Below are 54,530 nucleotides of genomic sequence, written 5' to 3'. Positions count from 1 at the left end.
CGGTGTCCGGGGAGGCGGCCGGCCGGCCGCCGGGCGGGGTCGCGCCTGACTCCGGCGCCCCCGTTTCCGTGGGCCGCACGGCGGTCCAGCTCCCGGTGAGGGCATGTGCCCAGGCTCCGCTGTCGGTGGCTCGGCGGACGCCGGCCCGGGGGCCGGGCGTCAGCGTCGTGGCCCAGTCCGGGAGCGGAGCGGTGGCGGCAGAGGGCACGGCGTTCCGCCCCGAGTGCGGGGTCTCCCCGTGCGCAGGGGCCACAGGGGCCACAGGGGCGACCGGAGCCGGGGGAACGGCGGAACCCGCGGAGGGCGCGGCGCCGGCCGCCCGCGCACCGGCCAGGCGCCGGTACAGGGTCCGGGCGTCGGCCGGGCGGTCCTCCGGGCGCTTGGCGAGCAGGTCGAGCACGGCCTGCTCGAAGAAGGCGGGCAGCTCCGGCCGGTGGGTGCGCAGCGGCTCGGGGGCGGTGTCCCGGTGTCCGACCAGTACCGACCAGGAGTCGCCCAGGTCGAACGGCGGGGCGCCGGTGGCGATCTCGTACAGCACGCAGCCGAGCGAGTAGAGGTCGCTGCTGTGGTCGACCTCGCTGCCCGCGATCTGCTCGGGCGACATGTAGTGCGGCGTGCCCATGGCCATGCCGCCGCCGGTGAGCTTGGCGGTGAAGCCGATGTCGTGCGCGAGCCGGGCGATGCCGAAGTCGCAGATCTTCACCGTGCCGTCGGTCAGGCGCATGATGTTGGCGGGCTTGAGGTCGCGGTGCACGATGCCCTGCTCGTGCGTGTACGCGAGGGCTGCCGCGACCTGTTCGGCGATGTCGAGCACCTCGGCCACCGGGAGCGGGCGGTGGCCGTTCTCGTCCAGCAGCTGGCTGAGGTTGCGGCCGTGCAGGAGCTCCATGACGAGGAAGAGCATGCCGCCGGCGGCGCTGTCGTCGCCGAAGTCGTGGACGACGGTGACGCCGCGGTGCTGGAGCGAGGCGGCGACCCGGGCCTCGCGCCGGAACCGCTCGCGCAGCACCCGGGTGAAGTTGGGGTCGTGGTCGGGGCCGAGCGGCTTGAGGCACTTGACGGCGACGTGCCGCCCCAGCGACTCGTCCCGTGCTCGCCAGACCTCGCCCATGCCCCCGCGCCCGATGAGATCGAGCGGCCGGTACCGGCCCTGGATCAGTCTGGTTTCCGCCAACTCCGCCATGTCGTGCCGTCGCCCCCGTTGTCGTGCCGCGCCCTCCCCGGACCGTCCAGTATGGCCGCCCGCCGACGCAGTGTGTACGCGGAGGGACGGCTGCCGGGCCCCAGCCTCGCCATTGCTCTCAAGATGTGACCTGGGGGAGCTGCCAGCGCAGCCGGGCGGGGATCAGGCGCAGCAGGAGTCCGGTGAGGCGCAGGCGGCGGGTGATGCTGCGCGGGGCGGGTGCGGGACGGCCGTACAGGTGGTGCGCGTATCGGGGCAGCGATCCGTACGCGAGGCCGGCCACCCGGCGCCACAGCAGCGCGCGGAGCGGCACCAGGAAGAGGGGTACGGGAGGGCGGCGCAGGAAGGCGTCGACGGTACGGGCGTCGGCTCCGCCGGCGAGGGCGGGCCTTACCCGTTCGAAGTACGCGGCGAGGTCGGCCGTGGTGCCGGGGACCTCGTCGGGATCGAGGCCGACCAGGCGGGCGTTGGTGCGGCTTTCGGCCACGTACCGGTCGGCCTGGGCGGCGGTGAGGGGGACGCCGGAGCGGCGCAGGACGTGCAGGAACGAGTCGATCTGTGCGCAGTGGACCCAGAGCAGCAGGTCGGGGGCGTCGGCGCGGATCGGCTCGCCGCCGGCCGGGTCGGCCGCGGTCAGGGCCTCGTGGATCCGGCGGACCCGGGCCCCGGCCGCTTCGGCGGCTTCCGTGGTGCCGTAGGTGACGGTGCCGACGAAATCGGCCGTCCTCAGCAGCCGGCCCCAGGGGTCGGCACGGAAGTCGGAGTTGGCCAGAACCCCGCGGACGGCGCGCGGGTGCAGGGCCTGGAGGTAGAGGGCGCGGACCCCGGCGATCCACATCACGGGGTCGCCGTGGCAGTTCCAGGTGACCGAGCCGGGACCGTAGAGCCCGGGGTCGGATCCGCTCATCTGCACAGGGTAGTGGGCGCGCTCACGGGCGTGAAGGCGAGCGGCGGCTGTCCGGCCGTCTCGAAGACGGCGACGCGCTCGGATTCCAGCTGGATGTATCCGGCGGTGTAGGCGTCGCTCCACTCCACCCGCGGCCCGGCGACCTCGGCCTCGATGTCGGTGCGCATCTGGCGCAGCTCCCAGTGCTTCCCCGCGAAGGTGAGGGTGCCGACGCCGCAGTGGGTGTAGAGGTCGTACGGGTACCAGACGCCCTGCTTCGGCACGGCCGGCCCGGTCCGCGGACTTTCCTGGTCGGCCCGGCCGGGAGCGGGCCGGTCGCCTTCGGCCGTGACGGCAACGGTGGCGGTGGCCGCCCCGCTGCCGGCGACGGCTTCGGTGGAGCAGCCGGTGAGGGCGAGCAGGAGCACGGCGAGGGGGGCGAGCGTACGCGGGGCGTGCATGGCGGTACCTTCCGTCCGACGTTCTGACACCGCTGGGACGGACCGGACGCCCGCCCGGTTCCGCCCCGGCCCGCGACCGTCACCCGGGCGGGTGACGGTGCCGCCGCCACCCGGGGGACCGGCCCGCCGGCGGCACCTGCATACTGATCAGCCGTTCCGGCCCGGCACTCCACCGGAGTCCCGCACCGGGATCCCGCACCCTTACGGAAGGACCGATCCCATGGGCCGTACCCCGGCAGTCGGCGACGTCGTCGGCGACTTCTCCCTCCCCGGCGGAGTCCTCCGCCAGGACCGCTTCGAGCGCTCCGACTACGCGCTGCGCGAGCAGCGCGGCACGCCAGTCGTCCTCGCCTTCTACCCCGGCGACAACACACCGGTGTGCACCCGGCAGATGTGCTCCTACTCCGACGGACTGGAACTGCTCGGCTCCGCCGGGGCCACGGTCTGGGGCATCAGCCCTCAGGACGTCGACAGCCACGAGCAGTTCGCCCGAGACCGCGGGCTGCGGATCCCGCTGCTCGCGGACCCCGGCCGCACCCTCGCGCGCAGCTTCGGCATCGACGCACCGCTGATCGGCCTGCGTCGGTCCGTGTTCATCATCGCGCCCGACGGCAGGCTGCACTGGAAGCGGGTGGGGACGCTCGGCGCGACGTTCCCCTCCCCCGCCGTGCTCGCCGAGCAACTGAGCTCGCTCGCTGCTCCCTGACCGGCGGGAGCACGTACGGGCCCCGGAGAGGCCCGAGTCATCCTCAAGCGATGAGTCGTACAGGTTGCGCCCGCCGGGCCTCTACCCTCTCGTTCGCCTGCGCGACGACCTCGCCTGCCGGCACGCCCGGACGCTCACCCCGGTCAGAAGCTGCGACGAGTTGATCCGCCTGTCGACCCAGCCGACACCCATTCGAGGGACGGATCGAGAAGTGGGCATCCGGCTCCAAGACTTCCTCGATCTGATCCGCGAGATGATGAGCATGCCCGTCACACTCGTACTCGTACTCGTACTCGTACTCGTACTCGTACTCGTAGGCGTCGGCATCCCGACCTCCGGGCTGCGCTCCGTGAGCGCAGTCGCGATCCGAAGACAGGCGAATGGGTCTATCCGCCTGCGAAAGACCGCGGCCGCAGCCCCGACGACCATGCCGCCAGCCAGCACGAACGTTGCTTCCCGGTGTCAGGAACCGGTGGCGTCGGCTGGGTGCTCGAGCCGGCAGTAGACGTCCACCATGCCCTCGACGGAGCGGGTGAGGCGTTCGGACAGGAGGATCAGGTTGCCGTCGCGGACCTGGCCGGTCAGAGTGGCGATCCCCTGGGCCACGGTGACCTCGACCGCTTCGTGGGAGAGGGGGACCCACCGCTCCATCGCGGCGGCGATGTCCTTGAAGCCGGTCGAGGGGGTGACGGCGATGACCTTGGTGGTCATGACGTCGGCGACGGTGTACGGGGTGGAGGTCATGGCGGGGTCCTCAGCGTGCGTAGGCGAGCGGGGTGCCGCTGCCGTGAGGGGCGAACAGGTCGAGGAGCCGGGTCCGCGCGGAGTCGAGCCGGTCGGCGATGACGGCGGCCACGGCGGTGGAGACGGACCGGCCGATGGCCGAGTCCTCGTTGCACAGCTCCCGTACGGCGGCGGCGTCGAAGTCCAGGGCGCGCACCTCGCGGGTTGCCGTGGCGCCGAGGTGCCGGCTGCAGGGAGGGAACATCCAGGACCGGCCGAGGAGCTCGCCGTACCCGAGGGTGTCGACGACCACGTTCTCGTGGCCGGGCACGTGCGTGTCCAGGTCGACGGTGCCGCACTGGATGGTCCAGAACTTCTCGGCCCGCTGGGGTTCCTTGAAGATGCGGGTGCCGGACGGGATGGTCACCTGGTGGGAGTGGGCAAGCAGGGCTTCGCGGGCTTCCGGTGCCATCGCTTCGAGGATGCTGTGCACGGTGCTCATGGAGTGCCTCCAACCCTTCGCATCCACCCTGCTCGGTGGGCCACCGTGTCCGGGAGGGCCGCGCGGTGCACACCGCCGGGGCTGTCCGGCCCGGGTCAGCGGACCAGGACGGCCTCTCCGGACTTGGGTACAACGGCCGTCCAGCCCAGCTCGTCATCGATCCTGTCGCGCAGGGTTTCGGCGGCGCTCTCCTCGCCGTGGACCAGGTAGGTGGTGTGCGGGGCCGGGGCGTTGCGCAGCCAGTCGATGATCTGGTCGGCGTCGGCGTGTGCGGAGAAGTGCGGGACGTCGGCTACCTCGGCGCGTACGGGGAGGTACTCGCCGAACATCTTGAGTGTGCGGGCGCCGTCAACGAGATCGCGGGAGCGGGTCCCTGCGGCGGCGAAGCCGACGATGACCACGGCGTTGCGGGGGTCGGGCAGGATGCGGTGGAGGTGGTGCAGGACGCGGCCGCCGGTGGCCATGCCGGCGGACGAGACGATGATCGCCGGGCCGGTGGTGTTGTTGATGTCGATGGATTCCTGGACGGTCCGGGCGGCCAGGAAGGGCTCTGGGCTGATCGTGGCCTCGCCCTGGGCGAGGATCTCGGGGCGCAGCTCGGGCGAGTGGGCCTGTACGGCGTCGCGGTAGACGTCCAGTGCGGCCAGGGCCATGGGGCTGTCGACGTAGACGGGTACGTGGCGGGGCAGAGTGCCGCCGCTGCGCAGTTCGGCCAGCTCGTGCAGGACGACCTCGGTCCGGTCGATCGCGAACGCCGGGATGACCACCGTTCCGCCACGGGACAGCGTCCGAGTGATTACCGAGGCGAATTCCCGGCGGGCGCTTTCGTGGTCGTGGCGGCGGTTGCCGTACGTCGACTCCATCAGAAGGACGTCGGCGCCGGAGAACGGCTCGGGCGGGAGGAGGAGCGGGTGGCCGGGGCGGCCGAGGTCGCCGCTGACGCCAAGGGTGTGGCCGTCTTCCAGGGTCAGGTGTGCCCAGGCGGATCCGAGGATGTGCCCGGCGTGGTGCAGCTTCAGCTTCGTGCCGGCCATGATCTCGATCTCGCTGCCCGCCGGTACTGGGTCGAAGTACTTGATCGTCTGGTCGACGTCGTCATCGTCGTAGAGCGGCTTGGCGGGGCGGTGTGTGGACCAGCCGTGCTGGTTGGCGTGCTCGGCGGCTTCCATCTGGAGGCGGGCGCTGTCGCGGAGCACGATCTCGGCGAGACGGGCGGTGTGGGCGCTGGTGAGGATGGGGCCGCGGAAGCCGTACCGGACCAGTCGCGGCAGGTACCCACAGTGGTCCAGGTGGGCGTGGGTCACGACGACGGCGTGGATGTCCGCGGCGTCGCAGGGCAGCTTGTCCCAGTTGCGGCGCCGTAGGTCCGCGACACCCTGGAAGAGCCCGCAATCGACGAGGATCCGGGCGTGGTCGCTCTCGACCAGGAACTTGCTGCCGGTAACCGTCCGCACTCCGCCGAGGAACCTCAGCAGCGCCGGGCGGGCGGAAGCAGGGGACGGGGCTGACTGGGACATGGCAGCAGCCCTCCTTTCGGAACGGATGCCGGTCTCCACCGTCGCACCGGAACGCCCTGTCCGGTGGGGACCGACCGGTCCCGGGTAGGGGCCGACCGGCCCAAGCGGGACGGAGAGGCAGGGGCACAGCCTGGCGGTGACCCCCCTCCCGCACAGCACAGAGAGGCCGCAGTCATGAAGGCGCTCGTCTTCCACGGGCCCGGACAAGCCTCCTGGCAGGACGCCCCGGACCCCTCCGTCAAGGACGCCGCCGACGCGATCGTCCGGGTCGACGCCGTCACCATCTGCGGCACCGACCTGCACATCGTCAAGGGCGACGTCCCCGAAGTGACACCCGGACGGATTCTGGGCCACGAGGCCGTCGGGACCGTCGTCGAGACCGGCGGCGACGTCCGCAGCGTCCGCCCCGGTGACCGCGTCCTGATCTCCTGCATCTCCGCGTGCGGCCGCTGCCGCTTCTGCCGTGAAGGGCGCTACGGCCAGTGCCGCGGAGGCGGCGGCTGGGTCCTGGGCCACACCATCGACGGCACCCAGGCCGAATACGTACGCGTCCCCTTCGCCGACCTCTCCGTCCACCCGCTGCCCAGCGCCCTGGCCGGCCACGACGCCGTACTGCTCGCCGACATCTTCCCGACCTCCTACGAGGTCGGCGTGCTCAACGGAAACGTGCGCCCGGGCGACACGGTCGTCGTGGTCGGTGCCGGACCCATCGGCCTGGCCGCCATCGCCACAGCACAGCTCTACAGCCCCGGACGGATCATCGCCGTCGACCTCGCCGCATCCCGGCTCGCTGCCGCGCGCGACCTCGGCGCCGATGCCACCGCGAGCGCGGACGAGGAGCCCGAGCGGCTGGTGGAGGACCTCACCGACGGGCTCGGGGCGGACGTGGTCATCGAGGCCGTCGGCGTGCCCGAGGCATTCGAGATGTGCACCCGCATGGTCCGACCCGGCGGACACGTCGCCAACATCGGCGTCCACGGCAAGCCCGCCGTCCTCCACCTCGAAAACCTGTGGATCAAGGACGTCACCATCACCACCGGCCTCGTCGACACCCACTCCACCCCCATGCTCCTGCGCATGATGGCCGCCGGCCGCCTGCCCGGGGCCGCGATGGTCACCCACCGCTTCGAGCTGGACCAGATGGAAGAGGCGTACGACGTCTTCTCCAACGCCGGCGAAACCGGCGCCCTCAAGGTCGTCCTCGGCGGACCCCAGCACGACACGGTCGCCGTACCGCCCCAGGAGCAGTGAGTGCCGTGAAGAGCATGCCGAGCACCCATCCCCAGCAGTCCGGCGAGATGACCGGACGCACCGACCTGGGCCGCCGCCTGGCGGCCCGCCGCGAAGCCCTCGGTCTGAGCCGCGACGAACTGGGCCGGCGGTGCGGCGCCGACGGCACGTACATCGCCTACCTGGAGGAGCACGCCGCCAGTCCTGCCATCGGCACCCTCGTCCGGGTGGCCGACGCCCTCGGCCTCACCGTCGACGATCTGACCGGCGCCAGCGCCCACCGCGTCGCCGGCCGGTCCACCGCCCGGCGCGACAGTGCGCTCGTACCGCTGGACGAGACCGAATGCCGGCGGCTGCTGAGCACGCACGGCGTGGGCCGCATCGCCGTCTTCACGCCCGAAGGCCCCGCCGTCCTCCCCGTCAACTACCTGATCGCAGGACCCGGCATCGCCTTCCGTACCTCCGCGGAAGCGGTCACCGCCAGAGCCGCCGGAACCGAGGTCGCCTTCGAGATCGACAACATCGACGACGTGACCGCCACCGGTTGGAGCGTGCTGGCGGTGGGTGAACTGGCAGCCATCACAGACCCGGACGAGATTCACCACCTCAACACCACGGCCCGATCCCAGCCCTGGGCGGGCGGCGCGCGCAGCCAATGGATGAAGGTCACCCCGGCTCGGATCACCGGCCGTCGCGTGGTGCACGACTCATGAACGAACTGCGCGCGGTCGTCTTCGACACCGACGGAGTGCTCCTGGCCACGGCGGACCGCCACGCGGCCGCCTGGAAGGAGACCTTCGATGGCTTCTTCCCCGAATGGCAGCCATCGCACGCCTGTGCACGAGCGCGCCCGTTCGACGCCGTCCGGGAGTACCGGGACCTGGTAGACGGCAGGGCCCGTCTCGACGGTGTACGCGCCTTCCTCGCCGCCCGCGACATCGACCTCCCGCCCGGATCGTCGGACTCGAACCCCACGGCGACCGCCTGCACATCGACCCCGTGCCCCTCTCCGAAGTGCCCGGTTCCTCGTTCTCGATCTCTTGTCTGGGGCACCGGGACGTCCGTATCCGGTTCCGGCCCGGCCGGCTCGGCATCAGCGTCCCTTCATCCCCCCTGGGACCGGTGCCCCCGGTCCTGCAAGGTGACCGGCACGAACGCATTGCCGCAGGCCAGGAGCGGTGGCTCCGCCTCCCCAAGGGTTGACACGGCAGCCACCCCCTCCTCGCGTGGCGGGGCGATCGTGATGCGCACACTGTGGATGTATCAGCCGTCGGAAGGATGAACGGAATGGACGGACAGCAAGAGGCTCCGCGGATCGTGGTGGGCGTCGACGGATCGCCCTCGTCCCAGGCCGCGCTGCGCTGGGCGGTCCGGTACGCAGCGCTTGTGAGCGGGCGAGTAGAGGCGGTCGCGGCGTGGGACCTGCCCGGTGCCGCGTCGTGGTCGGCACCCGCGGTCGACGCCACGTTCGACGAGGAGGAGGCCGAGCAGCGCCTGGTCGAGGAGGTCCGCACGGTCCTCGGTGAGGACAGTGCCTCCTCCGTGCACCAGCGCCTGGTACGCGGCAATCCGGTCGACGTCCTGGTCGATGCGTCAGAGGGTGCGGACATGCTGGTCGTGGGCAGCCGTGGTCGCGGCAGCTTCAGCCGGGCCCTGCTCGGTTCGGTGAGCCAGCAGGCGGCGCTCCATGCGCCGTGCCCGATCACCATCGTCCGGGCGGACGTCTCCGTCGAATAGCCCCACCTTGACACGACTGGCGTTCGACCCCGCTTGACCGAGGCCGCGCAGGTCTACACGGGGCCGGTAGGCCCTTCCGGCTTGGCTGCGTCGAGGAGCAGTTCTGCGGCGACGGAGGCTCCGTCGCCACTCATCGTGTCGGCCACGGCCACGGCCACGGCCCTGGCTCGGGTTCGGGTTCGGGTCTGGGGTCCAGGGCCGCGTATCGAGTGCGGCGGTCAGGGAGTCGCCGGTCAGCGTCGGGCCTACCCGGGGGAACAGGGCCTGCTGGTTGACGTCGCCGACAAGGAGGCAGTCGCCGACGTCGTCGATGGGGGCCAAGTCGGCCCAGCCGCGGGCGAGGACGACCCGGTGGCCTTGGGCGCGGCAGGCCTCGATGGCCACCCGGGCGGTGTCCTTCTGGGAAGCCGCTGCTGCTCGCCGGAATCGCCTTCGAACTCGTCTTCACCGCGGCGCTCGTGTACGCGCCGCCGCTCCAGAACCTCTTCGGCACAGCCGCCCTGCCGCTGGACGTCGTCCTCCTCATCTCGGCCTTCCCGCCGCTGGTCTGGGGAAGCGACGAGCTCCGACGCTGGGCCCGAGGCCGCACCACCGCTACTCCTGATCCGACCGGAGGCACACCATGCCGCACACGAGCGAATGGAAGACGCACCTCTATCTCTTCGAGGAAGGGCACACGACCAAGGCCCGCGTCGAACTCGACACCGGCACCACCCGTCTCACGGGCCACGGCACCGCCCGCTGCAACCCCACGGACAAGGACGTGCCCGAGATCGGCGACGAACTCGCGGCCGCCCGGGCACTGGAGAACCTGGCGCTGCAGCTCAAGCGCACCGCCTACGGCGACATGGCGGCAGCAGGAGCCGCACCGCGCCACGATCCCCTCCCTGCCTATGGCCTCGGGTGAGCGGGCGGGTCTCCGGCAGCGGGCTCAGACTGGACCCATGGGCGACGGGCCGGCGATCGAGCTGACCGGACTGACCAAGAGGTACGGGCCGGTGGTGGGCGTCGACCGCCTGAGCCTCACGGTGGGACCAGGTGAGGTGTTCGGATTCCTCGGCCCGAACGGTGCGGGGAAGACGACCACGCTGCGATGTCTCACCGGCCTCCTCCGGCCCAGCGAGGGGCGTGTTCGAGTGCTCGGGCTGGACCCGATCGCCGATCACCGCCGGGTGGCCCCGCACGTGGGGTACCTGCCAGGCGAACTGCGCCTGTATCCGGAACTCTCCGGAGCGGAAACGCTCGATCTGCTGTCGGCGCTCCAGGGGGCTCCGGTGCCCCGCCGCGGCGAACTGTGCGACCGGCTGGGGCTGACACCAGCAGTCCTCGCCCGCCCCGTCGGGGGTTACTCGCGGGGCATGAAGCAGAAGCTCGGGCTGGTGCAGGCGATGCAGCACGACCCGCACCTCGTGGTGCTCGACGAACCGACCGAGGGGCTCGACCCGTTGGTCCAGGACACGTTCTTCGCACTGCTGGGCGAGGCTGCCGCCGCCGGACGCACCGTCCTGCTCTCCAGCCACATCCTGCCGGAGGTGCAGCGCACGTGCGGCCGGGTGGCGATCATCCGGGACGGACGGCTGGTGACGGTCCAGAGCGTCGCCGGCCTGCGCGAGGCCCGGGCCAGACGGATCAGGCTGTCCTTCGCGGACGGACAGGGGGCACGCCCACTGGGCGACGCAGAGCGTTGGGCCCCTCGCTGGCAAGGAGACCGAGTGGAGCTGCTCGTACCGCCGAGCGAAGTAGTCGGCGCCCTGCGCACACTGCTCAGCCTGCCGGTGGCCGACGTCACGGTGGAGGAAGCCGGGCTGGACGAAGCCTTCATGGACCTGTACCGAACCGGCGCCGTGCGGGAGGAGCCGTGAAACGGCAGTGGCCGCTGCTGTGGCTCGCCCTGTACCGGCGGCGCCGAATGCTGGCCGCCCTGATCATCGGGATGGTCGTCTTCGAGGCGCTCATCGTGGTGATCGCCAACACGATTCCTCCCGGGCAGCTCTTCTCCGCGGGCGGGAAGGGACCGCCCCCGGCCTACCGCGCCTTCAGCGGGTCCAGCGGCGACGTGTCGATCGCCAGTTACCCCGGGCTGCTGGGCGCCGGCCTCACCCACCCGTTCTGGATCGCCATGCAGCTCACCGCGATCGGTTCGCTCGCCGCTGCCGCCGTGGCCGCGGACGTGGAATCCGGGACGGTGGAACTGGTCATGGTGCGTCCCGTGAGCCGTACCCGGCTGCTGGCCGAGCGGACTGCCGCCCTGGTCCTGGCTGCCCTGGCCCTGAACCTGGCGGCGACCCTCACGGTCGCGGTGGGGGTGGTGCTGTCGCCTGACATCCACCGTGCGGTGCCGCTCGGCGGGGTGTTCGCCGCCGGGGTCATGGGGGTGGGCTTCGCCCTGTGCCTGATCGGGCCGGCGATGGCCGTATCAGCGGCAGGACGACGGCGGGCCCAGGTGGTGGGCGCGACCATCGCGCTCGGAGCCGTTGGGTTCGCCGTCAACTTCATCGCACTGGCCTGGTCGCCGGCAGCGCCGCTGAGGTTCCTCAGCCCGTTCCACTACTACGCTCCGGGCGACGCCCTGGCCGAAGGCGGCGTGCTCTGGCCCCGGCTCGGCATTCTGGTCGGAGCGGGAGTGCTGGGCATCCTGCTGGCTCAGCTGCTGCTCCAACGCCGAGACCTCGCGCCCTGAACGCAGCTGCTCGTGGGCTCAGTACGGCCAGGCCCAGTCGGCGACCTCCGGCAGGTCGGTGCCGTGCTCGCGGATCCAGTCGTGGTGGCGGATGCGCTGGTCGGCCATGGCCTGGCGCAGTCCTTCGGCGCGGCCCGCGAGCCCGGGGACGCGGTCGATGACGTCCATGACGAGCCGGTAGCGGTCGAGGTCGTTGCGCACGACCATGTCGAAGGGGGTGGTTGTCGTGCCGGACTCCTTGTACCCGCGCACGTGCAGGTTCGGGTGGCCGGTCCGGCGATAGGCGAGGCGGTGGATCAGCCACGGATAGCCGTGGTACGCGAAGACCACCGGCTTGTCGGTGGTGAACAGGGCGTTGTACTCGGTGTCGGTCATGCCGTGCGGGTGTTCCTCGTGGGGCATGAGCCGGGCGATGTCGACGACGTTGACGACGCGGACGGCCAGCGAGGGGAGGTGCTCGCGGAGCAGAGCGGAGGCGGCGAGGACCTCCATGGTGGGTACGTCGCCGGCGCAGGCGAGGACGACGTCGGGTTCGTGGGAGCCGTGGTCGGTTCCCGCCCACTCCCAGACGCCTGCGCCTCGTGTGACGTGGACGCGGGCCTCGTCGATCGGCAGCCAGTCGAAGGAAGGCTGTTTCCCGGCGACGATCACGTTCACCTGGTCGCGGCTGCGCAGGGCGTGATCGGCCACGGCGAGCAGGGTGTTGGCGTCCGGCGGGAAGTAGGCGCGTACGACTTCGGGGCTCTTGTTGAGGACGTGGTCGACGAAGCCGGGGTCCTGGTGGGAGAAGCCGTTGTTGTCCTGGCGCCAGACGTGCGAGGTGAGCAGGTAGTTGAGGGAGGCGATGGGCGCGCGCCAGGGCAGCTCGCGCGAGGTCTTCAGCCATTTGATGTGCTGACCGACCATGGAGTCGACGATGTGGGCGAAGGCCTCGTAGGTGGAGAAGAGTCCGTGGCGGCCGGTGAGGAGGTAGCCCTCCAGCCAGCCCTGGCAGACGTGTTCGGACAGGATCTCCATGACCCGGCCGTCCTGGGCCAGGTTCGTGTCCGTGGCCTCCGTCAAGCCTTGCCAGGCTTTGCCGGTGACGTCGTACAGGTCGTCCAGCCGGTTGGAGGCCGTCTCGTCCGGTCCGACGACCCTGAAGTCCCGCCGCCCGGCCGTATCGCGCATGATCCGGGTGAGGAATCGTCCGAGGATCCGGGTCGGTTCGTGGAGGCTGCTGCCCGGCTTGTCGACGGGGACGGCGTAAGCGTCGAGCACGGGCAGCGGAAGCGGCCGCAGCAGCCGGCCGCCGTTCGAGCAGGGGACGGCGCCCAGGCGGCGCTCGCCCTGCGGGACACAAGCGAGAACCTGCTCGGAGGGTCGCCCGTCGGCGTCGAAGAGCTCCTCCGGCCGGTACGAGCGCAGCCAGTCCTCCAACTGCCTGAGGTGTGTGGGGTTCTCACGCACCTCGGCGAGCGGGACCTGGTGCGCCCGCCACGTGCCCTCCACCGGGTTGCCGTCGACGGTCGCCGGGCCGGTCCAGCCCTTGGGCGTGCGCAGGACGATCACCGGCCAGCGTGCGTACTCCCGTCCCGGGTCGCTGCCCGCCGTCCGTGCCTCCTGCTGGATGAGGGCGATGCGGTCCACGGCATGGTCCATCGCGCGGGCCATGGCGTGATGCACCTGGGCCGGGTCGCTGCCGCTCACGTACAGCGGCTCGTGACCGTATCCCCTGAGCAGCGAGTCGAGTTCGGCTTCGGGGATGCGCGACAGCACGGTCGGGTTGGCGATCTTGTACCCGTTCAGGTGCAGGATCGGCAGGACCGCACCGTCGTGGACCGGGTCGAGGAACTTGTTCGAGTGCCAGGACGCGGCCAGCGGCCCGGTCTCCGCCTCGCCGTCGCCGATGACGCAGGCGACCAGCAAGCCGGGGTGGTCGAAGGCAGCTCCGTAGGCGTGGGCGAGGGAGTAGCCGAGCTCGCCGCCCTCGTGGATGGAGCCGGGCGTCTCGGGCGCCACGTGGCTCGGTACGCCGCCGGGGAACGAGAACTGCCGGAACAGAATGTCCATACCGGCCGCGTCCCGCGTGATGTCCGGGTAGGTCTCGGTGTATGTGCCCTCCAGCCAGGAGTTGGCGAGGACGGCGGGGCCGCCGTGGCCCGGACCCCAGATGCACAGGGCGTCCAGGGACCGCTCCCTGATGACGCGGTTGAGGTGGGTGTGGACGAGGTTCAGGCCGGGGGTGGTGCCCCAGTGGCCGAGCAGCCGCGGCTTGATGTGCTCGGGCCGCAGCGGCTCGGTGAGCAGGGGGTTGTCCATGAGGTAGATCTGGCCGACTGCCAGGTAGTTGGCGGCGCGCCAGTGCGCGTCGAGGTCCGAGATGGGGTATGCGGTCATGCCCGCTCCTGCGTGCGACGGTCCGGGACGTTCGTCGACTGAGCCGATACCGGCACTCTGCGCCCCGGCGGCCGCCGTGGGGAGGGGAGGACCGGCCCTCGGGGAGGGACTGTCGGCCCCTGTGTGCCAAGGCGCCCGGCAGCGAGGGTGAGTTCAGCGGCGCCGGTCCCCCCGGCCGGTGCCGCTCCCCTTCCGACCTACCCCGATGCTCCGGCATCAGTACGGAGGACAGACCCGTGAAGCGCACCCTGGTAGTCGGAGTGGACGGTTCCCCTCAGAGCCGGGCCGCGGCGGACTGGGCCGCGCGGGAGGCCGTACGGCGTGACCTGCCCCTGCACGTGGTCCACGCCTGGCTGTGGCAGCCGCTCGCAGCCCCGATCTTCCAGGACCGCGACACCGAGGCCCACCGCGCCGACGACGTCCTGAAGGAGGTCGAGGACGAGCTCACCCACCGGTACCCGGAGCTGGCCCTCACCGCGGAAGTGCTCTCCGACGCGCCCGTGCCGGCCCTGCTCCACGCCGCCAAGGACGCGGAGTTGCTGGTGCTCGGCACTCGCGGGCACGGAGCCCTGGTCGGGTTCCTGCTGGGCTCCTACGGTCGGCAGGTGATCGCCGCCGCCGAGTGCCCCGTCGTCTCCGTACGCTCCGCGCAGGGCAGGCCGGTGGCCGTGCCGGAGGAGGGTGAGGTCGTCGTCGGGCAGCAGGGCGGTGTGGAGGAGTCCGCCGAGGTACTGCGCGTCGCCTTCGAGGCCGCCGCGGCGAGGAAGGTACCGCTCCGTGCGGTCCGCGCCTGGAGCCTGCCCCCGGTCTACGGGTACAGCCCCGGGTCGATGTGGATCGCCGAGCAGTTCGGTGGCCTGGAGCCGTACGAGAAGGCCGCGCTGGAGCAGGCGCTGGAGCCGTGGCGGCTGAAGTACCCGGAGGTCGAAGTCGTCACGCACGTGGAGCAGGGCAGTGGCGGCCACGTGCTGCTGACCGCGGCCTCGGACGCGCAGCTGCTCGTCGTCGGCCGCCGGGTCCGCGAATCGGCGATGGGGGCGCACATCGGCTCCGTGGCCCATGCCGTCCTGCACCACGCGGCCTGTCCTGTCGCCGTGGTCCCGCACGCCTGATCCAGCCCGGGTCAGGAGGGAGGCCGGGCACCCGACTGCACGACGTGCCCGGCCACCGTGTGTCCGGTCGCCGACTATTCGGCGTACGGGGCGGGGTGCTGGCTCGGCGGGATCAGCGTGTGACTGGCGATCACCGCCGCCTGGACGCGACGCTCCACCCCCAGCTTGATGAACAAGCGCGAGATGATGTTCTTGACGGTCTTCTCGGCGAGGTACAGCCGCTGGCCGATCTCCCGGTTGGTGAGCCCCTCGCTGATCATGACGAGGACCTCCTTCTCCCGGTCGGTGAAGCCGGGCAGACCCGGGACCTGCTTCTCCTTGGGCACGTCACCGCGCATGCGGGCCATCAGCCGGGCCGTGGCTCCGGGATCGAGCATGGACTGGCCGGCCGCGACCGTGCGGACGGCGGTGACCAGGTCGCTTCCGGTGATCTGCTTCAGCACGTAACCGGAGGCGCCCGCCATCACCGCGTCCAGCAGGGCCTCCTCGTCATCGAACGACGTGAGCATCAAGCAGGACAGCTCGGGCATCCGCGAGCGCAGCTCGCGGCACACGCTCACGCCGTCGCCATCCTGGAGCCGTACGTCGAGGATCGCCACCTGGGGTCGTAGCGCGGGGATGCGGATCAGGGCCTGTTCCGCCGTACCCGCCTCACCGACCACGTTCAGGTCGGGCTCCGCGTCCAACAGATCGTGCACCCCGCGACGCACGACTTCGTGGTCGTCGAGGAGGAAGACCGTGATCGGCGTCTTGGCGGGAGAGGGGGCACCGCTGTCGGTCATGACGCAACTCCTTCGCCGGGTTTCGTCCGGGGCGCCCGAACTCCAGCATCCTGCCTGCCGAAGGGGCCGAACGGACAGGGCCGATAGGCCCTCATCCACCTTCTTCCGCGCGGTGGTGAGCGCCATGGGAAAGGGACCTTCGGCCCTCCGCAGGGTGCATGTGGACCTTCCCGGGACCGGTCTGATTCCGGTGAGCTGGTGCGGCACGGGGAAAGGCGCGGCTCGATTGCGGAGCCGCACTCAGCGTGGAGGTTCCATGACGACCACCTTGATCGACCTGAAGGCCGCGGTGAGGAACGACGGCGAGGTGCGCGTCACCTTGGCCGGGGAACTCGACTTCCACACGGCGGGTCAGGTGGAGCCCCGCCTCACCGGACTCGCCGCATCCGGTCACCCCAGCCTCGTCCTGGACCTGTCCGGGATCTCCTTCTGCGACAGCTCGGGCATCGACCTCTTCATCCGTGTGCACCACCGCTGCCGCTCGGCCGGAACCCGGCTCCTGTTGTATGGCGTGCCGCCTCTGGTCGCCAAGTCGATACGAGTACTCGGCGCCGACCGCGTGCTGCGGCTCGCCCTTGTCTGATCAGGGCGGTAACCGACACCGGTCCCCGGGTCGGGACCGTTCGGCCCTGGTTCTCGTGGTGATCGCGAGGGAGGCTGGTGGCCCGGAAGCGGCAAGGACCGATCGATACCGAATGAAGGTGCGCAGCATGGACGAGGACGGCGGCATACGGCGCACCGACGGCCAGAACGGCGCTATGACGGCCACGCGGCGCATGCAGGAGCTCGACAGGGCAGAGGCGCTCAGACTGGTGGCCACGGTGTCCCTGGGACGCATCGTCTTCACGCAGCAGGCTCTACCGGCAGTCCGCCCGGTCAACCACCTCGTCGAGGGCGGGGACATCATCGTGCGGATCCACGACGACGGGGCGCTCGCCTCCCTCGTGGCACCGGCTGATGTTCCCGGCGTGGTGGTGGCCTACGAAGCGGACGCCATCGATCCCGTCACCCACCTCGGCTGGAGCGTCGTCGTCACCGGCTACGCGTGCCCGGTGACCGACGCCGATGAGGCGGCCCGGTTCGCTTCCGTGCTGCGTCCCTGGGTGGGACACCCCGTGACACGAGCCCTGCGGATCCGCCCCGACCTCGTCACCGGGTTCCGGCTGGAGGCGGAGCGGACGCTGCCGGAGCCGGCCGACCTGGGGTGATCACGTCGGGGCCGTCAGCTCCCGGTGGGGAGCGGCGCCCGCCAGACGAGCCGGCTGCCCGCCTCGTCGGGGGTGTCCACGACGAAGGACCCGCCCAGGCTCCGCGCCCGGTCGTCGAGGTTACGCAAACCGCTCCTGCGGCCCTGGGCCGGGATGCCCCTGCCGTTGTCGGAGACCGTCAGTACGATTTCGCCCGGTTCGGCCTTGAGGGCCACGGCGACCCTGGTCGCCCCCGCGTGGCGCGCGGCATTGCTCAGGAGCTCGCCCAGCGCCGCCATGACGTGGTCGGCGACCTCGGACGGGACGTCCGTGTCCAGCAGGCCCTCCATGCTCAGGCGGGGCGGATGGCCGAGGGTGGTGGCCGCTTCTCCGACGGCCCGGGCAGCGCGGGCCCGCAAACCTGGTCCGGTCTCACGGTCCTTGGTACGCAGACCGAAGATCGTCGAGCGGATGATCTTGATGGTTTCGTCCAGGTCGTCGACCGCACGGCTGACGCGTTCGGCGGCTCCTTCGTGCTCGATGAGCCGTGCGGCGCTCTGGAGGGTCATTCCGGTGGCGAAGAGCCGCTGGATGGCCAGGTCGTGCAGGTCCCGTGCGATCCGGTCGCGTTCCTCCAGCAGTGCTATCTGCTCCGCGTCCCGGCGACGCTCCGCCAGCTCCAAGGCGATCGCCGCCTGACCCGCGAAGGCGACGAGCGGCTCGAGCTCGTTCTCGCCGAAGACGGGATCGCCGGCCGGGCGCGCGAGCAGCAGTACGCCCCTGCTCTCCCCGCCGGCGGTGCCCAGCGGCACCGCGACGGCGGCACCCAGCCCGCCCTGTATCTGGGAATCGGCCGGGTAGCGGTCGTCGTCCGAGGCGTGCACGACCGTGACGGGTTGCCCGGTCCGGTGCGCGGTCCCCGACAGGGTTTCCGCGAAGGGGACGACGAGTCCCTGCCTGGCCGTGCTGTCCGCACCGGCCGCGAACTCCACGAACAACCCCTCGACACCGGGAACCGGCATGGAGACATCCGCGATCCGAGCCCCCGTGATCTCCTGGGCCCGCAGGGCGATGAGCTCCAGCACCGCCGGACGGGAACTGCCCGACAGCAGGCTCTCGGTGATCTCCGCGTTGGCCTTCAGCCACCGCTGCTGACGCTGCGACCCCTCGTAGAGCCGGGCGTTGTCGATCGCCACACCCGCCGCCACCGAGAGGGTGGAGATCACCGTCTCGTCCTCGGTGTCGAAATGGACTCCGCCCCGCTTGTCGGTCAGATAGAGATTTCCGAACACCTGGTCCCGCACCCGGATCGGTACGCCGAGGAAGGTGCGCATGGGCGGGTGGTGCGGCGGAAACCCGTGCGACGAGGAGTGGGCGCCGAGATCGGTGAGGCGCAAGGGCTTCGGGTGGTGGATGACCTCTCCGAGCAGGCCGTGACCGGCCGGCAGGGGACCGATTTCGGCGATGGCCTCCTCGTCGAGCCCCACGGTCAGGAACTGCGACAGAGTGCGGCCGTCGGGGCCGATGACCCCGAGCGCCCCGTAGTCGGCATCCACGAGCAGGGCCGCGGCCTCCACGATCCGCCGCAGCACCTGGGCCAGATCCAGCTCCCGGCCCACCGAGACGACGGCCTCCAGGAGGCTGTGCACCCGGTCGCGGGTGCCGCGCACGGCGTCGATGCGTACTTGGAGCTCGTCGAGCAGCTCGTCCAGCCGCATCCGGGGCACTTGCGTCAACGGATCCCCCACACTCACGTGATTCCCCTTCGCTACCCGCCCCGTTCGGAGCCAGCGTATCGACAGCCCGGCCTTGCGGGGCGGGGAGCGGCAGGCCAGGGGCCGGGCCGGATGTGGCGAGCGGGAACGCCGGCAGGACGAGGGCATCGCGACACGCCGAGGCCTGAGGGGCGTCGTTGCGCACTACCGCAGGCCGTGACTGACTTGGTCGCAGAACCGGACGGCAGAGGGGCGGAGACGGCGATGGGCCTCAAGAAGGCGGTCTACGAGAGAGAATTGCTGCGGCTCCAGACGGAGCTGGTCAAGCTCCAGGAGTGGACGCGCGCGGAAGGCGCCCGCCTGATCGTCGTCTTCGAGGGCCGTGACGCCGCGGGCAAGGGGGGCACGATCAAGCGCGTCGCGGAGCACCTGAACCCCCGTGTCGCGCGCATCGCAGCCCTGCCCACGCCGACCGGGCGGGAGCGTACCCAGTGGTACTTCCAGCGGTACGTCGAGCATCTGCCCGCCGCCGGAGAGATCGTCCTCTTCGACCGCAGCTGGTACAACCGCGCCGGAGTGGAGCACGTCATGGGGTTCTGCACGCCCGCCGAGCACCAGCGCTTCCTGCGCCAGTGCCCGGTGTTCGAGCGGATGCTGGTCGAGGACGGGATCCTGCTCCGCAAGTACTGGTTCTCCGTCAGCGACGCGGTGCAGGAGGAGCGGTTCCGGCGCCGCGCGCAGGACCCGCTGCGCCGGTGGAAACTCTCCCCGATGGATCTGGAGTCCCTCACCCGCTGGGAGGCGTACTCGAGGGCCAAGGACGAGATGCTTGTCCACACGGATACGGTCGATGCCCCGTGGTACGTGGTCGAGAGCGACGACAAGCGCAGCGCGCGGCTCAACATGATGGCCGACTTGCTGTCTTCGGTTCCCTACGCGGACGTGGCCGTACCGTCGCTGACCTTGCCGCCGAGGCCGCCGTCCACGGGCTACGAGCGTCCGTCCAAGGAGCTGCAGACCGCCGTACCCGACCACGCGGCTACCCTCGGGAAGGACTGAACGGCGGCAGATGCCGGTGGTGTCTACTCCCGGATTTCCAGTACCTCGGCCAACGGGCGGCGGGGCGTATCGGGGCCTGCGGGTCCGTAGCCGAGGCGGAAGACCATCTGTACGTGTCCCATGGCCGCGACCGGGTCTCGCACCGTCCACCGCAGCTCCGGCCACTCCAGGGGATGGGACGTCATCGAGGTGGCAAGGCCGTCAGCGGTGGCTTGCAGAAGGATGCGCTCCATTGCCTGGCCTGCGCGCAGCCAGTCGGCTCTCGTGTCCCCCGGGGTGCTCAGCAGTGCCAGCTGCGGCCGCTTCTCGAACACGGCCCAGCCGCGATCCGGTATCGGGTTGGCCCAACCGAAGTCGCGCACGGGGGTGGGGCCGCCGGAAGCCTTGGGTCCGAATGCGGTGGCGGGAATCCCGTCGCGACGGGCGCCTGAAGCGCTCTGCGTGGGGGAGGTCCAGGCCTCGGTCTCCGCCCGAGCCAGCGGATCGATCTCCTCTCGGTGTTCGGCGTCCCGTACCAGCCCCAGCACCGTGTCGATGTGCCAGGTGTCCGGGACGGTGAGTCGGCAGCCCTCCAATTGGGCCGCGGTCCACAGCCCGTCCAGCAGCGCGGTCGGCACCAGCTCCTCGCTGAAGGGGTACCGGCTGGTGTGCCGACGCCGGATGGCGTCCTGCAGGGAGGACAGCTCGCGGTCCGTCCCCGCAGCTTCGTCGATGGTCACCGTCGCGAGCAGCCACGGTTCGGCCTCGTCGGGCAAGAGCCGCACGCGGACCGGGAGGCCGATCGAGGCTGCGGACACGCGCAGGTTGAACAGTGCCGCAGCACAGCCGAGGTGAAGACTGCGGTGATCCGGATCGGTTCGGGGCATGGCGCGGTCCGGATCGCCGTACAGGGCGAGAGCACCGCTGCCGACATGGAACACGAACTTCCACGGCTGGGCGTTGTGCATGGACGGGGCGGTGACGGCGTCGCCGACGAGCCGCATGACGGTGTCGGGGTCGAAGTATGTTGCGGTCACGGGACTGTTCCTCTACTTCCAGGCTCTTCCGCTTGCGGGGCTTCTGGGAAGGACCGAGCGGTCCAACCGGGGACCGACCGGCCCTGCTCTCTCCCGCTCAGCCCCGTTCGTCTGCGGGGCAGGTGAGTCTGTTGTCGACGTCGACGACCCCGTCGACGCTCTGGCAAAGACGCACCACCACGGGCAGCAGGCCGGGATGCGGCACGGTGCCGCTGAGCCTCACCAGGCCGTCGTCGACTTCGACGGTGACGTCCGAAGGAGCGATGCGGAGTGTCCGGGTGAGGACGTCCTCGATGATCTCTTCCTGTATCGCGTGGTCGCGGCGGAGGAAGAGCTGGATCAGATCGCTGCGACTGAGGATGCCGACCACGCGGCCTTCCTCGTCGACGACCGGCAGCCGCTTGACCCGGTGCCGCTGCATGACCCGGGCCGCGCGGACCACGCTCCACTCGGGTCGGGCCGTGACGGCCGGGCTCGTCATCAGCTCCTCGGCTGTTGCGGCACCACCGGGGAGCCGCCGGCGGAGAAGGTCGGCTTCGGAGACGACGCCGACCGGGTGCCCGGTTTCGTCGATGACGGGCATGGCGGTGATGTCGAACTCCTTCAGGAGCCGGGCGATCTCCTTGAACGCGGTCGTGCGCCGGACGGTGACGGTGGTGCGCGTCATCAGCTCTGCGACGCTGCGGTGCCTCATGGCGGTCGTGCCCTCATGCGGAGACGGGGGCGGTGAAATCCGCCTTGACGTCGACGACGCCCGGTACGGTGCCTGCGGCGCGTACGACGACGTCTTCCATGGCGGGGTCCGGCAGCGAACCGTTGAGGTAGGCGATGCCGTTGGCGACGTGGACGTGCACCTCGACGGGACCGCGCGCGTGGACGTGCGCTTCGGCGGGAAGTTGTGGGAGCAGCTGGTACGTGATCAGCTCGCGGATCTCGGCGCCGATGTCCTCGTCCGGGCGCAGGAAGACCTTGAGCAGGTCACCGCGGCTGACGACGCCGACGAGGCGGCCGTCGCCGTCGACCACGGGAAGGCGCTTGAGGTGCCTTCGGGCCATCAGACGCGCTGCGGTGGGGATGGTGGCGTCCTTCGTGACGGTCACGGCCGGGCGGGTCATCAGCTGCTCGGCGGTGGTGTCGTGGGCCGTGTCGGTGCCTTCGGGCTTGAGCAGCAGGTCGGCTTCTGAGACGACGCCGACCACCTGTCCGTCCTGGGCAAGGACGGGGAGCGCGCTGACGTTCCACATCCGCAGCTCTTCCACGATGTCCTTGAACGCGGTTCCTCGGTCGACAGAGATCACGGCGTGTGTCATCACGTCCTCGACGTTGCGCAGGTGCTTCATGGTCTTCCTCCTCGATGGAACGTCCGGTGATCGCGATGGTGTGAAGGGCGACCCTTCCGCGGGTAGGGACGTCCGGGGCCGAAGCGGTCCGGCCGGCCCTGGTGCGCTCCGCCTGGGGGTGGTTCCATGGAAGTGCGGAAAGGGTCCTTGCGAGGATGCGGAGAAGCGGCCGAGCGCCGTGCACCGCACAATCGGGCTCCGCGAGAAGCGGGCGGACTCTTTCCGCCTGTGCTGCGTTCCTCGCACGGGCGCTCACGGGTTTCCGCTCCTTCAGTCGTGGGCGATGACGGCCACGGGGGCTGCTGAGTGGTGCAGGACCGCGTGGGCAACCGAGCCGAGGTGCGCGCCGAGGGGAGAGCGGCGCAGATGGCGTCCCACGACGACGAGTCCCGCGCCCTGCGAGGCCCGGACGAGATGCTCACCCGCCGATCCCATGAACACGTTGTGGCTGATGTTCACGTCGGGGAACTTGTGCCGCCAGGGCAGCAGCATGTCGCCCACCATGTGCGTGACGCTCATGCCGATGTCCCGTTCGTTGTCCGGGTCGAAGAACGGGACGTAGCTGTAGGCAGCCGGCATCTTCCAGCCATGCACGGCCCGCAGCGGGCAGTCACGCCGGGCCGCCTCTTCGAAGGCGAAGGCGAGGACCCGGTCGCACGCTTCGTGGATGTCGACGCCTACGACGATCTCGGCGCCGGAGCCGGTGCCCGGCCCGTCCGGGTCGTCGGCGGCGCGAACGAGGACGACCGGGGTGTCCGTCGCGACCACAGTGGACATGGCCACCGAGCCCACGACGAATCCGACCAGGCCGCCCAGACCGCGCGAGCCCAGAACGAGCAGCCCGGCGTCGGCGGCCTCGGCCGCGAGGGCGGCTGCCGGCCGGGCCGTCAGGCAGCGGGTCGTGATCTCCAGGTTCTGGTGGCGCCCGTGCAGTTCCTGCGCGGCTTCGGTCAGGGCCTGGTCCGCCCAGCGGTCCACGTCCTGGTGGCCCGGGCCGGGGACCACCGGGTCCAAGGGCCAGTCAACGGCGTGCACGAGCCGCAGCGGCACCTTCCGCAGGACGGCCTCCCGCGCGGCCCAGCGTGCTGCCGCCCGGCTCTCCGGAGAGCCGTCTACTCCGACGGTGACGTGGTGTTTCATGGCTGCGCCTCCCTGCGTCCGGTCCGGCACCTCGTCACCACTGCATCGCGTGGCGGGCATGGTCGGGGTGAGTGGTTGCCGTGTCGTCGGTTCGTGCGGTGACGTGCGATGCCACGGTGACGACCCCGTCGAGTTGCTCGACGAGGCTGAGAAGTGCAGTGAGCTGACTCCGGCGCTCGACATGGCCGTCAATGGCGACGACGCCGTCCACCACATGGACCTCGACATCACCGTCCGGCATACCGAGAGCCTCCACGAGGATCTCGTCGTTGATACGTCGTCGTATCTCGGAGTCAGGGCTCAAGAAGATGCGGAGCAGGTCCCGGCGGGTGACGATGCCGACGAGCCGGTCCTCCACGTCCACGACAGGGAGGCGTTCGACTCCTCGGCGGGTCATCAGCCGGGCTGCGTCGGCCACTGTCTCTTCAGCGCGGACAGTGACAGCGGGCGCGGACATGACGTCGCCCGCGGTGGGCGGCTCCGCCGCTGTGCCGTTCTGCCAGGAGGTATCGGGGCCAGGGCGCGCGTGGGCCAGCAGGTCCGTCTGCGAAGCGACGCCCACCACGCGGTCCTCGTCGTCCAGGACAGGGACTCCGGAGATGTCGCACTGGGCGAGGAGCTTCACAATGTCCTTGAAGGCGGTGCCCGGGGCTACAGAGACGACCTCGTCGGTCATGAGGTCCGCCACCTTGATGTGCTTCATGAGGTCCTCCTGCTCCGCCGTGTCACGCGCGGCCGATGTCCGTTGTCGGGTGTGAACCCACCATGTGTCGGCGCCTGCCGGTGAGCGAGGGCCGAACGGCCCCGTCTTGGGGCCCGTAAGGGCCCCAGGTGCCGAGCCCGGGACGACGGGGGACCTTTGGTCCCGTCCGCGATCCCGGGCGGCCCTCTTCCCGAAGCGTCGACGGTGCCAGCGTGAGTGGTGTCCCTCATCGGCTTCTCGGTTGGGAGGAATCGTGGAAAGCACATTCCGTACGCCTGACACCAGCTCGGTCGTCGTCGGCGTGGACGGCTCGCAGTCGGCGCGCAGCGCCGCCCTGTGGGCGGCCAGGGAGGCCGTACGCCGCGGCCGTCCCCTGCACATCGTCTATGGCGCCGACACCGACGGTCGGGCCTTGTACCTGTCGGCGGAGATCATCGAACGGGTCCGCGTCAACGGGCGGGAGCTCCTGGACGACACGGCGAAGGCTGTGTCTGCCGAGTACCCCGGGCTGAACGTGACCACCGAATTCAGCCGCGCGGACGCGGTCGACAGCCTGCACCGGGCCGGCGCGCTCCACGGCACGATCGTGGTCGGTAACCGCGGCCTGGGCGGGTTCAACTCCCTCATGCTCGGCTCGGTCGGCATGGATGTCGCGGCCGCCGCCGTGACCCCCGTCATCGTCGTCCGCGGCATCGACGGGGCCGAGGAGACCGGCACCATCCTCGCTGCCGTCCGTGACGAGCACGACCTCCTGTACGCCAAATACGCCGCCCGGGAAGCCGAGCTGCACAAGGCCTCCCTGCGGCTGCTCCATGTGTGGAACGTGCTGGAGTCCCTCGGCGAGGTGGTCACGATGCTCGACGGCGTCGACGCGATCGCAGGCGGGCACGCAGAGACCCTGCGGGCCGTCACGGGCGCGATCCGCGAGGAGTTCCCCGACCTGGACGTGCAGGCCGATGCGGAGAAGAGCATCTCCGTGGCCGGTGTCCTGGTCGAGGCGTCCCGCCATGCCGACCTGCTCGTCATGGGCGGCCGTCGGGTTCCCGGGCGCCTCGGACTCGCCCCCACCCTGGGCAAAGCCACGCACAGCCTGCTGCACCACGCCCACTGCCCGGTCCTCCTCGTCCCCCGGACCGGCAGCGACTTCGGGAGCCGGTCATGACCAGCCACCAGACAGGAAGCCATGACATCGTCGTGGGTATCGACCCGGACAGGGACTGGCACCTCGCCCTGGCCTGGGCCGCCGACGAGGCACAACGGCGCCGGCTCCCGCTGCGCCTGGTGCTCGCGGTACCGCCCCAGCACGACACCCATCACGTCGATGGCACCCCGGGCCAGACCGCCCTGCGGCAAGCCGGATCCGACAGGCTCGAACAAGCCTGCAACTGGGGGCGTGACCGCCACCCCGAAGTGAGCGTCACCGGTGATCTGCTGGGCGGCTTCCCCGCCCCCGTCCTGGGCGGCGCGGCGCGAGAGGCCCGCATGATCGTCCTCGGCTCCCGGCGCCTGAGACGCACCGCCGAGTTCTTCAGTGCCGGCTCGGTCGTGGTCCCCGTCACCGCCCAGGCCCGTTGCCCCGTCGTCGTCGTGGGCGACGCCGAGCACATCAGCCAGCAGCCGCCCTACGTCGTCGCGGGCATCGACGGCAGCGCGTCCGCCACGGCCGCGCTGGCCCTCGCCTTCGACGAGGCCGACCTTCGGGGTGCGGCACTGCGGGTCGTCTGCGTATGGCAGCCGCCTCTCCTCATGCTCGACGACGAGGAGGTGGCGCTGCGAGCCCAGCGCACTCTGGTCTCCGAGGCCACAGCCGGCTTGTCCGAGAAGTACCCGGACGTGCACGTGACGCACGAGGTCCTCACCGGCCACCCCGTCGAGGAACTGGCCCGGGCCGCCGAGCACGCCCTGTCCGTCGTCGTGGGCCGCCGCGGCACCGGCGGATACACCGGCATGCGGATCGGATCCGTCGTCCACGGACTTCTGCACCGCGCGCACTGCCCCGTGATCACCGTCCCGACCGAATGAGTGCGCCATGACCAGCCGCGCGATCGACACGCCGCCTGTCGGCTCCTCGGCCCCGACGGGGCTGACACAGGCCGAGGCCGAACGCCGACTGGCCGGGTACGGCCGCAACGAGGTGGAACCGCCACGGCCCACACCGCTCCACCATCGTGTGCTGGCACAGCTGCGCGATCCACTGATCATGGTGCTGCTCGGCGCCGCACTCGCGATCGGCGACCACCCGGACGCCGTCGTCATCGGCCTGGTGGTCGTCTTCAACACGACCGTGGGAGTGACCCAGGACGTTCGGGCGGACCGCCCGGTCGCCGCGCTCTCCGCCCTCTCAGCCCCACACGCCCGAGTACGGCGGGGCGGTGAAGCGTACGAAGTGGCGGCAGCGCTCGTGGTGCCGGGTGACAGCCTGCTGCTGGGCGAGGGGGACAGCGTCGCCGCGGAGGCCGATCTCACCGAGGCGTCCGCTCTCCTGATGGACGAGTCCATGCTCACCGGGGAATCGGAACCCGTCGCCAAGACCGCGGGTGACACGGTCGCCGCCGGCACCGTCGTGGTGCGTGGCCGGGGTGTCGCGACCGCCACGGCCACAGGATCCGCCAGTGGGAAGGCCGGGCCATCCGGCCGGAGATACCGTGGAAGCGATGGCGCTCTCGCCGTCGCTTCCGGCCGGAGGTGGGGATGAGCGCAGCCGATCAGCCCGTCGGCCCGAGCGCAGGCGAACAGCCCACCCGCAGTGGTGTTCCCCGGCTGCGGCTCGACGAACTGCTGGATGAGCTGCAGGTACGGATCAACGAGGTCAGGGGCACCCGGGACCGGCTGAACGGTCTACTCGAAGCCGTCATGTCGGTGGGCCGGGAACTCGACCTGCCACAGGTCCTGCGCGGCATCGTCGAGGCCGCTGTGGTGCTCGTGGACGCCAAGTACGGGGCCCTTGGGGTCATCGGGACCGACAAGAAGCTGGCCGAGTTCCTTCCCGTCGGCATCAGTGACGAACTGCGCGGGCAGATCGGGGACCTGCCCTCCGGTCACGGCATTCTCGGCGAGCTGATCCGCCATCCCGAGACGCTGCGGCTCTCGGAACTGTCCGAGCACCCTGCCTCCTACGGGTTCCCGGCCCACCACCCGCCGATGCACTCCTTCCTGGGAGTCCCGATCCGCATCCGCGAGGAGGTCTTCGGCAACCTCTATCTGACCGAGAAGCGCGGTGGAGCCGAGTTCGACGCCGAGGACGAGGCGGTCCTGTCGACCCTCGCGGTGGCGGCCGGCATCGCCATCGAGAACGCCAGGCTCTTCGAAGGTCTCCGGTTGCGTGAGCGCTGGCTGGAGGCCAGCTCGGACATCACCAGCGCCCTGCTCTCCGGAGCACCCGAGGACGATGTCCTCGAAGGCATGCTGGAGCGGGCCAAGGACATCACCGCCGCCGACATGGGCGTCTTCTACCTGCTGGGCTCCGCCGGTGAGCTGCGGGGCTCCCTCGCCCTCGGAGAGGGAGCAGAGGCGCACCGCGGAATCGTCCTGCCCAGCACCCAGGGAACTCTCGCCGAGGCCGCTCTGGCCCGCGACGGCCTCATCACGGTCCCCGACGTGGCGACCGACGAGCACGTCACCGTCCAACCCGAGAGGTGGACCGGCTTCGGCCCGGCCGTGGCCGTCACCGTCGGCACCAAGGAAAGGCTCAGCGGCGTCCTGATGCTCGCCCGGCGGCACGGCCGCCCCGGGTTCGCCACCGCGGAGATCGCCGCGCTGCCGGGGTTCGCCGGTCAGGCCGCCCTCGCGCTCGAGCTTGCCCACCGGCGCCGCGACGCCGAGCAGATGAGCCTGCTGGAGGACCGCGACCGCATCGCCCGCGACCTGCACGACCTCGCCATCCAGCGGCTCTTCGCCACCGGCATGACCCTCCAGAGCGCCCAGCGCTTCGTCGACCACCCCGAGGCGTCCGAACGGCTCACCCGCGCGGTGGACGACCTGGACGCCACCATCAAGATCATCCGCTCCACCATCTTCGGACTCCGCGAGCACGAGGCCCCCGGTGAGGCGTCCAAGCTGCGCTCCCGCCTGGTCCAGGCGATGGACGAGGCCGCGGCAGCCCTTGGCTTCGCCCCGGCCCTGCGGATGGAGGGACTGATCGACACCGACGTACCGTCGGCCGTCGCGGACGAGGCCCTCGCCGTGGTGGGGGAAGCGCTCACCAACGTCGCCCGCCATGCCGAGGCCACGCGGGCGGAAGTCTCGATCGCCGCAGCCGCCGGAAACCTGACCATCACCGTGACCGACAACGGCATCGGCCTGCCCGAGATCGGCCGGCGCAGCGGACTTCGTAATCTGGCAGAGCGTGCCGAAAGGCTGGGCGGCCGGATGGAGGTCGCAGCGCGGGGTGACGGAAAGGGAGGCACGTACCTGGAGTGGCAGGTACCCCTGGCTCGCCCATCGCGGTGATCGTCACCGTCGTCGCTAATTCTTCGCCGTCCCAGTGTCGTGCTCGTGCACCTGGGCGGCGATCACGGCCGCCTGGACCCGCCGCTCCACGCCGAGCTTCCCCAACAGCCGCGAGATGTGGTTCTTGACCGTTTTCTCGGACAGGTAGAGCTGCTTGGCGATCTGCCGGTTGGTGAGGCCGTCCCCGATGAGTTCCAGGACGGCCCGCTCGCGTTCGGACAGAGCCGCCAGCCGGGCGTCCTCCGGCTCCTTCGCCGCCTCAGGGTCCCGGAGAGAGTGCATCAGACGGGCGGTCGTGGCCGGGTCCAGCATGGACTGCCCGGTCGCCACCGTCCGTACGGCGGAGACCAGGTCGGAGCCCTTTATCTGCTTCAGCACGTATCCGGCGGCACCCGCCATGATCGCGTCCAGCAGCGCCTCCTCGTCATCGAAGGACGTCAGCATCAGACAGGCCAGGCCGGGCATGCGAGAGCGCAGCTCGCGGCAGACGGTGATGCCGTCACCGTCGGGCAGCCTCACGTCGAGCACGGCCACGTCCGGGCGCAGCGCCGGCCCGCGGGCCAGCGCCTGCTCGGCCGTGCCCGCCTCGCCGACGACGGTGATGTCGGGCTCGGCGTCCAGGAGGTCTCGCAGCCCGCGCCGGACCACTTCATGGTCGTCGAGGAGGAACACCTTGACCGGCGCCCCGGCGGAGGCGTTCGGATCATCGGACATGATCGCCCCTGGTTCGGTCCCCATGACGCATTTCCATCCGAATTGTCTCAGGAAGGCGTGCAACGCACCCCGTGGCCGCAGGTAGGCACTAGGCGGCGACGGCGCCGTCCAGCTCCATCCGAACGTCCACGACGCCCTCGACCGCGCGGATCGCCCGCTCGAGAAGGGGGACCAGGGCCCGGTCCCGCAGCGGGCCGCGCAGAGTGACAACCCCGTCCTGTACGGCGAAGCCCACGCTCAAGCCGGGTGTCAGCTCGGTGAGCACGCTCTGGCGGATCTCCTCCTCGAGCTCTTCGTCGGGCCGCAGGAACACCTTGAGGAGGTCGCTGCGGCTGACCACGCCTTCCAGCATGCCGAGCGCGTTCACCACGGGCAGGCGCTTGACGTGCTTGCGCGCCATGATCCGGGCGGCCTCGGCAACGGGCGCGTCGGGGTGCACGGTGATCGCCGGGCTCGACATGAGCTCCTCGGCCAGCACCGCGCCGGCCTTCGACGCTTCCTCCAGCTGATCGGGCAGCGCGGGGTCCGTACGCCGGAACTCCTCCTTCGGCAGCAGATCCGCCTCGGAGACCACTCCGACGACGCGGCCCTCGCCTTCCAGGACGGGGACCGCGCTGACCTTCCACTGGTCCATCAGCTCGACGATCTCCTTGTAGGACGCCTCGCGGCCGATGGCGACGGCCGTGTGCGTCATGACGTCACTGACGGTGTACCGGGATGCGGGCATGACGGCTCCTTCGGCGTACGGACGATCAGAGGAAGCTGCCGCTGCCGTAGGGCGCGTACAGGTCGAGGAGGCGCACGCGGGCGGCCTGCAGCCGGTTGGCGAGGACCTGCCCGACCCAGTGGCCCAGGGCAGAGCCGAAAGCGGCGTCGGCGTCCATCAGCGCCCGCACGCGCTCCGCGTCGAACTCGTACGCGCGGACGGGCGACATCGCCTCGGCGCCCAGGCGCCAGGAATAGGGCTTGAAGAGCCACGAGCAGCCGACCAGCTGGCCGGCGCCGAGGCTCTCGATGACCGCGGCGCGCCGCCCGGGCACGTGGACGTCCAAGGTCACGGTTCCGGACCGGACGATCCAGAACCGGTCGGCGTGGCCGCCCTCGCGGAAGAGACGCGTCCCTTCCTCGAAGTTGACCTCTCGGGCCAGTTCCATCAGACGGGAGCGGCAGTCGGCGGGCAGTGCCTCGGAGATACGGGTGGGTGAAGGGGTACTCATGGACGGCCTCCTGTTCGAGTCCGTCTTCAGTCTTGGTCTTCCCGCCGGTCTCGAGCATGGGCCCTGTGGGCCCGTCCAGGGGCCGATCGGCCCCTGTCCGAGATCGGCGCGCGCGGAGATCCTGGGAGCACACGGCCCGTTCACGTCCTTCGCCCCTGTCCGACTGGCAGGCACGGGACGTACGGGCACGGCATGGAGACCGGGGGTGTTCGCCTCCCTCACCATGCCGTCCATCCGGATCGCGGCCTGTTCGCTCGACGAAGGACGTCCACGATGAAAAGCCACCCGGCCGGTGCGACCACCAGTTCGTCTCCCGTCGGTGTGACGGGACGGCAGATGGAAGAGCTCAGCGCCGACGAGGCGCTGCACCTGCTGGGCACCGCCGAACTGGGCCGGATCGTCTTCACACGTCACGCGCTGCCCGCCGTACGCCCGGTCAACCACGTGCTCGATGCCGGCGACATCATCGTCTGCGTCCAGGACGGATCGACGCTGGCGGCGCTGCTCGCGACCCAGCAGGATGCGGGCGTGGTCGTCGCCTACGAGGCCGACGACATCGATCCGGGTGAACACCTGGGCTGGAGCGTGGTCGCCACTGGCTACGCCACCGCTGTCACCGACCCGGACGAGATCGAGCGGTACGTGCGCCTCCTGGAGCCCTGGGCCGCGGGCAGCGCATCGGGAACGGTCCGGATCCGACCCGACCTCGTCACCGGGTTCCGCTTGCGTGAGGGCGGCCCGTAGCGGCGCCCGTTCGCGCGCTTCACGTCCACTCGGCCCTTCGCAGGTCACGATGGTGCGGCACGAGCCCGCAGGAGTTCCGGAGGTGCCATGCCGAAGCGCGGTTGGACCGTGGCGGTCCCGCCTGCTTTCCACGGATACCGCGCCTCCTGGCTCCGGGGTGACGTGCTGGCCGGCATCACGGTCGCCGCCTACCTCGTACCGCAGGTCATGGCCTACGCCGGCGTTGCCGGTCTGCCGCCGGTCGCCGGTCTCTGGGCCGCCCTCCCGGCCATGGTCCTCTACGCCCTCAGCGGGTCCTCCCGCCTGCTGTCCGTCGGCCCGGAATCGACCACCGCCCTCATGACCGCCGTGGCCGTGGGCCCGCTGGCGGCCGGCGATCCCGCCCGCTACGCGGTGCTCTCGGCGGCCCTGGCCGTCGTGGTCGGTCTGCTCTGCCTCGTCGCGTGGGCCGTCAGGCTGGGCTTCCTCGCGGATCTCCTCTCCCGGCCGGTCCTCGTCGGCTACCTGGCCGGCCTCGCCCTGATCATGATCGTGGACCAGCTTCCCCGCCTGACCGGGACCAGTGGCAGCGGATCGGGCTTCTTCCCTCAGCTGTTCTCGTTCCTCCACCGTCTCGGTGACGTGCACTGGCCCACGGCCGTGCTCGCCGCCGGATGCCTCGCCCTTCTGTTCGCCCTGCCCCTGGTGTGGCGACCGCTGCCCGGGCCCCTCGTCGTGCTGGCGCTCGCCACGGCAGTGGTGGCGGGCTTCGCCCTTGACGAGAACCGCGGCATCAACGTCATCGGAGTCGTCCCGACCGGCCTTCCGGGCTTCGCCCTGCCCGATCCGTCGGATTACGCCGAGCTGGTCCTGCCGGCCGTCGGAGTGCTCCTCGTCGGGTATTCAGACGTCATCCTGACGGCGCGCGCCTTCGCCCGCCACGACGATCCGCACCCCTTGGCAGCCAACCGCGAGCTGCTGGCACTCGGCGTATCCAACATCGGCGCCGGAGTCCTGCACGGCTTTCCCGTCAGCAGCAGCGCCAGCCGCACCGCCCTCGCCGACTCCGCCGGCGCCCGCACCCAGGCGTACTCCCTCGTCGGCGCCGGCTGCGTGGCCGCCGTCCTGCTCTTCCTGGGCCCGCTGCCGGCCCACACCCCGTCCGCCGCTCTCGGCGCCATCGTCATCTACGCCGCCGTACGCCTGATCGAGGTGGGCGAGTTCCTCAGGCTGGCGGCCTTCCGCCGCCGCGAGCTCCTGCTCGCCCTCGGCTGCGGACTCGGCGTCCTCGCCCTCGGCATCCTGTACGGCGTGCTCCTCGCCGTAGCTCTGTCCGTCGCCGAACTCCTCACGAGGGTCGCCCGACCCCACGACGCCGTCGAGGGAATCGTCCCGGGCCTGGCCGGCATGCACGACGTCGACGACTACCCGAGCGCGCACACCATTCCCGGCCTGCTCATCTACCGCTACGACTCGCCGCTGTTCTTCGCCAACGCCGAGGACTTCCGCCGCCGGGCACTGGCCTCGGTCTCGGCGCAGGACGAACCCGTGCACTGGTTCGTCCTGAACACCGAGGCCAACGTCGAGGTCGACATCACCGCCCTCGACGCCGTCGAGGCCCTGCGCTCCGAACTCGCCCAACGGGACATCGTGTTCGCCCTCGCCCGCGTCAAGCAGGACCTTCGTCGCCCCCTCGACGCCTACGGCCTGACAGCCGCGGTCGGCCCGGAGCGCATCTTCCCCACGCTCCCCACAGCCGTTGCCGCCTATCGGGACTGGCAACGCGCCATGGGCCACGATCCAGCCCTTTGAGCAAGACTCCAGACTGAGGAGCCGGGCGCCGGAGACGGGAGGATCGGTGTCGGAGCTGCCCCGGTGGCGCTACGGCCCTGCGCGAGGGATCGCAACGAGTCGCTCGTCACGCCGTGGTGTCCCTTCCGCGCCTCTCACGAACGTAAGACTGCGGACCACTCCGAGCGCCTCGTCCCTACCACGAGCACCCGAACGGATGAAGCGGGCTGCACCTGGGTGCCGCCGAGGCTGGTGAGAACGCGCTCAGCGCCGGTCACACCGCGTCAGCGGCGGACACGGGGCATGCCCAGGCCGATCCAGGAGATGATCTCGCGCTGGATCTCGTTGTTGCCGCCGCCGAAGGTGAAGATCACCGCGCTGCGGTAGCCGCGTTCCAGTTCGCCGTGGAGGACCGCGCCCGCGGAGCCGTCCTTCAGGGGACCCGCGGCGGCGGTGACCTCCATCAGCCAGGCGTAGGCGTCGCGGCGGGCCTCGGAGCCGTAGACCTTGACGGCGGAGGCGTCCTGGGGGGTGAGCGTGCCGTCCTGGACGGCGTTCACCATCTTCCAGTTGAGGAGCTTCATGGCGTCGAGGCGGGCGTGGGTGCGGGCGAGGCGGCCCCGGACCCAGCCGAGGTCGATGACGCGGCGGCCGTCGGCGATTTTGGTGTTCGCGGCCCAGCGCTGGACGTCGTGCAGGGCGCGGATGGCCATGGTGCCGTGGGCGGCCAGGGTGACGCGCTCGTGGTTGAGCTGGTTGGTGATCAGGCGCCAGCCCTTGTTCTCCGGGCCGACGCGGCGGGACGCGGGCACGCGGACGTCCTCGTAGTAGCTCGCGGTGGTGTCGTGCGAGGCCAGGGTGTTGATGAGGGTGCAGGAGTAGCCGGGGTCGGAGGTGGGGACCAGGAGCATGGTGATGCCCTTGTGTGCCGCGACGCCTTCTTCGACGGGGGTGGTGCGGACCGCGAGCCAGACCCAGTCGGCCGTGTCGCCGTTGGTGGTCCAGATCTTCTGGCCGTTGACGACGTACGTGCCGGTCTCCTCGTCGCCCTCGCGCACGGCCCGGCACTTGAGGGCGGCGAGGTCGGTCCCGGCATCGGGCTCGCTGTAGCCGATGGCGAAGTCGATCTCGCCGGCGAGGATCTTCGGGAGGAAGTACGCCTTCTGCTCGTCCGTGCCGAACTGCATGAGGGTCGGTCCGACGGTGTTCAGCGCCATCAGCGGCAGCGGTACGACGGCCTGCGCGGCCTCGTCGAAGAAGATGAACTGGTCCATCGGCGTCATCCCGCGTCCGCCGTACTCCTGCGGCCAGCCGACGCCGAGCCAGCCGTCGGCGCCGAGGCGGCGGATGGTCTCGCGGTAGAAGCGCTTCTGGGCGGCGGGGTCCTCGTAACGGGAGTAGACGTCCTCCGGCACCAGCTCGGCGAAGTAGGCACGCAGCTCGGCGCGCAACTGCTGCTGCTCAGGCGTGTATTCGAGGTGCACGGCCCCTCCAGGATTCCGGCTGCTCTGCGTCCCTGCTGGCGGCGCACAGAGTAGAACCTGTTTCAAGAATCCGGAAGGGGCGTCACACCGCGCGGAGCGGGAGCCGGGAGCCGGTGCGGTCAGCCGTACCGGCGGCCCAGCAGCCGGAACGCCGCCACCGTGGCGAGCACCGCCAGACCCAGCACGATGCCGCTCTCGACCAGCTGGATCGGCCAGAAGTGGGACTCCGGGTGGTGCCGGAAGTCCGTCAGGCCGGACCCTCCGGGCACCGACCGGTTCCAGTCGCTCCAGGACCGGGGGCCGCCGTGGGCCGCGGGCCACAGGGAGGGGCGCAGTACGGTCATCACCGCGGCCAGTGCGCCGGTGGCGGTCACGGCCGCGGCGATGGCCGGGACCGTACGGCCCACCAGCAGCCCGGCCAGGGCACCGGCGCCGAGGCCGAACAGGGCGTAGGCCACCGGCGCCGCCCCCAGCGCCTGGTACACCTGCCAGGCGTACCACTCCGTCCGGTAGTAGCCGCGCTCCCCGGTGCGCCGGGCCTGGCCGACGACCAGGGAGATCAGCGGGACGGCGAGCAGTACGGCGGCCGCGGGGACGGCGAGCTTCGCCGCGAGCCACTGGGCGGGAGCGAGGGACTGGGTCCACTGCATGCGGTACGTGCCCGTCTCCATCTCCCGGCCGGTCATCGGGCCGGCCATGAGTGCGGCGAGCAGCAGCGGAAGGACGGTCACGGCCAGCCCCGCGTACTGGAGCAGGACGTTGGACATGAGCATGGTGTCGAGGTAGCCGCGGACCTGGTCGCCGCAGCCCGGGACGGTGTTCTCGACCGAGCAGCCGCTCGCGGCGAAGTCGTCGGCGGCTGCTGTGGCGGCGTACCAGCGGTGGCCGAGCAGTACGCCGACGGCGGCGGCCGGGAGGGCGAGTACGGCCCACAGGGCGCGGCGGTGCACCAGGGCGGTGACCCGCAGGGCGCCCTTGAGGGCGGCGGCGGCCGGAAGGCCGGCGGTCAGGACCGCCGGGGTGGCGGGGGTGCTCATGCGGCCGCCACCTCCGCCGTCGGCGTCAGCAGGGCCGGGGCCCCGGGCGAACGCAGGTGCGCCAGCAGAAGTTCCTCCAGGGTGGGTTCGACGGCCTGCAGGCCGTCGCCGGCGCCGCCCATGGGGCCTTCGCGCCGGACGAGCGCCGTCAGCTGCCGTCCCGTGGTCCGGGATTCGACGATGGTGTGCGGGGCCAGGTCCCGCACGGGGCCGGTCACCAGCGCGTGGGCGCCGAGGATGTCGTCGATGCCGCCGCCGAGGCGGATCCGGCCGTCGTCGACCAGGAGCAGGTAGTCGCAGGCGTGCTCCAGCTCGCCGAGGATGTGCGACGACATCACCACGGTCGTGCCGTGTTCGGCGGCCGTGGCCAGAAGCGTTCCCATCAGGCGCCGGCGGGCGAGCGGGTCGAGGTCGGCCATCGGCTCGTCGAGCAGCATGAGGTCGGGGCGCTTGCCCAGCGCGAGCGCGAGGGCGACCCGGGTGCGCAGGCCTCCGGAGAGGTTCCGGATGCGGCTGCCGCGGTCGAGCTCCCCGGCCTCGATCACCGCTTCGGCCGCCGCCGCGTCCCAGCGTCCGGGGTTCAGCTCGGCGCCCATGCGCAGCGTCTCGCCGACGGTGAGCTGCGGGTAGAGCGGCTTGTCCTGGGCCACGTAGGCCACTTGCCCGCGTGCCGCGCCCCGGATGGTGCCCTCCGTGGGCGCCAGCAGTCCGGCCGCGAGCGCGAGCAGGGTGGACTTGCCCGCGCCGTTGGGGCCGACGAGCGCGCAGACGCGCCCGGCGGGCACCCTGAACGAGCATTCGCGCAGGGCCCAGGCCTGCCCGAACCTCCTGCCGAGGCGGTGCGCCTCGATGGTCACTGTCACGGACCCTCCCCCTTGTTCGGTTCGCTCTCGGCTTCGCCGAGTACGGCGGTGAAGAGCGCGGTGATGTCGTCCTTCTCCAGGCCGGCCGCGCGGGCCCGGTCCATCCACTGCACGAGCTCGGCGCGCAGCGGCCCGTCGGCGGCCCTGCCCTCGCCGAGTGCGCGGCGGACGAACGTGCCCAGGCCGCGGCGCCCCTCCACGAGCCCTTCGCGTTCCAGTTCCCGGTACGCCTTGAGCACGGTGTTGGGGTTGACGGCGGTGGCCTCGACCACTTCGCGGGCCGTCGGCAGCCGGTCGCCCGGCCGGAGCAGACCGAGCCTGAGGGCCTGTTTGGTCTGCTGCACGATCTGGAGATAGGTGGCCACGCCACTGCGCCGGTCGATGCGGTATGCCACCACGTCTCCTTGCACCACCCTTTCACTAATTAAGTAGTGAAAGGGTGGTGCAAGGAGGGCACGCCTGTCAACCCGCCCGGCCCGGAGGGAGGTTCGGGCACGGGCGGGTTCCGGACCGGGCTTCCGGACCGGTGCGGGCTCAGGCCTGCACGGACACCGGCAGCGGGAGGCCGGCGCCGAGGGCGGTGATCAGACCGGCCGCGGTACGGGCCATCGCGGCCCGGCCCACCGACAGGTAGGCGCGCGTGTCCACGGCGCTCGGGTGGGCGTCGAGGTAGGCGCGGATGGCGTCCGTCATGGCCACGTTGAGCGCGGTGCCGATGTTGACCTTGGCGATCCCGCCGGCGACAGCCGCCGCGAGCTCCTCGTCCGGGAGCCCGGAGGAGCCGTGCAGGACCAGCGGCACGTCCACGGCCGCCGCGAGCCGGGCGAGCAGCTCGTGGTCGAGCACCCCGGTCCGGGTGGTCATGGCGTGGGTGGTGCCGATCGCGACCGCGAGCGCGTCCACCCCGGAGGCGGCGACGAAGTCCCGCGCCTCGCCGGGATCGGTCCGCGCACCGGGAGCGTGCGCGTCGAGCGGGGCGGCTCCGTCCTTGCCGCCGACCTCGCCGAGCTCCGCCTCGATCCACATGCCGTGGGCGTGCGCCCAGTCCACCGCGGCCCGGGTGGCGGCCAGGTTCTCCTCGTACGACAGGTGCGAGGCGTCGTACATGACGGAGCTGAACCCCGCCGACGCGGACTGCCGCAGCAGATCGGGGCTCTTGACGTGGTCGAGGTGGAGGGCGACGGGCACCTCCGCGGCCTCGGCGGCCGCTGCGGCCGCCCGCGCCAGCGGGAGCACCCGCCCGTGCCGGTACTTCACGGCGTTCTCGCTGATCTGGAGCACGACGGGGGCCTGCACGGACTCGGCGCCCGCGATGACCGCCTCGGCGTGCTCGAGGGTGATGATGTTGAAGGCGGCGACGGCGCGCTTCCCGGCGGTGGCCGCCGCGACGAGGGCGCCGGTTGCGGCGAGGGTCATCGGATCTCCCCTGCGAGGATCACGGAGCGGGTCAGGTGCCGCGGGCTGTCCGGGTCGAGGCCCCGGCGGTCGGCCACGGCCAGGGCGAGGCGCTGGGCGCGCACGAGCTCGGCGAGCGGGTCGAGGGTGCCCTGGATCCAGCGGCCGCCGGTGGCGGCGACCTGCTCGGGCAGCCCGTGGGGCGCCTGGCCGAACATCCAGGTGGCACTGTCGTCGCCGGTCACGCTGATCGGACCGTGGCGGTACTCCATGGCCGGGTACGCCTCGGCCCAGGAGAGCGAGGCCTCGCGCATCTTGAGCGCCGCCTCCTCGGCGAGCCCGGCGGTCCAGCCGCGGCCGAGGAAGGTGAACTGGCCGCACTCCGCGAGCCCTTCGGGCAACGGCTCGGCGAGCGCGGTGCGGGCGTCCTCGACGGCCGCGGCCGGGTGCTCGCCGAAGTGGGCGCGCAGCAGGGTGAGGGCGGAGGTGGCGAACCGCGTCTGGACGACGGAGCGTTCGTCCGCGAAGCCGAGGACGACGAGGTCGTCGGCGAGGGCGGCGACCGGGGTGTCGGGATCTCCGATGACGGCGGTGGTACGGGTGCGGCCGCGCAGCCCGGCGAGCAGGTCGAGCACCTCGGTGGTGGTGCCGGAGCGGGTCAGGGCGATCACCCGGTCGTAGCGCCGGCCGGCCGGGAACTCCGAGGCGGGGAAGGCGTCCGTCTCGCCGAGCCCGGCGGCCTCGCGCAGCGCGGCGGCGGCGCGGGCCATGAAGTACGAGGTGCCGCAGCCGGTGACGGCGACCCGCTCGCCGGGAGCGGGGAGCATCTCGCGGTGGGCGGGGGCGAGCCCGGCAGCACGCTGCCAGCACTCGGGCTGCGAGTTCAGTTCGTGGGCGGCATGGCTCATTCCAGACGACTCCCTCTCGGGGTTCCCCGCGGTTCCGCGGGGTTCGCACTGCTCGATGCTTGTTCTTGCAAGTTATCGTGCAGTTTCGAGCAACTTCAAGCATCTCGCTCCGATTGGCTGGGCTAGGGTCGGCGGGTACGGCGACACGCGTACGGCAACAGACCACGGAGGAAGCCCGATGTCCCGCGACGCCCGCTGGAAGACACTGCTGGACCTGCTCGTGGAGCGGGGCCGGCTGGACGTGGATCCGACGGCCGCAGAGCTCGGGGTGTCCGCCGCGACCGTCCGCCGCGACTTCGACCAGCTCGCCGAACAGCAGCTGCTCGTACGGACCCGCGGCGGCGCGGTGGTACACGGCGTGTCGTACGAACTGCCCCTGCGCTACCGCAGCTCACGGCGCGCGGCAGAGAAGCAGCGGATCAGCGCCGCGGTGGCCGGGCTGATCACCCCCGGCGAGGCCGTCGGGCTGACCGGCGGCACCACGACGACCGAGGTGGCGCGGGCGCTGGCGGCCCGCCCGGACCTGGCGGGGGCCGACGCCGGTGCCGTCACCCTGACCGTGGTGACCAACGCCCTCAACATCGCCGTCGAGCTGGCCATCCGGCCGCAGTTCAAGGTGGTGGTGACCGGCGGGGTGGCACGGCCGCAGACGTACGAGCTGACCGGCCCGCTGGCGGACGGGGTGCTCGGCCAGATCACGCTGGACACGGCGGTGCTCGGGGTCGACGCCTTCGACACCCTCGACGGCGCGGCCGCGCACGACCAGGACGAAGCGGCGATCAACCGCCTGCTGTGCGAACGGGCCGGGCGGGTGGTGGTGGCGACGGACTCCAGCAAGCTGGGGCGCCGCGCCTTCGCCCGGATCTGCCCGGCCTCCCGGGTGGACGTCCTGGTGACGGACGCGGCGGTGGCGCCCCGGACGGTCGAGGCCTTCCGCGACGCGGGCGTCGAGGTACAGGTCGTCTGAACCCCCGTTCCTGACGATCTGCCGGCCCCCGACACCCGCGTGACGGCGTAGGACGGCCACGCGCGCGGGCATGACTCGGCAAACCCGGCAAAGGGGGCCGGACGCGGCCCGTGCGTGAGCCGTATCCACCCTTGTTCACGCCCTCACCAGGAACAACGCCGAAAACTGCAACAATCGATCACTCTGGATTACCGATGGGAGTGGAAGATGTTGGAGCGGCATGAACTGGACGGGTTCCTCGCGCTCGCCGAGGAACTGCACTTCGGGCGGGCCGCCGACCGGCTGACCGTCTCCCGCGCGCACATCAGCCAGACCATCAAGAAGCTGGAGCGCCGCATCGGCGCGCCGCTGTTCGTCCGCACCAGCCGGCGCGTGACCCTCACCCCGCTCGGCGAGCAGCTCCGCGACGACCTGGCCCCGCACCACCTCGCCCTCACGGAGGCGGTGCGGCGCGCGATCGCCACCGCCCAGGGCACCACCGGCACCCTGCGGATCGGGTTCGTCGGCGCACTGTGGGGACAGCTGTTCGTCCTCGCGGCGGACGTCTTCCGCACCGAGCACCCCGACTGCGGGGTCGAACTGCGCGAGTTCGCGTTCGGCGTGGCCCAGCAGCCGGTGCGCACCGGCGAGATGGACCTGATGAACGCGAGCTTCCCCGTCCTGGAGCCCGACCTGATCACGGGACCGCCCCTGGTGCGCGAGCCCCGGATGCTGGCCATCTCCTCCGGCCACCCGCTGGCGGCCCGCGCGGAGCTGAAGATGGCGGACCTCGCCGGCGTCACCATGATCCGTACCCCCACCATGCCGGAGTACTGGGCCCGCTCGCGCACATTGCGCGACGGCATCGGCGAGGCCGCCGGGGACAGCGCCCCCGAGGGGCCGATGGCGGGCTCGCTCCAGGAGGGGCTGGCGCTGATCGCCGCCGGCAAGGGGGCCTACCCCGTGGGCGCCCAGGTCGTCCGCTTCTACCTGCGTCCCGACCTCGCGTACGTCCCGATCACGGACGCGCCGCCGCTGGACTGGGGCCTGGTATGGCGGGGCGGGAACGACACCCCGCTGCTGCGTGCGTTCGTCCGTACCGTGCAGGAGGTGGCGAGCACCTCCGGGCACCCGGGGACCTCCCCCGAGGAGCTGGCGGGCGACTGCCCGCAGGAGTGACGGCGAGCGGCTGCGGCGAACGGGCCGGCGGCCGGTTCAGCCCATCGACGCGGACAGGTTCGCGGCCTCGTCCCGCAGCGCGTCCAGTACCGGTCTCAGCAGCGGGTGCGTCTCGGCACCACGGCGCACGGCGGCGAACACCCGGCGCGTGGCCGCCGGGCCGCCGACCGGCCGGACGGCCACCGGCCCGACGGCTTTCAGCTCCATGCCGCGCAGAGCGGAGCGCGGTACGAGAGCCACGCCCGCACCGGCGCCCGCCAGGGCGACCACGGCCCGGAAGTCGTCGGAGGAGTGCACCAGCCGCGGCTGGAACCCGGCGAGCTCGCAGGCCAGCACGACCACGTCGTGGCACGGATTGCCCGGGCTCTGGCCGATCCAGTCGCTGTCGGCGAGCTCCGCGAGCGAGACGGCCGGATGGACGGCCAGCGCGTGCGAGGCGGGCAGGACGGCGTCGAAGGGCTCGGCGTACAGCGGGACGAGCGAGAGCCGGCCGTCGTCCGCGCCGGGCCCGCCGCGGTACTCGACGGCGAGGGCGAGGTCGGCCTCCCCGTCCAGCAGCAGCGGCAGGGACTGGTCCCCCTCGGCGTCGCGGACGCGGACGCGGATGCCGGGGTGCTCGAGCGCGAGGCGGGCCAGTACGGGCGCCAGCACCTCGGCGATGCCGGTGGCGAACGCCGCGACGGTGACCTCGCCCGAGCTGCCGGCCGCGTAGGCGGCGAGCTCCGCCTCGGCCCGTTCCAGCTGCGCCAGGACCTCGTGGGCGTGGGCGAGCAGGATCTCCCCGGCCGCCGTCAGCCGGACGCCGCGCCCGCTGCGGGAGAACAGCGCGTGCCCGGTCTCCTGCTCCAGCGCCGCGAGCTGCTGCGAGACGGCGGAGGGGGTCAGGTACAGGGCGGCGGCCGCGGCGGTCACCGTCCGGTGGTCCGCCACGGCCCGCAGGATGCGCAGTCGGCGGGGGTCGATCACCCCGCCATTGTGTCAGGCGCCGTCAGGCCTGGAGCGCGGCCCTCGCGTCGACGAAGGCCGCGACGGCCCGCTCCACGTCCTGCGTGGAGTGCGCGGCCGAGAGCTGGACCCGGATCCGGGCCTGGCCCATGGGGACGACGGGGTAGGAGAAGCCGATCACGTAGACCCCGCGCTCCAGCAGCAGCTCGGCCATCCGGCCGGCCACCGCCGCGTCCCCGATCATCACGGGGGCGATGGCGTGGTCGCCGGGCAGGATCTCGAACCCGGCCTCGGTCATCTTCGTACGGAACAGCTTGGTGTTCCCGGCGAGCCGGTCGCGCAGGTCGCCGGCGGACTCCAGCAGGTCCAGGACCTTGAGGGAGGCGGCGGCGATCACCGGGGCGAGGGAGTTCGAGAAGAGGTACGGGCGCGAGCGCTGGCGCAGCAGCTCGACGATCTCGGCGCGGGCCGCGACGTAGCCGCCGGAGGCGCCGCCGAGGGCCTTGCCGAGGGTGCCGGTGATGATGTCGACGCGGTCCATGACCCCGTGCAGTTCGGGGGTGCCGCGGCCGCCGGGGCCCACGAAGCCGACGGCGTGCGAGTCGTCGACCATGACCATCGCGTCGTACCGGTCGGCGAGGTCGCAGATCTCCCGGAGCGGGGCGACGTAGCCGTCCATCGAGAAGACGCCGTCGGTGACCACGAGCTTGCGGCGGGCGCCGCCCTCGGTGGCGGCCTTGAGCTGCTGCTCCAGGTCGGCGAGGTCGCGGTTGGCGTAGCGGAAGCGGCGGGCCTTGGAGAGGCGGATGCCGTCGATGATGCTGGCGTGGTTGAGGGCGTCGGAGATGACGGCGTCCTCGGGGCCGAGCAGGGTCTCGAAGACGCCGCCGTTGGCGTCGAAGCAGGAGGAGTACAGGATCGTGTCCTCCTGACCGAGGAAGGCCGACAGGCGCTGCTCCAGCTCCTTGTGCACCTCCTGGGTTCCGCAGATGAAGCGGACGGAGGCCATGCCGTAGCCCCAGCGGTCCAGGGCGTCCTTGGCGGCGGCGACGACCTCGGGGTGGTCGGCGAGGCCGAGGTAGTTGTTGGCGCAGAAGTTGAGCACCTCGCCCGGGGCGCCGCCGGCGGTGACGGCGACGGAGGCGCTCTGCGGGGTGCCGATGACCCGCTCGGGCTTGTGCAGGCCCGCGGTCCGGATCTCGTCGAGGGTGGCGCGGAGGTCGTCGCGTACGGACTCGAACATGTGCTGCTGCTCCTTGTGCGGCGGAGGGCGGGGTGGAGAGGGGGACCGGGCCCCGCGGAGGGGGGAGGGTTGCGGGGCCCGGCCGGGGAGGAGGGGTGGTCGGCCCCTCGGGGTCAGGAGGTCCAGTCGAGGATGATCTTGCCGCTGCGGGCGGTGGCGGCCTCGTCGAAGGCCGCCTCGAAGTCCCGGTAGCCGTACTTGCCGGTGATGACCGGGCTCAGGTCGAGGCCGCCCTCCAGCAGGACCGTCATGGCGTACCAGGTCTCGTACATCTCGCGGCCGTAGATCCCCTTGATGGTGATCATGGAGGTGACGATCTTCGCCCAGTCGACCGCGAACTCCTGTGCGGGCAGGCCCAGCATGGCGATCCGGCCGCCGTGGGTCATGTTGTCGATCATGTCGCGCATCGCCTCGGGGCGGCCGGACATCTCCAGGCCGATGTCGAAGCCCTCGCGCAGCCCGAGCTCGCGCTGGGCGTCGGCGATGGTCTTCTCGGCGACGTTCACGGCGAGCGTGGCCCCGGCCTTGCGGGCGATCTCCAGGCGCTCGGGGCTGACGTCGGTGATGACGACGCTGCGGGCGCCGGCATGGCGGGCCACGGCCGCGGCCATGATGCCGATCGGGCCCGCGCCGGTGATCAGGACGTCCTCGCCGACCAGCGGGAAGGACAGCGCCGTGTGCACGGCGTTGCCGAACGGGTCGAAGATCGCGGCGACGTCGAGGTCCACCCGGGTGCGGTGGACCCACACGTTGGAGGCGGGCAGGACCACGTACTCGGCGAACGCGCCGTCGCGCCCGACGCCGAGGCCGATGGTGCTGCGGCACAGGTGGCGGCGGCCCGCGAGGCAGTTGCGGCACTTGCCGCACACGAGGTGGCCCTCGCCGCTCACCAGATCGCCCACCGCGACGTCCGGGACGCCCGCGCCGACCGCCGCGACCTCGCCGACGAACTCGTGGCCGAGGACGAGCGGGGTCTTCACCGCGCCCTGCGCCCAGCCGTCCCAGGAGCGGATGTGCAGGTCCGTCCCGCAGATGCCGGTGCGCAGCACCTTGATCAGCACTTCTCCGGGTCCGTACTCGGGCTCCGGCACGTCCATGAGCCAGAGTCCGGGCTCGGCCTTGTGCTTGACGAGTGCCTTCATGGTGCGGCTCCAGGCAGGGGGTAGGGAGGGCATGCGTGAGCCCCGGGAGCATCATGGGCCCCACAGGTATCTCGGACGCGCACCAATGTGCCGAGAAGATCGCCTTTGAGTCCATCGAGGATTTCTTAAGCGGGCCGACAGGAGAACTTCACGCCTATGCTCCGTACGGGACGGGGACCGTACGGGGACAGGGCGGAACAGGGGTGGGGAAGGTGACGGGCGTGCCGAGTCTGCGCAGCCGAGCGCTGTCCGCCGCATTGATCGTGTCGGGGCGCCGCAGGCGCTGGGCGAGCGCCGAGGCGGTGCGGGCCCGGGTGGCCGAGACCGCACGGCGGCCGGCCTCGCACCTGCCGCCGCGCAGCCTGGCGCGGATCGCGGACGTGTCGCGGACGATCGTCGGCGCCTGGCCGGTGTACGACGTCTCGCCGCGCGACCGCGAGCCCTCGAGCCGGGTCCTGTACCTGCACGGCGGCGGGTACATCGACGAACTGGTCAGACCGCACTGGGCCCTGATCCGCACCCTGGTGACGGAGGCCCGGGCCCAGTGCGTCGTGCCCGCGTACACCCTGGCGCCGCGGGGCACCGCCGACCGCACCGTCCCGGTGGCCGCCGACCTGCTCAGCGGACTGATCGAGAGCGGAGGTCCCGGCGGGACGGTGCTGATCGGCGACTCCGCGGGCGCCGGGCTCGCGCTGGCCGCCGCGCAGAAGCTGCGCGACCGCACCGGGGCCCAGCCCTCGCGGATCATCCTCGTGTCCCCGTGGCTGGACCTCACGATGAGCCACCCCGACCAGCAGGCGATCGAGCCGCACGACCCGATGCTGGCGCGGGCCGGACTGCGGGAGGCGGGACGGCTGTACGCGGGCACGCTGGCCGCCGACGACCCCCGGGTGAGCCCGCTGTACGGGTCGCTGGCCGGACTCGCTCCGCTGACGGTGTTCAGCGGCACCCGGGACGTGCTCGGCACCGACAGCCGCGAGCTCCTCGCCCGCGCCCGCGCGGCCGGCGCCACGGCCGAACTCGTCGAGGCCGACGGCCAGCCGCACTGCTACCCCCTCATGCCGGTCCCCGAGGGCCGGGCGGCACGCGAGCGCATCGTGCACCTGGTCGCCCGTGCCCGGGAAGCACCCGGCGCACTCTCCGCGCCGTAGCAACCGCCTCCCCGAAGTACCCGTGGACAGACGGGACTTGGCCGGTGCCACCTAGCCAACTCCGCCCGCAGCGGCCCATAGTGGAAGGAACGGCTGACCGGGGGACATCGAGGAGGCCTGCATGGGGAGGCGTTCGGCCGGGACGGGCACCGAGGACGGACAGCGCCGGGTCGACAGGAACCGGGTTCTTTTCACCATTCCGCTGATCCTTCTCGCCGTGCTGACGGTCCTGCTGCTGTGGGAGGTCGTGCGCGGCAATCTGGGGGAGGCGACGAGGGCCGAGTGGCCCTGGCGGCTCAAACTGCTCGACCTCCAGTCCGTGTCCAACATGCTCGCGCTCACGGCGGGCGTGGCCTTCGCCCGCGCCCAGTACGCGCGTTCGGCCGCGCCCCAGATGGGCTGGTCCGGCGAGCCGCAGGACAACACCTTCGGCATGGCCGGCGACAAGGTGTGGGTGGTGAGGGCGCACAACGGCGGCACGCACAGCGCCACGGTGGAGGAGGTGGCCTACCGCATCGAGTGGATGGCGACCGACACCGCCGGCCGGCCGCTGCAGACCGGCTGGATCAGCGGCGACGCGGCGATGGCCGAGCTGGGACGCGGGCAGCCGACCGACCCGGACGGGGAACGCCTCGTCATCGGGCGGGACTTCTACCTCAACACCATCGGGTACGGCGGCCAGCTGGGCACCATCGACGTGGGCCGGTTCTCGATGCGGCTGGTCGACCGGCTCGCCGACATCGAGCTGCGGCTCCAGGTCGCGGACGCCGCCGGGGACCGGCACGAGCGCATCCTGCGCTGCCTCAAGGGCGCGAAGACCGAGATGCACAGTTCCATGGGACTCACGGCCGGCGAGGGGGTGGCGGGGTGAGAGCCTGCGGGGCGGCGGACCCCCTCCGGGGAGCCCGCCGCCGCGGCGTCCGTCCCTCGTTCGAGTGGCCCGGCCCGGGCACGGCACCCGTGCCCGGGCGGCGCCCTACGATGAGCGGGATTCGGCGAAGTCCGGCGGACACCGCGAGACCACACGAAATGAGTCGGGTGTGAACACCCTGCACACGGAATCCCAACTGACCGACCAGTTGTCCGAGTTGGGCGTGGAACCGGGCGGGGTCCTGATGGTCCACGCGTCCATGCACGCCGTCGGCCCGGTGGGCCGGCCGGGCGAGGGCGGGCCCCGGGCGGTGCTCGCCGCACTGCGCACGGCGCTCGGCGCCGCCGGGACCCTGGTCGTCCCCACCTTCACCCCGGAGAACTCCGACACCTCGCCGCACTACAAGGACCAGGTGCGCGACCTGGGCCCCGGGGCGGTGGCCGCACTGCGGGCCCGGATGCCCGCCTTCGACAAGACGGCCACGCCCGCCCCCACCATGGGCGTCCTCGCCAACACCACCTGGCAGACCCCCGGGGCGATCCGCAGCGACCACCCCCAGACCTCCTTCGCTGCGCTCGGCACGGAGGCCGGGAAGATCGTCGCAGGGCACCGGCCCGACTGCCACCTCGGCGAGGACTCCCCGCTGGCCCGGCTGTACGACCTGCGGGCGCACGTCCTGCTCCTCGGAGTCGGCTTCGACCGGTGCACGGCCTTCCACCTCGCCGAGTACCGGGTCCCCCGGCCACCCCGCCGGAACTACAACTGCGTGGTCACCCGGGACGGCGAGCGCCAGTGGTGGACGTACGAGGACGTGGACCTCGACGACTCGGACTTCGCCGAGCTGGGCGCCGATTTCGAGCTGAGCGGGACGAGCGGGCCGGTCCGTACCGGACCGGTGGGCTCGGCGACCGCCCGGCTGCTGCCGTTCCGCGACGCCGTCGACTTCGCGGTCAAGTGGATCCCCGGGCACCGGACCGGACCGGCCTGAGCGAGCCGCGGCCGGCGGCCTGCCGGACCACGCAGGTGACCTGCTGGAACACGCAGGTGACCTGCTGGAACACCTCGGCTACTGACCAGCCGTACATCCCCGAGCACATGAAGTACGAGCCGCTCGCGCCGTTCCGGGCGGCCGCATTGCCACTTGACGCCATTAGTGCGGTTTTCAACGGAATGCGCGCTTCCTCTACCCGAGCTCCCCCGCTGGCGCATAATCAACAGGAATGCGGCTTGAATTCTCTGCCTGCCGCTCCGTGACACGCATGCAACGGGGGCATCGTGCCGATCAACGACAGGGGAACTCCGGGGGCGTTGCGTCAGGGCGCGTCCCGGTCCACGGGACCGCCGGACAGCGCACACGAACTGTCCCGGCTGCTGACGGCAGTCCGCCGCGGGCGGGTGCTGACGGTGACGGGGAGAGAGCGGGAACCGGGAAGCCGGCTGGTGCGCGACCTCGCGGACCGCCTGGCCTCCAACTTCTTCGACGGCATCGCCGTGGTGACGATGGACCGACCCTTCGACTCGCGCGACCTCTCCGCGGCGCTCGGCAGCATGCAGGGCATGCCCTTCCTGCCCTGCGGCACCGGGGACGCACGCACGTGGCTGGCCGAGCGGGACATGCTGCTCGTGCTGGACGGCTGCGACCGGCTGACCACCGAGGCGCGGGGCTGGCTGCGCGGACTCCTGGCCGTGGCGCCCGGAGTCCGCATCCTGGCCTCGGGACGGTACGCCCTGGCGCTGGACCAGGAGCGCGTGTACCGCCTCTAGGTCATGTCGGCGGCCGCCACCACCGGTGGATGAGGTGTGGCGGCCGCAGCCATGGGCAGGGGCCGGGCGCGTGCCTAACGTTCCCGCCATGACGAGTGACAGCGACCTGGACCTCAGCGGCCGTACCGCCCTGGTCACCGGGGGCGGCAGCGGGATCGGACGGGCGTGCGCCCTGGCCCTGGCCGCGGCCGGCGCCTCGGTGCACGTCGTGGACGTGAACGCCGGGGCGGCTAAGGCGGTCGCCGTGGCCGCCGACGGCCACGCCCATGCCGCCGACCTCGGCGACGCGGACGCGATCGGGCGGCTGCCCGCCGCGGTCGACATCCTGGTCAACAGCGCCGGGCTGCAGCACGTCGCCCCGGTCGAGGAGTTCCCGCCGGACCGCTTCGAGCTGATCCAGCGTGTGATGGTCACCGCGCCGTTCCTGCTCGTTCGGCACTGCCTGCCGCACATGTACCGCGAGGGCTGGGGCCGGATCGTGAACATCTCCAGCGTGCACGGCCTGCGGGCCAGCCCTTTCAAGGCGGCGTACGTGGCCGCCAAGCACGGGCTGGAGGGGCTCAGCAAGGTCGTGGCGCTGGAGGGCGCCCCGCACGGCGTGACGAGCAACTGCATCAACCCCGGCTATGTCCGCACCCCGTTGGTGGAGGGGCAGATCGCCGCGCAGGCCGCCGCCCACGGCATCCCGGAGGAGCGGGTCGCAGCCGAGGTGCTGCTGGGCCGGTCGGCGATCAAGCGGCTCATCGAGCCGGAGGAGGTGGCCGCCGTGGCCGTCTGGCTCTGCGGACCCCTCACCGGCTACATCTCCGGCGCGTCGGTTCCCGTCGACGGCGCCTGGGGGGCCCACTGATACCCGACGTGCCGCTGTTGCAAGAATTCTGACGAATCATCAGGTCATTTGTCCCGGACTCTTGACTCCGCTGACGCCCGTGGCGATTCTCACTGACCATGACGCGACCCCCACAGCGCAGACGCAGACCCCTGATGGTTCTTTCCCTGCTCATCGCCGCGATGGCCATGGTGCTCGGCCCGGTGCCCAGTTCCGCGGCCGAGCCCGGCTGGTGGACCCCCACCGCCCGCCCCGCCCCCGACTCCGAGATCAACGTCACGGGAGAGCCCTTCAAGGGGACCGACTCCCAGGGGCGGGTCCGGGGCTTTGTCGACGCGCACAACCACCTGATGTCCAACGAGGCCTTCGGCGGCCGGCTCATCTGCGGGAAGACCTTCTCCGAAGCGGGCATTGCCGACGCCCTCAAGGACTGCCCCGAGCACTACCCCGACGGCTCGCTCGCGGTCTTCGACTTCATCACCAAGGGCGGCGACGGCAAGCACGACCCCGACGGCTGGCCGACGTTCAAGGACTGGCCCGCGCACGACTCGCTGACCCACCAGATGAACTACTACGCCTGGATCGAGCGGGCCTGGCGCGGCGGGCAGCGCGTGATGGTCAACGACCTCGTCACCAACGGCGTGATCTGCTCGGTGTACTTCTTCAAGGACCGCAGCTGCGACGAGATGACCTCGATCCGCCTGCAGGCGCGCAAGACCTACGACATGCAGGCCTTCATCGACAAGATGTACGGCGGACCGGGCAAGGGCTGGTTCCGGATCGTCACCGACACGGCGCAGGCCCGCCAGGTCATCTCCCAGGGCAAGCTGGCCGTGGTCCTCGGGGTCGAGACCTCCGAGCCCTTCGGCTGCAAGATGATCCTGGACGTCGCGCAGTGCAGCAAGGAGGACATCGACCGCGGCCTGGACGAGCTGCACCAGCTGGGCGTGCGCAGCATGTTCCTGTGCCACAAGTTCGACAACGCCCTGTGCGGGGTCCGCTTCGACTCCGGCGCCCTGGGCACGGCGATCAACGTCGGCCAGTTCCTGTCGACCGGCACCTTCTGGAAGACCGAGAAGTGCACCGGCCCGCAGCACGACAACCCCATCGGCCTCGCCGCGGCACCCGCCGCGGAGAAAGAGCTGCCGGCGGGCGTGTCCGTCCCGTCGTACGCCGCCGACGCCCAGTGCAACACCCGCGGCCTGACCGGACTCGGCGAGTACGCGGTGCGCGGGATGATGAAACGCAAGATGATGCTGGAGATCGACCACATGAGCGTCAAGGCGGCCGGGCGCGCCTTCGACATCCTCGAGTCCGAGTCGTACCCCGGCGTGATCTCCTCGCACAGCTGGATGGACAGCGAGTGGACCGAGCGGCTCTACCGGCTCGGCGGGTTCGCCGCCCAGTACATGAACGGCTCCGAGGCCTTCAGCGCCGAGGCGAAGCGCACGGACGCCCTGCGCGACAAGTACAAGGTGGGTTACGGCTTCGGCAGCGACATGAACGGCGTCGGAGGCTGGCCGGGCCCGCGCGGCGCGGACACCCCGAACCCGGTCCGGTACCCGTTCCGCAGCACCGACGGCGGCTCGGTGATCGACAAGCAGACCACGGGCCGGCGGACCTGGAACCTCAACACCGACGGCGCCTCGCACTACGGCCTGGTCCCGGACTGGGTGGAGGACGTCCGGATCGTCGGCGGCCAGGACGTCGTGGACGACCTCTTCAAGGGGGCCGAGTCCTACCTGACCACCTGGGGTGCCTCCGAGCAGCACAAGGCGGGGGTGAACCTGGCCGCGGGCTCGTCCGCCGCCGCGTCCACGTCGGAGTGGTGGAACCCGTTCGTCAGCTACGCGCCCGGCCGGGCCGTGGACGGCGACACGGGCACCCGCTGGGCGAGCGAGTGGAACGACGACCAGTGGCTCCGGCTCGACCTCGGCTCCACGAGCCTGGTCAAGCGCGTCACCCTGGACTGGGAACGCGCCTACGGCAAGGCGTACCGGATCGAGCTGTCGGCGAACGGCACGGACTGGCAGACCGTGTGGTCGACGACCACGGGTGACGGCGGACTCGACACCGCGCGCTTCGACGGCGTACCGGCCCGCTACCTGCGCGTCCAGGGTCTCCAGCGCGGCACCCAGTGGGGGTACTCCCTCCACGAGGTCGGCGTCTACAGCAGCTGACACCCCCACGCACGTCCCGGGCCGGCCGGATCCGCACCTGATCCGGCCGGCTCCGGCCGTACGGGAACGAAGGGAACCCCATGGCACGGATGCCGTCGGCCGAGCGGCGCCGCCAGCTGACCGAGGCCGCGATCCGCGCGATGACCCGCGACGGCGTCGCCCGGACGACGACCCGCTCCATCGCCGCCGAGGCGGGCGTGTCGCTGAGCGTCTTCCACTACTGCTTCGACTCCAAGCAGGCCCTGCTCGAATCGGTGATCACGGCGATCACCGACCACTACGCCGAGATCGTCAGGAAGGCGATCCGGCCGCAGGACACCTTCCGGGAGACGGTCCGGGCGGGCTTCCAGGCCTACTGGGACCACGTGTCGGCCGGCCCCGGCGAGCACATGCTGACGTACGAGCTCACGCAGTACGCCCTGCGCCAGCCGGGCTTCGAGCACCTCGCGCGCCGCCAGTACGAGCTGTACTGCGCGACCTACGCCGAGCTGATCGAGCAGCTCCGCGCCGACATGGGCTTCGAACTGCGCGTGCCCGTACCCGTGCTGGCCCGCTACCTGGCGGCCATGACGGACGGGCTGACCCTGCACTTCCTGGTCCTGGGCGCCGACGCCGCCGCGCCGGCCGTCCTCGACACGGTCACCGACCACGTCGCCGGCCTGATCCGCGAACCCGTACCGGGCAGGGCGGGGGTTGCTTCCCAGCGGGTGCTCCGCGGCCCCGGCTAGCCGCGGCCGCGGGGCTTGCCGCGGCGGGCGCCCTTGGGGGCCGCGGATCCGCCGCGCGGGTTCTTGGCGCCCGGCTTCGCGCCCGTACGGCCGGCCGGCTTGCCGCCCTTCGCGCTCTTGGCACCCTGGGCGCCCTGGGGCTTCTTGGCGCCCTTGGCGCCCGCGTCGGTGCGCTTCGCCTTCGCCTGCGCCTCGGCCGGGGGGCGGCCGCGAGTGCTGTTCACGGTGCGGCCCCGCACGATCCCGATGAACTGCTCCACCAGATCGGTGGTCGCGTCCTCCGGCCACGACAGCGCGACGCGCGACTCCGGGGTGTCCGAGACCGGCCGGTAGGTGAGGTCCCGGCGGTGGTGCAGGCGGGCGAGCGACTGCGGGACGACGAGCAGGCCGATACCGGCCGCGACCAGCTCGACGGCGTCCGCCGTCGTCTCGGGCCGCTCGAAGGCGGGCCGGCCGGGCGGCTGCTCCCAGTCCAGGGTGTCGTCGAGGGGGTGCAGCACGATGTCGTCGGCGAGGTCGCCGGCCGACACCTCCTCGACCGCGGCGATCAGGTGGTCCTTGGGGACGACGACCACGGTCTGCTCGGTGTAGAGCGGGATCGCGCTGAGATCCGTACGGTCGACCGGGAGCCGTACGAAGCCCGCGTCGGCCTCGCCGCGCCGGAGCGCGTCGAAGGCGTCCGCGGCGGACACCTGTACGAGGGTCAGCGGGACGTCGGGCAGCCGCTCGTTCCAGATCCGCACCCACTTCGTGGGCGTCACTCCCGGGACGTAGGCGAGCCTGAACGAAGGGGTTGCTTCCGAGCCTGTCACCCCGCCAGGTTACCGGGCGTGGTCAGAGGTAGCGCACACGCTCGATACCCTTGACACCATGACGTCGCACCAGAGCACCCAGACCATGAAGCCCGCGACCGCGGCGAAGAAGCTGGGTGTGTACCTCGAGGCCACCCCCGCCGACTTCCAGGAGGGTGTCGTCTCGCGCACCGAGCTGAACGAGCTCCAGGCCAATCCGCCCGAGTGGCTCCAGGAGCTGCGACGCAACGGCCCGCACCCCCGGCCCGTGGTCGCGGCCAAGCTCGGCGTCTCCATCGCGGGCCTCGCCCGCGGCGGGGTCACCGAGCCGCTCACCACGGAGCAGATCGACGCGCTGAAGACGGACAACCCGGAATGGCTCCAGAAGGAGCGCAGCACCCAGGCCGAGGTCCGCAAGGAAACCGTGCGGATCAAGGAGAAGAAGGCCGAGCAGGCGGAGAAGGCCGCGCAGGCCGGCAACAGCGCCGGTCCCCGCCGCGACCGCTCCTGACGCCCCGGCGCCACTGACGCCCGGCGGCCGGTCACCCGGGGTGACCGGCCGCCGGGCGTCGCTGTGCCGTCGGCCGGGAGCGGATCCTCAGGCGGGATGGCCGGGTGGGAGGTCCACCACGTCGCTGAAGCGCAGCAGGGGCGGCCGTACGGGGCCGGGAGGGCTCTGCTCGACCGGAGACAGCAGGAATCCGACGTGGTCGCCGCCGTCGACCTGCGCTTCCACCCGGCCGAGGAACCAGGCCCGGACGTCGTCGAGGACCGGGGCCGTTGCGGGGGCGGGCCACCGCCAGCCGACCCGCGCGAACTTGTCGACTTGGTCTCCCGTCTCGCCGCCGAAGAGCTCGGCCAGCTCCCGCTGCCCGTCCCGAAGTGCGTGTACGGCGAGGTGCGAGGAGTTCCGGGCGACGCGGTAGGTGCGGTTGGCCCTGGAGAGCCACACCATGAAGCGCGGCGGATCCATGGAGCACTGGGAAGCGAAGCCGACCAGGCAGCCGGCCTTCTGCCCGTCGGCGGCCGCCGTCACCACGTACACCGGATAGTCGAGCGCGTCCGTGAAGGCGTCCAGGTCTCCCACGGCGGTTCCGGAAGCCCGCCGCTATCCGGCGCTGCGGGTGCCGGGCGGGTCCTGGGGGTCCACGCCGGTCGTGGCGGAGGCGTCCTTGGTCCCGCTGGGGCGCTGGGAGCGGCCGCGGGGGCCGGTGTCGTGCATGCCCTTGCCGCCGGAGCCCTTGGCCTGCTCCTCGCCGCGGCGGCCCCGGCTCTCGACGGGCTTGCCGTGCGGGTTGCCGGCCTCTTCCTTGGAGGGTGTTCGGCCCGGTCCCCTGTCCGGGGCGTACGTGTCCGGGTGGAACGACCGGTGGGCGCTCGGATTGTCCTGCCTGTCGCGCTTGTCCTTCTTGCTCATGGCCTGGCCTGCCGTCTTCGTCTCGGGACGGAACCGCGGACTGCACGCGCTTCCGCCGCTGGCACTGCCATCGTCGCACCGTTCACGGACCGGTGCTCAGCACCCGCACCCGCACACCGCGGTCCCGGATGCGCGGGCACCCAGCGGCTGATTGGCTGGGGAAAGGCACCCCCGAGCCCCGAGGACTGATCCGATCATGAGCGTGGCAGACGAGCCGGGCAGGCGAGCCCAGCAGATGCGTGACAAGGCCCAGGAGCTGGAACAGGCCGCCCAGCGCGCGACCGACCCCAGGGAGCGGCAGCGACTGCAGGAGAAGGCCCTGCACATCAGGCAGAAGAGCGAGGAGCAGAACGGCCCCGGCAGCGGCAGCATGGACCCCATGTAGCCCGCCGCCGTGGAGTTGGGGCGGGATTCCGCTTGACGGTTCCGTCCGGGGGTAGGCGCGCGCGTGTCCGGCGGCCCGACCGGGCCTCGACCGGGCACGGAGTCTAGGAGCCCTTCATGATCCTCATCCTCGGACTGGTCGTCCTGATCGCCGCCGTCGTCGTCGGCATGGCCGGGATCTTCGGCAATTCCGGAACCGCCCACGACCTCGGCGCCGGGGGCGGGGGGGGGGGGGGAGGCTTTGTTCTCGGTTGTACCTCCCCCCACTCTCCCGGCACCCCTCTCCTTTGCGGAATCCTCTTTGGGGGCGGTCCCTTTCTT

Annotated in this window: 56 protein-coding genes and 3 pseudogenes (1 of these 59 running past the window's edge); 30 read left to right on the top strand and 29 right to left on the bottom strand. The window is 71.6% G+C overall.

The genetic code is table 11. The features are described 5' to 3' along the window. From ACZ7H1_RS09930 to ACZ7H1_RS09920, 3 genes and pseudogenes are all read right to left on the bottom strand, one after another. Positions 1–1,174, bottom strand: partial view of a serine/threonine-protein kinase gene (locus tag ACZ7H1_RS09930; protein ID WP_470785271.1) — the beginning only. The gene continues 1,262 nt to the left of window position 1, outside the view; the window shows 1,174 of its 2,436 coding nt (coding positions 1–1,174); the start codon lies at positions 1,172–1,174; the stop codon falls past the left edge of the window. Continuing rightward, positions 1,156–2,090: pseudogene (locus ACZ7H1_RS09925) on the bottom strand (oxygenase MpaB family protein). Before ACZ7H1_RS09925 ends, ACZ7H1_RS09930 begins: the two are co-directional and overlap by 19 nt. Continuing rightward, the gene (locus ACZ7H1_RS09920; protein ID WP_470785270.1) at positions 2,087–2,530 is read right to left on the bottom strand and encodes a hypothetical protein; all 444 of its coding nucleotides are present in this window, start codon (positions 2,528–2,530) and stop codon (positions 2,087–2,089) included. Before ACZ7H1_RS09920 ends, ACZ7H1_RS09925 begins: the two are co-directional and overlap by 4 nt. Before the next feature lie 220 nt (positions 2,531–2,750). On the opposite strand from ACZ7H1_RS09920, the gene ACZ7H1_RS09915 reads away from it, so the two are divergent. Next, positions 2,751–3,236, top strand: coding sequence for a peroxiredoxin (locus ACZ7H1_RS09915; protein WP_470785267.1), 486 nt, complete (start codon positions 2,751–2,753; stop codon positions 3,234–3,236). Positions 3,237–3,698: 462 nt separating this feature from the next. On the opposite strand, the gene ACZ7H1_RS09910 is transcribed toward ACZ7H1_RS09915, so the two are convergent. The 3 genes from ACZ7H1_RS09910 to ACZ7H1_RS09900 all read right to left on the bottom strand — a co-directional run bounded on the left by ACZ7H1_RS09910 (position 3,699) and on the right by ACZ7H1_RS09900 (position 5,978). Next, positions 3,699–3,980, bottom strand: a complete 282-nt coding sequence (locus ACZ7H1_RS09910; RefSeq protein WP_470785266.1) for a BON domain-containing protein — start codon at positions 3,978–3,980, stop codon at positions 3,699–3,701. Between the two features lie 10 nt (positions 3,981–3,990). Continuing rightward, positions 3,991–4,461 carry a cyclic nucleotide-binding domain-containing protein gene (locus ACZ7H1_RS09905; RefSeq protein ID WP_470785265.1) on the bottom strand — a complete coding sequence of 157 codons (471 nt, stop codon included), beginning with the start codon at positions 4,459–4,461 and terminating at the stop codon, positions 3,991–3,993. Positions 4,462–4,556: 95 nt separating this feature from the next. Further along, entirely contained in the window at positions 4,557–5,978 is a 1,422-nt protein-coding gene (locus tag ACZ7H1_RS09900; protein WP_470785263.1) for an MBL fold metallo-hydrolase RNA specificity domain-containing protein, read from the bottom strand. 174 nt (positions 5,979–6,152) lie between these two features. Between ACZ7H1_RS09900 and ACZ7H1_RS09895 the strand changes: the two genes are divergently transcribed. The 7 genes and pseudogenes from ACZ7H1_RS09895 to ACZ7H1_RS09865 all read left to right on the top strand — a co-directional run bounded on the left by ACZ7H1_RS09895 (position 6,153) and on the right by ACZ7H1_RS09865 (position 11,625). Next, positions 6,153–7,229, top strand: a complete 1,077-nt coding sequence (locus tag ACZ7H1_RS09895; protein ID WP_470785261.1) for a zinc-dependent alcohol dehydrogenase family protein — start codon at positions 6,153–6,155, stop codon at positions 7,227–7,229. A gap of 14 nt (positions 7,230–7,243) precedes the next feature. Next, complete coding sequence (locus ACZ7H1_RS09890) at positions 7,244–7,921, top strand: helix-turn-helix domain-containing protein (RefSeq protein ID WP_470785577.1); 678 nt, start codon at positions 7,244–7,246, stop codon at positions 7,919–7,921. A gap of 574 nt (positions 7,922–8,495) precedes the next feature. Further along, a complete protein-coding gene (locus tag ACZ7H1_RS09885) occupies positions 8,496–8,945 on the top strand; it encodes a universal stress protein (RefSeq protein WP_470785259.1) in 450 nt (149 codons plus the stop codon). Positions 8,946–9,355: 410 nt separating this feature from the next. After that, positions 9,356–9,508, top strand: a pseudogene (locus ACZ7H1_RS09880) (cation transporting ATPase C-terminal domain-containing protein); the annotation flags it as partial. A gap of 59 nt (positions 9,509–9,567) precedes the next feature. Next, entirely contained in the window at positions 9,568–9,852 is a 285-nt protein-coding gene (locus ACZ7H1_RS09875) for a DUF1876 domain-containing protein (RefSeq protein WP_470785258.1), read from the top strand. Between the two features lie 37 nt (positions 9,853–9,889). Then, entirely contained in the window at positions 9,890–10,807 is a 918-nt protein-coding gene (locus tag ACZ7H1_RS09870; protein ID WP_470785257.1) for an ABC transporter ATP-binding protein, read from the top strand. After that, complete coding sequence (locus tag ACZ7H1_RS09865) at positions 10,804–11,625, top strand: ABC-2 transporter permease (RefSeq protein WP_470785256.1); 822 nt, start codon at positions 10,804–10,806, stop codon at positions 11,623–11,625. Before ACZ7H1_RS09870 ends, ACZ7H1_RS09865 begins: the two co-directional genes overlap by 4 nt. Before the next feature lie 18 nt (positions 11,626–11,643). Here ACZ7H1_RS09865 and ACZ7H1_RS09860 read toward each other — a convergent pair whose 3' ends face one another. Then, positions 11,644–14,004: a phosphoketolase family protein gene (locus tag ACZ7H1_RS09860; RefSeq protein ID WP_470785254.1), complete on the bottom strand. Its 2,361-nt coding sequence runs from the start codon at positions 14,002–14,004 to the stop codon at positions 11,644–11,646. 236 nt (positions 14,005–14,240) lie between these two features. On the opposite strand from ACZ7H1_RS09860, the gene ACZ7H1_RS09855 reads away from it, so the two are divergent. Next, complete coding sequence (locus ACZ7H1_RS09855) at positions 14,241–15,116, top strand: universal stress protein (protein WP_470785253.1); 876 nt, start codon at positions 14,241–14,243, stop codon at positions 15,114–15,116. A gap of 74 nt (positions 15,117–15,190) precedes the next feature. Here ACZ7H1_RS09855 and ACZ7H1_RS09850 read toward each other — a convergent pair whose 3' ends face one another. After that, positions 15,191–15,898, bottom strand: coding sequence for a response regulator (locus ACZ7H1_RS09850; RefSeq protein WP_470785251.1), 708 nt, complete (start codon positions 15,896–15,898; stop codon positions 15,191–15,193). Positions 15,899–16,154: 256 nt separating this feature from the next. Here ACZ7H1_RS09850 and ACZ7H1_RS09845 point away from each other — a divergent pair, with 256 nt between their 5' ends. Then, positions 16,155–16,481, top strand: coding sequence for an STAS domain-containing protein (locus ACZ7H1_RS09845; protein WP_470785250.1), 327 nt, complete (start codon positions 16,155–16,157; stop codon positions 16,479–16,481). A 127-nt stretch (positions 16,482–16,608) separates the two neighbouring features. Next, on the top strand, positions 16,609–17,106 hold the full coding sequence (locus tag ACZ7H1_RS09840; protein ID WP_470785248.1) for a pyridoxamine 5'-phosphate oxidase family protein: 498 nt from the start codon (positions 16,609–16,611) through the stop codon (positions 17,104–17,106). 14 nt (positions 17,107–17,120) lie between these two features. Here ACZ7H1_RS09840 and ACZ7H1_RS09835 read toward each other — a convergent pair whose 3' ends face one another. Beyond that, positions 17,121–18,803 carry a sensor histidine kinase gene (locus tag ACZ7H1_RS09835; protein WP_470785575.1) on the bottom strand — a complete coding sequence of 561 codons (1,683 nt, stop codon included), beginning with the start codon at positions 18,801–18,803 and terminating at the stop codon, positions 17,121–17,123. Positions 18,804–19,064: 261 nt separating this feature from the next. Between ACZ7H1_RS09835 and ppk2 the strand changes: the two genes are divergently transcribed. Further along, a complete protein-coding gene (gene ppk2, locus ACZ7H1_RS09830; RefSeq protein ID WP_470785246.1) occupies positions 19,065–19,859 on the top strand; it encodes a polyphosphate kinase 2 in 795 nt (264 codons plus the stop codon). A gap of 23 nt (positions 19,860–19,882) precedes the next feature. On the opposite strand, the gene ACZ7H1_RS09825 is transcribed toward ppk2, so the two are convergent. The 5 genes from ACZ7H1_RS09825 to ACZ7H1_RS09805 all read right to left on the bottom strand — a co-directional run bounded on the left by ACZ7H1_RS09825 (position 19,883) and on the right by ACZ7H1_RS09805 (position 24,058). Beyond that, positions 19,883–20,875 carry an Acg family FMN-binding oxidoreductase gene (locus ACZ7H1_RS09825; protein WP_470785244.1) on the bottom strand — a complete coding sequence of 331 codons (993 nt, stop codon included), beginning with the start codon at positions 20,873–20,875 and terminating at the stop codon, positions 19,883–19,885. 97 nt (positions 20,876–20,972) lie between these two features. Then, on the bottom strand, positions 20,973–21,569 hold the full coding sequence (locus ACZ7H1_RS09820) for a CBS domain-containing protein (protein WP_470785242.1): 597 nt from the start codon (positions 21,567–21,569) through the stop codon (positions 20,973–20,975). Between the two features lie 13 nt (positions 21,570–21,582). Then, the gene (locus tag ACZ7H1_RS09815; protein WP_470785240.1) at positions 21,583–22,215 is read right to left on the bottom strand and encodes a CBS domain-containing protein; all 633 of its coding nucleotides are present in this window, start codon (positions 22,213–22,215) and stop codon (positions 21,583–21,585) included. Positions 22,216–22,485: 270 nt separating this feature from the next. Next, complete coding sequence (locus ACZ7H1_RS09810; RefSeq protein ID WP_470785238.1) at positions 22,486–23,355, bottom strand: universal stress protein; 870 nt, start codon at positions 23,353–23,355, stop codon at positions 22,486–22,488. A 34-nt stretch (positions 23,356–23,389) separates the two neighbouring features. After that, positions 23,390–24,058 (bottom strand): CBS domain-containing protein, encoded by a 669-nt coding sequence (locus ACZ7H1_RS09805; RefSeq protein ID WP_470785237.1) that lies wholly within the window; start codon positions 24,056–24,058, stop codon positions 23,390–23,392. Positions 24,059–24,311: 253 nt separating this feature from the next. Between ACZ7H1_RS09805 and ACZ7H1_RS09800 the strand changes: the two genes are divergently transcribed. From ACZ7H1_RS09800 to ACZ7H1_RS09785, 4 genes are read left to right on the top strand one after another with little or no spacing between them, the layout of a single operon-like run. Next, positions 24,312–25,220, top strand: a complete 909-nt coding sequence (locus tag ACZ7H1_RS09800) for a universal stress protein (RefSeq protein ID WP_470785235.1) — start codon at positions 24,312–24,314, stop codon at positions 25,218–25,220. Beyond that, positions 25,217–26,080, top strand: coding sequence for a universal stress protein (locus ACZ7H1_RS09795; protein WP_470785233.1), 864 nt, complete (start codon positions 25,217–25,219; stop codon positions 26,078–26,080). The genes ACZ7H1_RS09800 and ACZ7H1_RS09795 overlap by 4 nt, the downstream gene beginning before the upstream one ends. 7 nt (positions 26,081–26,087) lie before the next feature. Beyond that, positions 26,088–26,753, top strand: coding sequence for a P-type ATPase actuator domain-containing protein (locus ACZ7H1_RS09790; protein WP_470785231.1), 666 nt, complete (start codon positions 26,088–26,090; stop codon positions 26,751–26,753). After that, the gene (locus tag ACZ7H1_RS09785) at positions 26,750–28,507 is read left to right on the top strand and encodes a sensor histidine kinase (RefSeq protein ID WP_470785229.1); all 1,758 of its coding nucleotides are present in this window, start codon (positions 26,750–26,752) and stop codon (positions 28,505–28,507) included. Before ACZ7H1_RS09790 ends, ACZ7H1_RS09785 begins: the two co-directional genes overlap by 4 nt. 15 nt (positions 28,508–28,522) lie before the next feature. Here the strand turns inward: ACZ7H1_RS09785 and ACZ7H1_RS09780 are convergent, their stop codons facing one another. The 3 genes from ACZ7H1_RS09780 to ACZ7H1_RS09770 all read right to left on the bottom strand — a co-directional run bounded on the left by ACZ7H1_RS09780 (position 28,523) and on the right by ACZ7H1_RS09770 (position 30,438). After that, on the bottom strand, positions 28,523–29,221 hold the full coding sequence (locus tag ACZ7H1_RS09780; protein ID WP_470785227.1) for a response regulator: 699 nt from the start codon (positions 29,219–29,221) through the stop codon (positions 28,523–28,525). Positions 29,222–29,309: 88 nt separating this feature from the next. Continuing rightward, on the bottom strand, positions 29,310–29,948 hold the full coding sequence (locus tag ACZ7H1_RS09775; protein ID WP_470785225.1) for a CBS domain-containing protein: 639 nt from the start codon (positions 29,946–29,948) through the stop codon (positions 29,310–29,312). 25 nt (positions 29,949–29,973) lie between these two features. Continuing rightward, the gene (locus tag ACZ7H1_RS09770; RefSeq protein ID WP_383511184.1) at positions 29,974–30,438 is read right to left on the bottom strand and encodes a Crp/Fnr family transcriptional regulator; all 465 of its coding nucleotides are present in this window, start codon (positions 30,436–30,438) and stop codon (positions 29,974–29,976) included. A gap of 273 nt (positions 30,439–30,711) precedes the next feature. On the opposite strand from ACZ7H1_RS09770, the gene ACZ7H1_RS09765 reads away from it, so the two are divergent. Both ACZ7H1_RS09765 and ACZ7H1_RS09760 read left to right on the top strand, forming a co-directional pair. Beyond that, positions 30,712–31,182, top strand: coding sequence for a pyridoxamine 5'-phosphate oxidase family protein (locus ACZ7H1_RS09765; RefSeq protein ID WP_470785223.1), 471 nt, complete (start codon positions 30,712–30,714; stop codon positions 31,180–31,182). A gap of 87 nt (positions 31,183–31,269) precedes the next feature. Next, the gene (locus ACZ7H1_RS09760; protein ID WP_470785221.1) at positions 31,270–32,973 is read left to right on the top strand and encodes a SulP family inorganic anion transporter; all 1,704 of its coding nucleotides are present in this window, start codon (positions 31,270–31,272) and stop codon (positions 32,971–32,973) included. Positions 32,974–33,236: 263 nt separating this feature from the next. On the opposite strand, the gene ACZ7H1_RS09755 is transcribed toward ACZ7H1_RS09760, so the two are convergent. The 6 genes from ACZ7H1_RS09755 to ACZ7H1_RS09730 form a co-directional block, all read right to left on the bottom strand. After that, entirely contained in the window at positions 33,237–34,436 is a 1,200-nt protein-coding gene (locus ACZ7H1_RS09755; RefSeq protein ID WP_470785219.1) for an acyl-CoA dehydrogenase family protein, read from the bottom strand. A gap of 119 nt (positions 34,437–34,555) precedes the next feature. Next, a complete protein-coding gene (locus ACZ7H1_RS09750) occupies positions 34,556–35,473 on the bottom strand; it encodes a hypothetical protein (RefSeq protein ID WP_470785217.1) in 918 nt (305 codons plus the stop codon). Then, positions 35,470–36,336 carry an ATP-binding cassette domain-containing protein gene (locus ACZ7H1_RS09745; protein ID WP_470785215.1) on the bottom strand — a complete coding sequence of 289 codons (867 nt, stop codon included), beginning with the start codon at positions 36,334–36,336 and terminating at the stop codon, positions 35,470–35,472. Before ACZ7H1_RS09745 ends, ACZ7H1_RS09750 begins: the two co-directional genes overlap by 4 nt. Beyond that, a complete protein-coding gene (locus ACZ7H1_RS09740; RefSeq protein ID WP_470785214.1) occupies positions 36,333–36,734 on the bottom strand; it encodes a GntR family transcriptional regulator in 402 nt (133 codons plus the stop codon). Before ACZ7H1_RS09740 ends, ACZ7H1_RS09745 begins: the two co-directional genes overlap by 4 nt. Before the next feature lie 136 nt (positions 36,735–36,870). Then, positions 36,871–37,752 (bottom strand): class II fructose-bisphosphate aldolase, encoded by an 882-nt coding sequence (locus tag ACZ7H1_RS09735; protein ID WP_470785212.1) that lies wholly within the window; start codon positions 37,750–37,752, stop codon positions 36,871–36,873. After that, on the bottom strand, positions 37,749–38,639 hold the full coding sequence (locus ACZ7H1_RS09730; RefSeq protein ID WP_470785210.1) for an SIS domain-containing protein: 891 nt from the start codon (positions 38,637–38,639) through the stop codon (positions 37,749–37,751). Before ACZ7H1_RS09730 ends, ACZ7H1_RS09735 begins: the two co-directional genes overlap by 4 nt. 178 nt (positions 38,640–38,817) lie before the next feature. On the opposite strand from ACZ7H1_RS09730, the gene ACZ7H1_RS09725 reads away from it, so the two are divergent. Together ACZ7H1_RS09725 and ACZ7H1_RS09720 are read left to right on the top strand one after the other, a co-directional pair. Then, positions 38,818–39,606 carry a DeoR/GlpR family DNA-binding transcription regulator gene (locus ACZ7H1_RS09725; protein ID WP_470785209.1) on the top strand — a complete coding sequence of 263 codons (789 nt, stop codon included), beginning with the start codon at positions 38,818–38,820 and terminating at the stop codon, positions 39,604–39,606. A 207-nt stretch (positions 39,607–39,813) separates the two neighbouring features. After that, on the top strand, positions 39,814–40,764 hold the full coding sequence (locus ACZ7H1_RS09720) for a LysR family transcriptional regulator (RefSeq protein WP_470785208.1): 951 nt from the start codon (positions 39,814–39,816) through the stop codon (positions 40,762–40,764). Positions 40,765–40,800: 36 nt separating this feature from the next. Here the strand turns inward: ACZ7H1_RS09720 and ACZ7H1_RS09715 are convergent, their stop codons facing one another. From ACZ7H1_RS09715 to tdh, 3 genes are all read right to left on the bottom strand, one after another. Next, on the bottom strand, positions 40,801–41,730 hold the full coding sequence (locus ACZ7H1_RS09715; RefSeq protein WP_470785207.1) for a LysR family transcriptional regulator: 930 nt from the start codon (positions 41,728–41,730) through the stop codon (positions 40,801–40,803). A gap of 22 nt (positions 41,731–41,752) precedes the next feature. Next, on the bottom strand, positions 41,753–42,952 hold the full coding sequence (locus tag ACZ7H1_RS09710) for a glycine C-acetyltransferase (protein WP_470785205.1): 1,200 nt from the start codon (positions 42,950–42,952) through the stop codon (positions 41,753–41,755). A gap of 113 nt (positions 42,953–43,065) precedes the next feature. Then, positions 43,066–44,094 carry an L-threonine 3-dehydrogenase gene (tdh, locus tag ACZ7H1_RS09705; protein ID WP_470785204.1) on the bottom strand — a complete coding sequence of 343 codons (1,029 nt, stop codon included), beginning with the start codon at positions 44,092–44,094 and terminating at the stop codon, positions 43,066–43,068. A 221-nt stretch (positions 44,095–44,315) separates the two neighbouring features. Between tdh and ACZ7H1_RS09700 the strand changes: the two genes are divergently transcribed. From ACZ7H1_RS09700 to ACZ7H1_RS09670, 7 genes are all read left to right on the top strand, one after another. After that, positions 44,316–45,245 (top strand): alpha/beta hydrolase fold domain-containing protein, encoded by a 930-nt coding sequence (locus tag ACZ7H1_RS09700; RefSeq protein ID WP_470785202.1) that lies wholly within the window; start codon positions 44,316–44,318, stop codon positions 45,243–45,245. Between the two features lie 121 nt (positions 45,246–45,366). Next, positions 45,367–46,116: a hypothetical protein gene (locus ACZ7H1_RS09695; RefSeq protein ID WP_470785201.1), complete on the top strand. Its 750-nt coding sequence runs from the start codon at positions 45,367–45,369 to the stop codon at positions 46,114–46,116. Positions 46,117–46,285: 169 nt separating this feature from the next. Next, positions 46,286–47,104, top strand: a complete 819-nt coding sequence (locus ACZ7H1_RS09690) for an AAC(3) family N-acetyltransferase (protein ID WP_470785200.1) — start codon at positions 46,286–46,288, stop codon at positions 47,102–47,104. Positions 47,105–47,391: 287 nt separating this feature from the next. Continuing rightward, entirely contained in the window at positions 47,392–47,880 is a 489-nt protein-coding gene (locus ACZ7H1_RS09685) for a hypothetical protein (protein WP_470785199.1), read from the top strand. 88 nt (positions 47,881–47,968) lie between these two features. Beyond that, positions 47,969–48,730 (top strand): 3-hydroxybutyrate dehydrogenase, encoded by a 762-nt coding sequence (locus ACZ7H1_RS09680; protein ID WP_470785197.1) that lies wholly within the window; start codon positions 47,969–47,971, stop codon positions 48,728–48,730. A 134-nt stretch (positions 48,731–48,864) separates the two neighbouring features. Continuing rightward, a complete protein-coding gene (locus tag ACZ7H1_RS09675; RefSeq protein WP_470785195.1) occupies positions 48,865–50,889 on the top strand; it encodes a galactose-binding domain-containing protein in 2,025 nt (674 codons plus the stop codon). Positions 50,890–50,969: 80 nt separating this feature from the next. Further along, entirely contained in the window at positions 50,970–51,617 is a 648-nt protein-coding gene (locus ACZ7H1_RS09670) for a TetR/AcrR family transcriptional regulator (RefSeq protein WP_470785194.1), read from the top strand. Here ACZ7H1_RS09670 and ACZ7H1_RS09665 read toward each other — a convergent pair. Then, complete coding sequence (locus tag ACZ7H1_RS09665; protein WP_470785192.1) at positions 51,614–52,429, bottom strand: LysR family substrate-binding domain-containing protein; 816 nt, start codon at positions 52,427–52,429, stop codon at positions 51,614–51,616. The genes ACZ7H1_RS09670 and ACZ7H1_RS09665 overlap by 4 nt on opposite strands. A 58-nt stretch (positions 52,430–52,487) precedes the next feature. Between ACZ7H1_RS09665 and ACZ7H1_RS09660 the strand changes: the two genes are divergently transcribed. Next, complete coding sequence (locus tag ACZ7H1_RS09660; RefSeq protein ID WP_470785191.1) at positions 52,488–52,919, top strand: DUF5997 family protein; 432 nt, start codon at positions 52,488–52,490, stop codon at positions 52,917–52,919. A gap of 87 nt (positions 52,920–53,006) precedes the next feature. On the opposite strand, the gene ACZ7H1_RS09655 is transcribed toward ACZ7H1_RS09660, so the two are convergent. Beyond that, a complete protein-coding gene (locus ACZ7H1_RS09655) occupies positions 53,007–53,495 on the bottom strand; it encodes a flavin reductase family protein (RefSeq protein ID WP_470785189.1) in 489 nt (162 codons plus the stop codon). A 21-nt stretch (positions 53,496–53,516) separates the two neighbouring features. Next, entirely contained in the window at positions 53,517–53,825 is a 309-nt protein-coding gene (locus ACZ7H1_RS09650) for a hypothetical protein (protein ID WP_470785187.1), read from the bottom strand. A gap of 196 nt (positions 53,826–54,021) precedes the next feature. Here ACZ7H1_RS09650 and ACZ7H1_RS09645 point away from each other — a divergent pair, with 196 nt between their 5' ends. Together ACZ7H1_RS09645 and ACZ7H1_RS09640 are read left to right on the top strand one after the other, a co-directional pair. Then, entirely contained in the window at positions 54,022–54,210 is a 189-nt protein-coding gene (locus tag ACZ7H1_RS09645) for a DUF6381 family protein (RefSeq protein WP_470785185.1), read from the top strand. Positions 54,211–54,326: 116 nt separating this feature from the next. Further along, positions 54,327–54,530: pseudogene (locus ACZ7H1_RS09640) on the top strand (hypothetical protein); the annotation flags it as partial.

The sequence above is a fragment of the Streptomyces sp. NPDC037401 genome (assembly GCF_055602345.1).
The sequence above is the reverse complement of the archived record's forward strand: the minus strand, read 5'-3'. Positions and strand labels throughout refer to the sequence as shown.

Coding starts and splice junctions, on each gene's coding strand:
- ACZ7H1_RS09785 (WP_470785229.1), top strand. CDS start 26,750: ATGAGCGCAGCCGATCAGCCCGTCGGCCCGAGCGCAGGCGAACAGCCC.
- ACZ7H1_RS09770 (WP_383511184.1), bottom strand. CDS start 30,438: ATGAGTACCCCTTCACCCACCCGTATCTCCGAGGCACTGCCCGCCGAC.
- ACZ7H1_RS09720 (WP_470785208.1), top strand. CDS start 39,814: ATGTTGGAGCGGCATGAACTGGACGGGTTCCTCGCGCTCGCCGAGGAA.
- ACZ7H1_RS09650 (WP_470785187.1), bottom strand. CDS start 53,825: ATGAGCAAGAAGGACAAGCGCGACAGGCAGGACAATCCGAGCGCCCAC.
- ACZ7H1_RS09870 (WP_470785257.1), top strand. CDS start 9,890: ATGGGCGACGGGCCGGCGATCGAGCTGACCGGACTGACCAAGAGGTAC.
- ACZ7H1_RS09645 (WP_470785185.1), top strand. CDS start 54,022: ATGAGCGTGGCAGACGAGCCGGGCAGGCGAGCCCAGCAGATGCGTGAC.
- ACZ7H1_RS09670 (WP_470785194.1), top strand. CDS start 50,970: ATGGCACGGATGCCGTCGGCCGAGCGGCGCCGCCAGCTGACCGAGGCC.
- ACZ7H1_RS09890 (WP_470785577.1), top strand. CDS start 7,244: ATGCCGAGCACCCATCCCCAGCAGTCCGGCGAGATGACCGGACGCACC.
- ACZ7H1_RS09920 (WP_470785270.1), bottom strand. CDS start 2,530: ATGCACGCCCCGCGTACGCTCGCCCCCCTCGCCGTGCTCCTGCTCGCC.
- ACZ7H1_RS09805 (WP_470785237.1), bottom strand. CDS start 24,058: ATGAAGCACATCAAGGTGGCGGACCTCATGACCGACGAGGTCGTCTCT.
- ACZ7H1_RS09780 (WP_470785227.1), bottom strand. CDS start 29,221: ATGTCCGATGATCCGAACGCCTCCGCCGGGGCGCCGGTCAAGGTGTTC.
- ACZ7H1_RS09905 (WP_470785265.1), bottom strand. CDS start 4,461: ATGAGCACCGTGCACAGCATCCTCGAAGCGATGGCACCGGAAGCCCGC.
- ACZ7H1_RS09860 (WP_470785254.1), bottom strand. CDS start 14,004: ATGACCGCATACCCCATCTCGGACCTCGACGCGCACTGGCGCGCCGCC.
- ACZ7H1_RS09850 (WP_470785251.1), bottom strand. CDS start 15,898: ATGACCGACAGCGGTGCCCCCTCTCCCGCCAAGACGCCGATCACGGTC.
- ACZ7H1_RS09675 (WP_470785195.1), top strand. CDS start 48,865: ATGGTTCTTTCCCTGCTCATCGCCGCGATGGCCATGGTGCTCGGCCCG.
- ACZ7H1_RS09750 (WP_470785217.1), bottom strand. CDS start 35,473: ATGAGCACCCCCGCCACCCCGGCGGTCCTGACCGCCGGCCTTCCGGCC.
- ACZ7H1_RS09915 (WP_470785267.1), top strand. CDS start 2,751: ATGGGCCGTACCCCGGCAGTCGGCGACGTCGTCGGCGACTTCTCCCTC.
- ACZ7H1_RS09775 (WP_470785225.1), bottom strand. CDS start 29,948: ATGCCCGCATCCCGGTACACCGTCAGTGACGTCATGACGCACACGGCC.
- ACZ7H1_RS09760 (WP_470785221.1), top strand. CDS start 31,270: ATGCCGAAGCGCGGTTGGACCGTGGCGGTCCCGCCTGCTTTCCACGGA.
- ACZ7H1_RS09790 (WP_470785231.1), top strand. CDS start 26,088: ATGACCAGCCGCGCGATCGACACGCCGCCTGTCGGCTCCTCGGCCCCG.
- ACZ7H1_RS09840 (WP_470785248.1), top strand. CDS start 16,609: ATGGACGAGGACGGCGGCATACGGCGCACCGACGGCCAGAACGGCGCT.
- ACZ7H1_RS09660 (WP_470785191.1), top strand. CDS start 52,488: ATGACGTCGCACCAGAGCACCCAGACCATGAAGCCCGCGACCGCGGCG.
- ACZ7H1_RS09680 (WP_470785197.1), top strand. CDS start 47,969: ATGACGAGTGACAGCGACCTGGACCTCAGCGGCCGTACCGCCCTGGTC.
- ACZ7H1_RS09730 (WP_470785210.1), bottom strand. CDS start 38,639: ATGAGCCATGCCGCCCACGAACTGAACTCGCAGCCCGAGTGCTGGCAG.
- ppk2 (WP_470785246.1), top strand. CDS start 19,065: ATGGGCCTCAAGAAGGCGGTCTACGAGAGAGAATTGCTGCGGCTCCAG.
- ACZ7H1_RS09735 (WP_470785212.1), bottom strand. CDS start 37,752: ATGACCCTCGCCGCAACCGGCGCCCTCGTCGCGGCGGCCACCGCCGGG.
- ACZ7H1_RS09815 (WP_470785240.1), bottom strand. CDS start 22,215: ATGAAGCACCTGCGCAACGTCGAGGACGTGATGACACACGCCGTGATC.
- ACZ7H1_RS09765 (WP_470785223.1), top strand. CDS start 30,712: ATGAAAAGCCACCCGGCCGGTGCGACCACCAGTTCGTCTCCCGTCGGT.
- ACZ7H1_RS09795 (WP_470785233.1), top strand. CDS start 25,217: ATGACCAGCCACCAGACAGGAAGCCATGACATCGTCGTGGGTATCGAC.
- ACZ7H1_RS09900 (WP_470785263.1), bottom strand. CDS start 5,978: ATGTCCCAGTCAGCCCCGTCCCCTGCTTCCGCCCGCCCGGCGCTGCTG.
- ACZ7H1_RS09820 (WP_470785242.1), bottom strand. CDS start 21,569: ATGAGGCACCGCAGCGTCGCAGAGCTGATGACGCGCACCACCGTCACC.
- ACZ7H1_RS09895 (WP_470785261.1), top strand. CDS start 6,153: ATGAAGGCGCTCGTCTTCCACGGGCCCGGACAAGCCTCCTGGCAGGAC.
- ACZ7H1_RS09835 (WP_470785575.1), bottom strand. CDS start 18,803: ATGCGGCTGGACGAGCTGCTCGACGAGCTCCAAGTACGCATCGACGCC.
- ACZ7H1_RS09695 (WP_470785201.1), top strand. CDS start 45,367: ATGGGGAGGCGTTCGGCCGGGACGGGCACCGAGGACGGACAGCGCCGG.
- ACZ7H1_RS09875 (WP_470785258.1), top strand. CDS start 9,568: ATGCCGCACACGAGCGAATGGAAGACGCACCTCTATCTCTTCGAGGAA.
- ACZ7H1_RS09845 (WP_470785250.1), top strand. CDS start 16,155: ATGACGACCACCTTGATCGACCTGAAGGCCGCGGTGAGGAACGACGGC.
- ACZ7H1_RS09910 (WP_470785266.1), bottom strand. CDS start 3,980: ATGACCTCCACCCCGTACACCGTCGCCGACGTCATGACCACCAAGGTC.
- ACZ7H1_RS09710 (WP_470785205.1), bottom strand. CDS start 42,952: ATGTTCGAGTCCGTACGCGACGACCTCCGCGCCACCCTCGACGAGATC.
- ACZ7H1_RS09725 (WP_470785209.1), top strand. CDS start 38,818: ATGTCCCGCGACGCCCGCTGGAAGACACTGCTGGACCTGCTCGTGGAG.
- ACZ7H1_RS09810 (WP_470785238.1), bottom strand. CDS start 23,355: ATGAAACACCACGTCACCGTCGGAGTAGACGGCTCTCCGGAGAGCCGG.
- tdh (WP_470785204.1), bottom strand. CDS start 44,094: ATGAAGGCACTCGTCAAGCACAAGGCCGAGCCCGGACTCTGGCTCATG.
- ACZ7H1_RS09885 (WP_470785259.1), top strand. CDS start 8,496: ATGGACGGACAGCAAGAGGCTCCGCGGATCGTGGTGGGCGTCGACGGA.